The organism is Pasteurella bettyae CCUG 2042 (genome assembly GCF_000262245.1).
In the GTDB taxonomy this organism is placed as follows: domain Bacteria; phylum Pseudomonadota; class Gammaproteobacteria; order Enterobacterales; family Pasteurellaceae; genus Basfia; species Basfia bettyae.
In genome coordinates this window covers 1-57,671 of record NZ_AJSX01000027.1, presented here as the reverse complement: position 1 = coordinate 57,671, position 57,671 = coordinate 1, and the positions used below count along the sequence as shown (strand labels likewise).

The 57,671-nt window shown below is 36.1% G+C and carries 52 protein-coding genes, 3 tRNA genes, 2 pseudogenes and 1 riboswitch (1 of these 58 running past the window's edge); of the genes and pseudogenes, 35 read left to right on the top strand and 22 right to left on the bottom strand.

Features of this window, described 5'->3' with window-relative positions:
* From HMPREF1052_RS05035 to orn, 5 genes are all read right to left on the bottom strand, one after another.
* On the bottom strand, positions 1–220 hold the 5' end (the start) of the coding sequence (locus HMPREF1052_RS05035; protein WP_005760334.1) for an N-acetylmuramoyl-L-alanine amidase. 1,649 nt of this gene lie to the left of the window's left edge; only the first 220 of its 1,869 coding nucleotides appear in the window; it begins with the start codon at positions 218–220; the stop codon falls past the left edge of the window.
* A gap of 21 nt (positions 221–241) precedes the next feature.
* Complete coding sequence (tsaE, locus tag HMPREF1052_RS05030; protein ID WP_005760354.1) at positions 242–727, bottom strand: tRNA (adenosine(37)-N6)-threonylcarbamoyltransferase complex ATPase subunit type 1 TsaE; 486 nt, start codon at positions 725–727, stop codon at positions 242–244.
* Positions 728–975: 248 nt separating this feature from the next.
* Positions 976–1,051: transfer RNA gene (locus HMPREF1052_RS05025), tRNA-Gly, on the bottom strand.
* Positions 1,052–1,150: 99 nt separating this feature from the next.
* A tRNA-Gly gene (locus HMPREF1052_RS05020) sits at positions 1,151–1,226 on the bottom strand.
* A 105-nt stretch (positions 1,227–1,331) separates the two neighbouring features.
* Positions 1,332–1,874 (bottom strand): oligoribonuclease, encoded by a 543-nt coding sequence (orn, locus tag HMPREF1052_RS05015; protein ID WP_005760283.1) that lies wholly within the window; start codon positions 1,872–1,874, stop codon positions 1,332–1,334.
* A 73-nt stretch (positions 1,875–1,947) separates the two neighbouring features.
* Here orn and rsgA point away from each other — a divergent pair, with 73 nt between their 5' ends.
* From rsgA to recR, 6 genes are all read left to right on the top strand, one after another.
* Positions 1,948–2,997 carry a small ribosomal subunit biogenesis GTPase RsgA gene (gene rsgA / locus HMPREF1052_RS05010; protein ID WP_005760279.1) on the top strand — a complete coding sequence of 350 codons (1,050 nt, stop codon included), beginning with the start codon at positions 1,948–1,950 and terminating at the stop codon, positions 2,995–2,997.
* Positions 2,998–3,282: 285 nt separating this feature from the next.
* Positions 3,283–3,540: a phosphocarrier protein Hpr gene (gene ptsH, locus HMPREF1052_RS05005; RefSeq protein WP_005760327.1), complete on the top strand. Its 258-nt coding sequence runs from the start codon at positions 3,283–3,285 to the stop codon at positions 3,538–3,540.
* Between the two features lie 138 nt (positions 3,541–3,678).
* Complete coding sequence (ptsI, locus tag HMPREF1052_RS05000) at positions 3,679–5,406, top strand: phosphoenolpyruvate-protein phosphotransferase PtsI (protein WP_005760346.1); 1,728 nt, start codon at positions 3,679–3,681, stop codon at positions 5,404–5,406.
* 60 nt (positions 5,407–5,466) lie between these two features.
* Positions 5,467–5,967 (top strand): PTS glucose transporter subunit IIA, encoded by a 501-nt coding sequence (crr, locus tag HMPREF1052_RS04995; protein ID WP_005760297.1) that lies wholly within the window; start codon positions 5,467–5,469, stop codon positions 5,965–5,967.
* 96 nt (positions 5,968–6,063) lie between these two features.
* Positions 6,064–6,393 carry a YbaB/EbfC family nucleoid-associated protein gene (locus HMPREF1052_RS04990; RefSeq protein ID WP_005760318.1) on the top strand — a complete coding sequence of 110 codons (330 nt, stop codon included), beginning with the start codon at positions 6,064–6,066 and terminating at the stop codon, positions 6,391–6,393.
* A 62-nt stretch (positions 6,394–6,455) separates the two neighbouring features.
* A complete protein-coding gene (gene recR, locus HMPREF1052_RS04985) occupies positions 6,456–7,058 on the top strand; it encodes a recombination mediator RecR (RefSeq protein ID WP_005760282.1) in 603 nt (200 codons plus the stop codon).
* A gap of 88 nt (positions 7,059–7,146) precedes the next feature.
* On the opposite strand, the gene HMPREF1052_RS04980 is transcribed toward recR, so the two are convergent.
* Complete coding sequence (locus HMPREF1052_RS04980; protein WP_005760336.1) at positions 7,147–8,619, bottom strand: leucyl aminopeptidase; 1,473 nt, start codon at positions 8,617–8,619, stop codon at positions 7,147–7,149.
* Positions 8,620–8,747: 128 nt separating this feature from the next.
* Here HMPREF1052_RS04980 and lptF point away from each other — a divergent pair, with 128 nt between their 5' ends.
* The 11 genes from lptF (at position 8,748) to ssb (ending at position 19,185) form a co-directional block, all read left to right on the top strand.
* Positions 8,748–9,854 carry an LPS export ABC transporter permease LptF gene (gene lptF / locus HMPREF1052_RS04975; protein WP_005760266.1) on the top strand — a complete coding sequence of 369 codons (1,107 nt, stop codon included), beginning with the start codon at positions 8,748–8,750 and terminating at the stop codon, positions 9,852–9,854.
* A gap of 5 nt (positions 9,855–9,859) precedes the next feature.
* Positions 9,860–10,930: an LPS export ABC transporter permease LptG gene (gene lptG / locus HMPREF1052_RS04970; RefSeq protein WP_005760355.1), complete on the top strand. Its 1,071-nt coding sequence runs from the start codon at positions 9,860–9,862 to the stop codon at positions 10,928–10,930.
* 255 nt (positions 10,931–11,185) lie between these two features.
* Positions 11,186–11,271: transfer RNA gene (locus HMPREF1052_RS04965), tRNA-Leu, on the top strand.
* Between the two features lie 66 nt (positions 11,272–11,337).
* The gene (locus HMPREF1052_RS04960) at positions 11,338–12,159 is read left to right on the top strand and encodes a ParA family protein (RefSeq protein ID WP_005760321.1); all 822 of its coding nucleotides are present in this window, start codon (positions 11,338–11,340) and stop codon (positions 12,157–12,159) included.
* A 4-nt stretch (positions 12,160–12,163) separates the two neighbouring features.
* Complete coding sequence (dnaB, locus tag HMPREF1052_RS04955; protein WP_005760296.1) at positions 12,164–13,522, top strand: replicative DNA helicase; 1,359 nt, start codon at positions 12,164–12,166, stop codon at positions 13,520–13,522.
* A gap of 13 nt (positions 13,523–13,535) precedes the next feature.
* Complete coding sequence (locus HMPREF1052_RS04950; protein ID WP_005760359.1) at positions 13,536–15,215, top strand: ParB family protein; 1,680 nt, start codon at positions 13,536–13,538, stop codon at positions 15,213–15,215.
* Positions 15,212–15,763 (top strand): DUF2857 domain-containing protein, encoded by a 552-nt coding sequence (locus HMPREF1052_RS04945; protein ID WP_005760331.1) that lies wholly within the window; start codon positions 15,212–15,214, stop codon positions 15,761–15,763. The genes HMPREF1052_RS04950 and HMPREF1052_RS04945 overlap by 4 nt, the downstream gene beginning before the upstream one ends.
* Before the next feature lie 147 nt (positions 15,764–15,910).
* A complete protein-coding gene (locus HMPREF1052_RS04940) occupies positions 15,911–17,113 on the top strand; it encodes an STY4528 family pathogenicity island replication protein (RefSeq protein ID WP_005760273.1) in 1,203 nt (400 codons plus the stop codon).
* 153 nt (positions 17,114–17,266) lie between these two features.
* Complete coding sequence (locus HMPREF1052_RS04935) at positions 17,267–18,025, top strand: PFL_4669 family integrating conjugative element protein (RefSeq protein WP_005760323.1); 759 nt, start codon at positions 17,267–17,269, stop codon at positions 18,023–18,025.
* An 8-nt stretch (positions 18,026–18,033) separates the two neighbouring features.
* Entirely contained in the window at positions 18,034–18,501 is a 468-nt protein-coding gene (locus HMPREF1052_RS04930) for a DUF3158 family protein (protein ID WP_005760343.1), read from the top strand.
* Positions 18,502–18,750: 249 nt separating this feature from the next.
* Positions 18,751–19,185, top strand: a complete 435-nt coding sequence (gene ssb / locus HMPREF1052_RS04925) for a single-stranded DNA-binding protein (protein ID WP_005760275.1) — start codon at positions 18,751–18,753, stop codon at positions 19,183–19,185.
* A 61-nt stretch (positions 19,186–19,246) separates the two neighbouring features.
* Here the strand turns inward: ssb and HMPREF1052_RS04920 are convergent, their stop codons facing one another.
* Positions 19,247–19,960 carry a hypothetical protein gene (locus tag HMPREF1052_RS04920; RefSeq protein ID WP_005760268.1) on the bottom strand — a complete coding sequence of 238 codons (714 nt, stop codon included), beginning with the start codon at positions 19,958–19,960 and terminating at the stop codon, positions 19,247–19,249.
* 94 nt (positions 19,961–20,054) lie between these two features.
* Here HMPREF1052_RS04920 and HMPREF1052_RS04915 point away from each other — a divergent pair, with 94 nt between their 5' ends.
* From HMPREF1052_RS04915 to HMPREF1052_RS11585, 5 genes are all read left to right on the top strand, one after another.
* Positions 20,055–20,324, top strand: coding sequence for a hypothetical protein (locus HMPREF1052_RS04915; protein WP_040596309.1), 270 nt, complete (start codon positions 20,055–20,057; stop codon positions 20,322–20,324).
* Between the two features lie 43 nt (positions 20,325–20,367).
* Positions 20,368–20,862, top strand: a complete 495-nt coding sequence (locus HMPREF1052_RS04910; RefSeq protein WP_005760291.1) for a hypothetical protein — start codon at positions 20,368–20,370, stop codon at positions 20,860–20,862.
* Positions 20,863–21,141: 279 nt separating this feature from the next.
* Positions 21,142–21,732, top strand: coding sequence for a hypothetical protein (locus tag HMPREF1052_RS04905; RefSeq protein ID WP_147280370.1), 591 nt, complete (start codon positions 21,142–21,144; stop codon positions 21,730–21,732).
* Complete coding sequence (locus HMPREF1052_RS04900; protein ID WP_081484392.1) at positions 21,651–21,995, top strand: VasL domain-containing protein; 345 nt, start codon at positions 21,651–21,653, stop codon at positions 21,993–21,995. The genes HMPREF1052_RS04905 and HMPREF1052_RS04900 overlap by 82 nt, the downstream gene beginning before the upstream one ends.
* Before the next feature lie 274 nt (positions 21,996–22,269).
* Entirely contained in the window at positions 22,270–22,401 is a 132-nt protein-coding gene (locus HMPREF1052_RS11585) for a hypothetical protein (RefSeq protein WP_256593597.1), read from the top strand.
* 39 nt (positions 22,402–22,440) lie between these two features.
* On the opposite strand, the gene smpB is transcribed toward HMPREF1052_RS11585, so the two are convergent.
* The 7 genes from smpB to fdnG all read right to left on the bottom strand — a co-directional run bounded on the left by smpB (position 22,441) and on the right by fdnG (position 31,028).
* Positions 22,441–22,923: an SsrA-binding protein SmpB gene (gene smpB, locus HMPREF1052_RS04895; protein ID WP_005760299.1), complete on the bottom strand. Its 483-nt coding sequence runs from the start codon at positions 22,921–22,923 to the stop codon at positions 22,441–22,443.
* A gap of 384 nt (positions 22,924–23,307) precedes the next feature.
* On the bottom strand, positions 23,308–24,018 hold the full coding sequence (gene arcA / locus HMPREF1052_RS04890) for a two-component system response regulator ArcA (RefSeq protein ID WP_005760313.1): 711 nt from the start codon (positions 24,016–24,018) through the stop codon (positions 23,308–23,310).
* Positions 24,019–24,235: 217 nt separating this feature from the next.
* Positions 24,236–25,102 (bottom strand): D-alanyl-D-alanine carboxypeptidase family protein, encoded by an 867-nt coding sequence (locus tag HMPREF1052_RS04885; protein ID WP_005760298.1) that lies wholly within the window; start codon positions 25,100–25,102, stop codon positions 24,236–24,238.
* 172 nt (positions 25,103–25,274) lie between these two features.
* Positions 25,275–26,186, bottom strand: a complete 912-nt coding sequence (fdhE, locus tag HMPREF1052_RS04880; RefSeq protein ID WP_005760358.1) for a formate dehydrogenase accessory protein FdhE — start codon at positions 26,184–26,186, stop codon at positions 25,275–25,277.
* A gap of 120 nt (positions 26,187–26,306) precedes the next feature.
* The gene (locus HMPREF1052_RS04875; RefSeq protein WP_005760300.1) at positions 26,307–26,996 is read right to left on the bottom strand and encodes a formate dehydrogenase subunit gamma; all 690 of its coding nucleotides are present in this window, start codon (positions 26,994–26,996) and stop codon (positions 26,307–26,309) included.
* A gap of 11 nt (positions 26,997–27,007) precedes the next feature.
* Positions 27,008–27,943 carry a formate dehydrogenase subunit beta gene (gene fdxH / locus HMPREF1052_RS04870; protein ID WP_005760361.1) on the bottom strand — a complete coding sequence of 312 codons (936 nt, stop codon included), beginning with the start codon at positions 27,941–27,943 and terminating at the stop codon, positions 27,008–27,010.
* A gap of 1 nt (position 27,944) precedes the next feature.
* Complete coding sequence (fdnG, locus tag HMPREF1052_RS04865; protein WP_147280369.1) at positions 27,945–31,028, bottom strand: formate dehydrogenase-N subunit alpha; 3,084 nt, start codon at positions 31,026–31,028, stop codon at positions 27,945–27,947.
* 296 nt (positions 31,029–31,324) lie between these two features.
* Here fdnG and fdhD point away from each other — a divergent pair, with 296 nt between their 5' ends.
* Positions 31,325–32,170: a formate dehydrogenase accessory sulfurtransferase FdhD gene (gene fdhD, locus HMPREF1052_RS04855; RefSeq protein ID WP_040596308.1), complete on the top strand. Its 846-nt coding sequence runs from the start codon at positions 31,325–31,327 to the stop codon at positions 32,168–32,170.
* Positions 32,171–32,214: 44 nt separating this feature from the next.
* Here fdhD and HMPREF1052_RS04850 read toward each other — a convergent pair whose 3' ends face one another.
* Positions 32,215–33,267 carry an ABC transporter substrate-binding protein gene (locus HMPREF1052_RS04850; protein ID WP_005760345.1) on the bottom strand — a complete coding sequence of 351 codons (1,053 nt, stop codon included), beginning with the start codon at positions 33,265–33,267 and terminating at the stop codon, positions 32,215–32,217.
* 52 nt (positions 33,268–33,319) lie between these two features.
* Positions 33,320–33,411, bottom strand: a riboswitch (TPP riboswitch).
* Positions 33,412–33,528: 117 nt separating this feature from the next.
* Here HMPREF1052_RS04850 and uvrD point away from each other — a divergent pair.
* The 7 genes from uvrD (at position 33,529) to HMPREF1052_RS04815 (ending at position 42,387) form a co-directional block, all read left to right on the top strand.
* Positions 33,529–35,709, top strand: coding sequence for a DNA helicase II (gene uvrD / locus HMPREF1052_RS04845; protein WP_005760312.1), 2,181 nt, complete (start codon positions 33,529–33,531; stop codon positions 35,707–35,709).
* A 1-nt stretch (position 35,710) separates the two neighbouring features.
* Complete coding sequence (gene rarD / locus HMPREF1052_RS04840; RefSeq protein ID WP_005760271.1) at positions 35,711–36,586, top strand: EamA family transporter RarD; 876 nt, start codon at positions 35,711–35,713, stop codon at positions 36,584–36,586.
* 181 nt (positions 36,587–36,767) lie between these two features.
* Positions 36,768–38,366 (top strand): ABC transporter substrate-binding protein, encoded by a 1,599-nt coding sequence (locus HMPREF1052_RS04835; protein WP_005760280.1) that lies wholly within the window; start codon positions 36,768–36,770, stop codon positions 38,364–38,366.
* A 137-nt stretch (positions 38,367–38,503) separates the two neighbouring features.
* On the top strand, positions 38,504–39,511 hold the full coding sequence (locus tag HMPREF1052_RS04830; protein ID WP_005760347.1) for an ABC transporter permease subunit: 1,008 nt from the start codon (positions 38,504–38,506) through the stop codon (positions 39,509–39,511).
* Between the two features lie 18 nt (positions 39,512–39,529).
* Entirely contained in the window at positions 39,530–40,417 is an 888-nt protein-coding gene (locus HMPREF1052_RS04825) for an ABC transporter permease subunit (RefSeq protein ID WP_005760342.1), read from the top strand.
* A 10-nt stretch (positions 40,418–40,427) separates the two neighbouring features.
* Positions 40,428–41,411 carry a dipeptide ABC transporter ATP-binding protein gene (dppD, locus tag HMPREF1052_RS04820; RefSeq protein WP_005760309.1) on the top strand — a complete coding sequence of 328 codons (984 nt, stop codon included), beginning with the start codon at positions 40,428–40,430 and terminating at the stop codon, positions 41,409–41,411.
* A complete protein-coding gene (locus HMPREF1052_RS04815; RefSeq protein ID WP_005760284.1) occupies positions 41,404–42,387 on the top strand; it encodes a peptide ABC transporter ATP-binding protein in 984 nt (327 codons plus the stop codon). The genes dppD and HMPREF1052_RS04815 overlap by 8 nt, the downstream gene beginning before the upstream one ends.
* Positions 42,388–42,529: 142 nt before the next feature.
* On the opposite strand, the gene accA is transcribed toward HMPREF1052_RS04815, so the two are convergent.
* From accA to HMPREF1052_RS04800, 3 genes are all read right to left on the bottom strand, one after another.
* Positions 42,530–43,495 carry an acetyl-CoA carboxylase carboxyl transferase subunit alpha gene (accA, locus tag HMPREF1052_RS04810; protein ID WP_005760362.1) on the bottom strand — a complete coding sequence of 322 codons (966 nt, stop codon included), beginning with the start codon at positions 43,493–43,495 and terminating at the stop codon, positions 42,530–42,532.
* Positions 43,496–43,642: 147 nt separating this feature from the next.
* On the bottom strand, positions 43,643–44,359 hold the full coding sequence (cobB, locus tag HMPREF1052_RS04805) for a Sir2 family NAD+-dependent deacetylase (protein ID WP_005760306.1): 717 nt from the start codon (positions 44,357–44,359) through the stop codon (positions 43,643–43,645).
* Positions 44,360–44,581: 222 nt separating this feature from the next.
* Positions 44,582–45,208, bottom strand: coding sequence for a DUF1919 domain-containing protein (locus HMPREF1052_RS04800; protein WP_005760294.1), 627 nt, complete (start codon positions 45,206–45,208; stop codon positions 44,582–44,584).
* Positions 45,209–45,466: 258 nt separating this feature from the next.
* Between HMPREF1052_RS04800 and HMPREF1052_RS04795 the strand changes: the two genes are divergently transcribed.
* From HMPREF1052_RS04795 to cas2, 4 genes and pseudogenes are all read left to right on the top strand, one after another.
* Positions 45,467–47,125: a phospho-sugar mutase gene (locus tag HMPREF1052_RS04795; protein WP_005760338.1), complete on the top strand. Its 1,659-nt coding sequence runs from the start codon at positions 45,467–45,469 to the stop codon at positions 47,123–47,125.
* 253 nt (positions 47,126–47,378) lie between these two features.
* Positions 47,379–50,536 (top strand): annotated as a pseudogene (gene cas9, locus HMPREF1052_RS04790) (type II CRISPR RNA-guided endonuclease Cas9).
* 54 nt (positions 50,537–50,590) lie between these two features.
* Entirely contained in the window at positions 50,591–51,508 is a 918-nt protein-coding gene (gene cas1 / locus HMPREF1052_RS04785; RefSeq protein WP_005760301.1) for a type II CRISPR-associated endonuclease Cas1, read from the top strand.
* Positions 51,501–51,827, top strand: coding sequence for a CRISPR-associated endonuclease Cas2 (gene cas2 / locus HMPREF1052_RS04780; protein ID WP_005760270.1), 327 nt, complete (start codon positions 51,501–51,503; stop codon positions 51,825–51,827). The genes cas1 and cas2 overlap by 8 nt, the downstream gene beginning before the upstream one ends.
* Positions 51,828–52,120: 293 nt before the next feature.
* Here cas2 and guaA read toward each other — a convergent pair whose 3' ends face one another.
* The 3 genes from guaA to guaB all read right to left on the bottom strand — a co-directional run bounded on the left by guaA (position 52,121) and on the right by guaB (position 55,572).
* Entirely contained in the window at positions 52,121–53,692 is a 1,572-nt protein-coding gene (guaA, locus tag HMPREF1052_RS04775) for a glutamine-hydrolyzing GMP synthase (protein WP_005760324.1), read from the bottom strand.
* 20 nt (positions 53,693–53,712) lie between these two features.
* The gene (locus tag HMPREF1052_RS04770; protein WP_005760356.1) at positions 53,713–54,030 is read right to left on the bottom strand and encodes a hypothetical protein; all 318 of its coding nucleotides are present in this window, start codon (positions 54,028–54,030) and stop codon (positions 53,713–53,715) included.
* Between the two features lie 78 nt (positions 54,031–54,108).
* Positions 54,109–55,572, bottom strand: coding sequence for an IMP dehydrogenase (gene guaB / locus HMPREF1052_RS04765; protein ID WP_005760340.1), 1,464 nt, complete (start codon positions 55,570–55,572; stop codon positions 54,109–54,111).
* Positions 55,573–55,726: 154 nt separating this feature from the next.
* On the opposite strand from guaB, the gene birA reads away from it, so the two are divergent.
* Positions 55,727–56,668 carry a bifunctional biotin--[acetyl-CoA-carboxylase] ligase/biotin operon repressor BirA gene (birA, locus tag HMPREF1052_RS04760; RefSeq protein ID WP_005760349.1) on the top strand — a complete coding sequence of 314 codons (942 nt, stop codon included), beginning with the start codon at positions 55,727–55,729 and terminating at the stop codon, positions 56,666–56,668.
* Positions 56,669–56,736: 68 nt separating this feature from the next.
* Here the strand turns inward: birA and HMPREF1052_RS04755 are convergent.
* Positions 56,737–57,560, bottom strand: a pseudogene (locus tag HMPREF1052_RS04755) (DUF5718 family protein).
* Between the last annotated feature and the right edge of the window lie 111 nt (positions 57,561–57,671).

Here is a 57,671-nt window from a genome sequence, read left to right as displayed (position 1 = left end):
TTAATACGGCACGAAAATTAGGGTCTTTATCTAAAAATGATTTCAATTCACTGGCAATGGAGAGGGTAACATTTTTTTCATACATTCCCATTGTGCGACTAATAGCACCAGGATCTTTACCTCCATGACCAGGATCAATAGCAATAGTCCAAACCGCTGCGGAAGCTTGGTTAATAGTTAAATAAAGGGCTGTCACAATAAAAGTAAAAAATCGTTTCATAATGCTAAACTGTACTTCAAATTATTTTGTTAATAATGTAATGATTTGTTCACCCCGAGCATTTTGAGCAATAAGTTCTAATTCACGGGCGGTTTCAGCATATTCAATATTCACAATTAAATCAGGCTTAGCTAACAAGCCAGCCCCTTTTTCGGTCCATTCAATAAGACAAATCGTATTTTTATTAAAATAATCACGAATGCCCATAAACTCTAATTCTTCGGGATCACTAAGTCGATAAAGATCAAAATGATAGATAGTTTTGTCTTGTAAGTAATATTCTTCAACAAGAGTATAAGTTGGACTTTTAACGTTGCCTTGGTGTCCTAAAGCTTGAATGATGCCTCGGCTTAAGGTGGTTTTTCCTGCACCTAAATCGCCATTCAGATACAGTACTACAGAGTTATCATTATCCAATTGGCAAATAGCATGAATTAACTTTTTACCAAAATCACACATCGCATTTTCATCTGCAATATATTGTCTGTAGTGAGAATGTGTCGTCATGAATATCCAAATCGAAAAGGTTAAAATAGTGGAATATTCTACCGCACTTTTCTTGAATTATGTAGAAAATATCTGAAATATGTTAGATCAAAGGATAAGTTAGATTTATCACTCTATGTAAAATAGGAAATATGCAAAAAAATAACGGCTGAGAATATCAGCCGTTGACATAACATATAATAAAAAATAAATAATTTATCTAAAGGATAAATTATGAAAAGATCGAGTAAATCGAATAAGGAGAAAATTGGAGCGGGAAACGAGGCTCGAACTCGCGACCCCAACCTTGGCAAGGTTGTGCTCTACCAACTGAGCTATTCCCGCACTACTAGTTAACTTTGCAATAAGTACTAAATTAGACAAATTGTCAGGTATTTATTGCGAATTTAATTAGTTTGATAAATCTATCATCTAGATTTAAATTGGAGCGGGAAACGAGGCTCGAACTCGCGACCCCAACCTTGGCAAGGTTGTGCTCTACCAACTGAGCTATTCCCGCATATCACAAGGAGTGATAGGGCTGTATTATACAAATTTTTTGATGAGGTGCAAGCTCAAATTTAGAAAAAAGATGAGCTTGCTTAGTTATTAAGCATAGATTTGCTTATTTAATAAAGTGTTCTCGATAATAGACAAGTTCAGCAATGCTTTCACGAATATCATCGAGAGCAAGATGGGTAGCTTTCTTTTCAAATCCATTTAATACTTCAGGTTGCCAACGTCGAGCAAGTTCTTTTAATGTACTTACATCTAGATAGCGATAATGGAAATAATCTGCTAACTCAGGCATATATTTAAATAAAAAACGTTTATCTTGAGCAACACTGTTCCCGCAAATAGGCGAAACTCCTTTAGAAACCCATTTTTTTAGAAAATCAAGTGTTTGTAATTCTGCAGCACGTTCGGTTAATTTACTTGCTTTAACTCGTTCAACTAAACCGTTCTCTGTATGAGTTTTAATGCACCAATCGCTCATTTTATTAAGCAACTCATCTGATTGATGAATGGCGAGAACAGGACCTTCTGCTAAAATATTTAAATCTTTATCGGTCACAATTGTAGCGATTTCAATAATTCGTTCTTGTTCAGGATCTAATCCTGTCATTTCTAAATCAATCCAGATCAGATTTTGATTATCTAATTGCATAATTTGGAGTATCCTATATAAATTCAGTTTATCTATATTATACGAAAATTGACCGCACTTTAAGGATTTCTATTTGGCTAAACGTAAATTAACTCAAAATCAAAAACGTCGAATTCATTCAAATAATGCTAAAACATTAGAACATCATCATCGAAAATCAAAAAAAGAAATTGATTGGCAAGATGAAATGCTAGGTGATACTCAAGATGGTATTGTGGTTACTCGTTATTCAATGCATGCAGACGTTGAGAATTCGCAAGGTGAAATTTATCGTTGTAATTTACGCCGCACTTTAGCAAATGTGGTTGTTGGTGATCATGTGGTTTGGCGTCAAGGGCATGAAAAGTTCCATGGTATTAGTGGCGTAATTGAAGCTATTAAACCGCGTAAAAATGAAATTGCTCGTCCTGATTATTATGATGGACTTAAAGTGATAGCTTCTAATATTGATCGTATTATTATTGTATCCGCAGTACTTCCTAGCTTATCTTTAAATATTATCGATCGTTATTTGGTTATTTGTGAGAATGCAAATATTCCAGCAGTTATTGTCCTCAATAAAGTGGATTTACTCACAGAACAACAATGGCAAGAAGCGGAAGAACAGCTTAATATTTATCAAAATATTGGCTATCAAACACTTATGATTTCCGCAACTTCTGGAAAAAATATGGAAAAATTGACCGCACTTTTAGGCGAAGGAATATCTATTTTTGTCGGTCAATCAGGGGTAGGTAAATCTAGCTTAATCAATCATATTTTACCTGAAGTGAATGCTCAGACAGGAGAAATTAGTGAAACTTCTGGGTTGGGTCAACACACTACAACTGCCTCTCGTTTATATCATTTACCACAAGGTGGGGAACTTATTGATTCGCCAGGAATCAGAGAGTTTGGGCTTTGGCATTTAGAACCTGATCAAATTACTCAAGGTTATCGAGAATTTCAATATGTGCTAGGAACATGTAAGTTTAGAGATTGTAAACACTTAACTGATCCTGGCTGTGCTTTAAGAGAAGCCGTAGAGCAAGGTAAAATTCATCCAGTGAGATTTGAAAATTATCACCGCTTACTGTTAAGTAGGGAAGAAAATAAATCTCAGCGTCATTTTGTTGATGAATAGCTACAAATAAATAAATTTTATTGATAAATTGTTACTTTTTATTTAAAAAAATAAGTTTTTCTCTAAAAATGTGAACTATCTCAAGTTTTCATTGGATTTAACTTGAATTAGTTAGTAATTATCTTAATACTAGATAAGATTTATTTTGAACTATTAATTAAAATCAGTTACATTACTGACTTTATTGTCGCTACCAAATTTTTATTTATGACAAGCAATTACTAAACTGGCTTGCTTTTTAAAACCCTATTCACAATTAACAATATACTTTATAGAGGTAAAATTATGTATTCAAAAGATGTTGAAATTACAGCGGCTAACGGCTTACACACTCGCCCGGCAGCACAATTTGTAAAAGAAGCAAAAGCCTTTGCATCTGAGGTAACTGTGACGTCTAGCGGTAAAAGTGCCAGCGCTAAAAGTTTATTTAAATTACAAACATTGGGCTTAACTCAAGGTACTGTAATTACTATTTCAGCTGAAGGGGAAGATGAACAAAAAGCGGTTGAACACTTAGTTGCATTAATTCCTACATTAGAATAATTTATTCATAGCCATAGAATAGAGTTTTATTATTTTTAGAATTCATTGTGATAAAAAATAATAAGATAGGTGTTGTATGGCTATGTTATATCTATTTTCATAAGTATTTTTAATTAGATTATTATCGGAAGGTTACACATGATTTCTGGAATTTCAGCTTCACCAGGTATTGTTTTCGGTCATGCATTAGTTCTTAAAGAAGAAAAAATTGTTCTTGATATGCATAAGATTTCTGAAGATCAGATTGAGCCGGAAGTAGCTCGTTTTTATGAAGGACGTTCAGCTGCCATTGAGCAACTCACATCCATTAGAGATCGTGCTGAAAAAAAATTAGGTGAAGAAAAGGCCGCTATTTTTGAAGGCCATTTAATGATCTTAGAAGATGAGGAATTAGAAGAAGAAATCATTAGTTATCTTCGTGATAACAAAGTCAATGCAGCAGTTGCAGCAAGTAAAGTGATTGAACAACAAGTTGCAATATTATCAGAAATTGATGATGAATATTTAAGAGAACGAGCTGGCGATATTCGTGATATTGGTAATCGTTTAATTAAAAATATCTTAGGCATGAAAATTGTAGATTTAGGTGAAATTAATGAAGAAGCTATTTTAGTTGCTTATGATTTGACACCATCTGAAACTGCACAATTAAATTTAGATAAAGTATTAGGTTTTGTGACAGATATTGGTGGTCGAACTTCACATACATCAATTATGGCTCGCTCACTGGAATTACCAGCAATTGTTGGGACTAATACTGCAACAGCACAAATTAATACAGGTGATTATTTAATTCTTGATGCCATTAATAACCTTGTATATGTGAATCCTGAACAAAGCCTCGTTGATAAATTAAAACAACAACAACATAAATTAGCAGAAGAAAAAGCGGAATTAGCTAAATTAAAAGATTTACCTGCAATTACCTTAGATGGTCAACAAGTTGAGGTTGTGGCGAATATTGGTACGATTCGTGACTGCGATGGGGCTGAACGCAATGGCGCAGAAGGTGTAGGGTTATATCGTACAGAATTTTTATTCATGGATCGTACTCAACTTCCTACAGAGGAAGAACAGTTTATTGCTTATAAAGAAGTGGTTGAAGCAATGAATGGTCGTCAAGTCGTATTACGTACTATGGATATTGGTGGAGATAAAGAACTTCCTTATCTGAATTTACCAAAAGAAATGAATCCTTTTTTAGGATGGCGTGCAATTCGTATTGCTTTGGATCGTCGTGAAATTCTCACCACTCAATTGCGAGCAGTATTACGTGCATCAGCTTTTGGTAAATTAGCTGTGATGTTCCCGATGATTATTTCAGTAGAGGAAATTCGTGAATTAAAATCGGTTATTGAGACGTTAAAACAAGAATTACGTACTGAAGGTAAAGCATTTGATGAGTCTATTCAAGTGGGCGTGATGGTCGAAACGCCATCCGCTGCAGTGAATGCTCGTTTCTTAGCGAAAGAAGTTGATTTCTTTAGTATTGGTACTAATGATTTAACACAATATACTTTAGCAGTTGATCGTGGTAATGAAATGATCTCTCATTTATATAATCCGATGTCACCTTCAGTTCTTAGTTTGATTAAACAAGTAATCGATGCATCGCATTCTGAAGGTAAATGGACGGGGATGTGTGGTGAGTTAGCTGGTGATGAAAAAGCCACTCTGCTATTATTAGGTATGGGATTAGATGAATTTAGCATGAGTGCTATTTCTATCCCTCGTATTAAGAAATTAGTGCGTAATGTTAATTTTTCTGAAGTTAAGGTGCTAGCTGATAAAGCGCTTCAATTACCAACTGCGGCAGAAATTGAAAACTTAGTGGTGAATTTTTTAGAAGAAAAACAATTAAGTTAGATACAAATTGATGTTTTTCATGTAAAATGCCGAAAAAGTTATCAGTCAGGAGAATAGAAAATGGGTTTATTTGACAAATTATTTGGCTCAAAAAACACTAAATCTGTAGATGTGGAAATTTATGCACCACTTTCAGGTGAAATTGTGAATATTGAAGATGTTCCAGATGTCGTTTTCTCTGAAAAAATCGTAGGCGATGGTATTGCAATTCGTCCAAATGGTGACAGAATTGTTGCTCCCGTTGATGGTGTAATTGGAAAAATCTTTGAAACAAACCATGCATTTTCCATGGAATCTACTGATGGTGTTGAATTATTTGTTCACTTTGGTATTGATACTGTTGAACTTAAAGGTGAGGGCTTTAAGCGTATTGCTCAGGAAGGTCAATCAGTAAAACGTGGTGAGACAATTATTGAATTTGATTTAGCATTTTTAGAGCAAAAAGCAAAATCTGTTTTGACACCAGTGGTTATTTCTAATATGGATGAAATTAGCGCTATGGATAAGAAAGTCGGTCAGGTTGTTGCTGGTGATTCAATTGTTTTAGCCTTAAAAAAATAGAGGCTGAATAAGTTTTATATGAAATTAGTGAAAGTTCGCTTTATATGAGGCGGACTTTTTATTTGATTATTAATAGTAAACTAGTGGAAGAGAATTATGTTTGGAAAAGGTGGTTTAGGTAATTTAATGAAACAGGCTCAGCAAATGCAAGAGCGTATGCAAAAAATGCAAGAAGAAATTGCTCAGCTTGAGGTGACTGGTGAATCTGGTGCTGGTTTAGTTAAAATTACCATTAATGGTGCTCATAATTGTCGTCGTATCGAAATCGATCCTTCTTTAATGGAAGACGATAAAGAGATGCTAGAAGATTTAATCGCTGCGGCATTTAATGATGCAGCTCGTCGAGCAGAAGAATTACATAAAGAGAAAATGGCTTCAGTGACAGCAGGTATGCCAATTCCTCCTGGTTTTAAAATGCCATTTTAAAAAATGTTGTAATTTAGACCGCACTTTTATGTGCGGTTTGTTTTTACTAGGTTAGAATTTTTATGCAAAGCAGTCCTTTATTAGAAAATTTAATTGAAAGTTTACGTTGTTTACCTGGCGTAGGGCCTAAGTCAGCACAGCGTATGGCTTATCATCTTTTACAACGAGATCGTCAAGGTGGTATGAGTTTAGCTATTGCTTTAACTGAATCGATGTCAAAAATTGGTCATTGCCAGCATTGTCGTACTTTTACAGAGGAAGAACAGTGCAATATTTGTAAAAATCCTCGACGTCAGCATTCAGGGTTATTATGTGTGGTAGAAATGCCTGCTGATATTCAGGCTATTGAGCAAACAGGGCAGTTTTCAGGAAGATATTTTGTATTAATGGGACATTTATCTCCTTTAGATGGCATTGGTCCACGAGAAATTGGTTTAGATTTACTCCAAAAACGTTTACAAGAAGAATCATTTCATGAGGTTATTCTTGCCACAAACCCAACGGTAGAGGGGGATGCAACGGCAAATTATATTGCTGAATTATGTAATCAATATAATATCAAAGTCAGTCGTATTGCACATGGCATTCCTGTTGGTGGCGAGCTTGAAACTGTGGATGGTACAACCTTGACCCACTCTTTTCTTGGACGTAGACCGCTAAGTTAGTAAAAGTGCGGTACATATTGAAAAAATTTTTTTAATTTAAACCGCACATTTTAACCATAAAGGAGGTTTAAGACCTCCTTTTATATTTTTATATTACTTGATTCAATAAAAATTGTACTAATAAGGAAACTGGACGTCCTGTAGCTCCCTTATTCGCACCTTGCAACCAAGCTGTGCCAGCAATATCTAAATGAGCCCAAGGGTATTTTTTAGTAAAGTTAGATAAAAATGCTCCAGCCGTGATAGCACCACCCCAGCGTCCTCCTAAATTGGCTAAATCTGCAAATGGAGATTTAAGTTGTTCTTGATATTCTTCAGTAAGAGGTAAACGCCATGCTTTGTCGGAGGATTGCTGTGCAGCTTGTTCAATGTTATGAGCTAAATCATCGTGTGGAGAAATTAATCCACTATTATGTTGACCTAGAGCTACTACGCAGGCACCAGTCAAAGTTGCTATATCAATGACATATTCTGGTTCAAACCTTTCTACATAAGTCAATGTATCACATAATACTAAACGTCCTTCGGCATCGGTATTCAGTACTTCAACAGTTAATCCACTCATGGTGGTGAGAATATCACCTGGACGATAAGCCTTACCATCAGGTAAATTCTCGCAGCCAGCCATAACACCAATAATATTTAATGGTAATTTTAATTCAGCTACAGCATGCATTACACCAAAAATTGAGGCAGCACCACACATATCGTATTTCATTTCATCCATATCAGCTGCGGGTTTTAAAGAAATACCACCTGCATCAAAGGTTAAACCCTTGCCTACTAAAACAATCGGTTTTGCATTAGGATTTGGATGATTACGATATTCCATAATAGAAAGCTGAGCTTCATTTTCTGAACCTTGAGAGACAGCTAAATAAGCCCCCATACCTAGTTCAGCCATTTCTTTTTCACCTACAATCTTAGTTTTGATTAAAGGAACACGTTGAGATAAACGTTTAGCTTGATTAGCAAGATAAACAGGATTACATATATTTGGTGGGCAATTTGCAATATCTCGTGCCATTTTTACACCTAAAGCAATGGCAGTCGCGTGTTGAATTGCTTGTTGCGCTTTTTCAGTATTATTTTCTACGTAAAAAATAATTTCAGATAAGTTTGAGTTTTTTTCTACTTTTTTGCTTTTGAATTGATCAAATATGTATTCATTAGCTTCAATAGTTTCAATAGCGAAACGAATATTCCAATAAAGATCTCGATCTTTGATTTGAATATCTGTCAAAGCATTAATAATGGTAGTAGCAATAGTTTCCTTGGCTATTTGAATAGCTTTGGCAATCAGTTGTTTATATTGTCGTTCAGTGATTTCATTTTGTTTACCCGCACCCACTAAAATAATACGCTGGGTACAGTTACGTAATATTAAAATTTGTCCTAATTTCCCTGAAATTTCACCATTTTTTATGGCATCAGTAATCTGGTCATTTAATTTTTTATCAATTTTTTTTGCTGATAGTGGGAGAGAGTTGTCTTCGAAAATAGCAAGAATAATACTTTCTTGTGCTTGTTCAAGTGAGATTGATTGTGCTGAATAATTCATTATATGTGTCCTAATTTTTACTGTTTTAAACGCAAAAATACGTTATTATATGGCTTAATAATTAAGAAGCTTGAATGTTTTAAATTAACCTGTTTTATATAAATTGCAAGAAAAATATAGGCGATAATGTGATTTTAACTAAATATTTAACCAAAGAAGTTTTTAAGAGCCAGATTGCAATTCTGTTTATCTTATTACTCATTTTCTTTTCTCAACAGTTGGTACGGGTATTAGGTTCTGCCGCTAATGGGAGTGTACCCGCAGATTTAGTACTTTCATTACTAGGATTAGGTATGCCTGCGATGGCTCAACTGATGTTACCGTTATGCTTATTTATTGCCATTTTATTGACACTAGGTCGCTTGTACGCAGAAAGTGAAATTACTGTGATGAAAGCTTGTGGTGTAGGACAAGGTATTTTAATTAAGACAGTAGTCTTACTTTCGTTATTGACAGCCACTTTAGCAGCTTATAATGTGCTTTGGATCTCACCTTGGGCAGTTCAAAAACAAGCGCAAATTATTGATGATGCTAAGGCTAATCCAACTATGTCAGCACTTTCTGCGGGACAGTTTATGGCATCTCATAATAATGATTTTGTCTTATTTATTAATACAATTAAAGACAATCAAATCAAGGATGTTTATTTATTTCAAACTAAAGAGAAAGGCAATACTAAACCATCTGTAACGGTGGCAGAAAAAGGTCAATTAACATCATTACCTAATGGTGATCAAATTTTAAATTTAGAAAATAGCCAACGAGTTGAGGGCTCAGCTGCATTACCCGATTTTCGGATTACAAATTTTGACTCTTATCAAGCTTACCTAGGTTATCAAGCCGCTGAAGATAACAAAGTCGAAACATCTGAACTTAGTATTAAAGAATTATTTGCTTCTGATAGTATGGCTGCTAAGGCAGAATTAAATTGGCGTATTAGTTTGATTTTAGCGGTGCCAATCATGGCATTATTAGCAGTACCACTCAGCCGAGTTAATCCAAGACAGGGGCGTTTTGCTAAGATTTTACCTGCATTGTTACTTTATTTAATCTATTTTTTATTGCTCAGTTCACTGAAATCTGCTGGTGATGCTAATAAATTAAATGCAAGCATACTGATGCCACTGGTTAATATTGCCTTTTTAATTTTAGGGCTTGTATTGAATGGCTGGGATAGTGCATTTATGTATAAGATTCGTCACTTATTTAGTAGAAAATCAGGAGTACAAGGATAGTGAATATGATGAATACATTAGATCGTTATATTGGTAAAAGTATTTTAGGTACTATCTTTGCAACATTACTGACTTTGGTAGGTTTATCTGCAATTATTAAATTTGTTGAGCAATTTCGTAGTGTCGGTAAAGGCACTTATGATAGTTTACAAGCTGTACTCTATACAATATTAACTATGCCGAAAGATATTGAAACATTCTTCCCAATGGCAGCTTTATTAGGTGCATTAATTGCCCTTGGTAATTTAGCTAGCCGAAGTGAATTAATTGTAATGCAATCAGCAGGGTTCTCACGTTTAAAAATTGGTTTGGCAGTGATGAAAACTGCTTTGCCTCTTGTGTTGATCACAATGGTTATTGGAGAATGGGGGATTCCTCAAACTGAACAGTTTGCTCGAGATATGCGTTCAAAAGCCCTTGCTGGAGGTAAAATGCTCTCTGTGAAAAATGGGGTATGGGCTAAGGACGGTAATGATTTTATTTATGTCCAACAAGTCAAAGATGGGGGGCAACTCAGAAATATTTATATTTATAGCTTTAATGATAAACGTGAATTGCAACGTGTTAGTCATGCTAATAACGCAAGTTATGAAAAGGGTAAATGGATATTAAAACAAGTTAATGAATCACAAATTTCTAAAGATGAAATAAAAAACAGTAATTTTGTTAATCGAAATTGGGAAACTTCATTAACACCAGATAAATTAGGCATTTTTTCGGTAAGACCGACATCTTTATCTATTTCGGGATTATCTAATTACATCGCATTTTTAAAAGAAACTGGACAAGATAGTAAAAAGTTTGAATTAACTTATTGGCGTAAATTATTCCAACCTATTTCTGTCGGGGTAATGATGTTATTAGCACTCTCCTTTATTTTTGGTCCATTACGAGGGGTAACTGCGGGTGCTCGTATCGTGACAGGAATTTGTTTTGGTTTCTTATTCTATGTAGTGAATGAAATTTTTGGACCACTGAGTTTAGTTTATAATGTGACACCAATTATGGGAGCATTAATGCCAAGTGCTTTATTCTTAGTCATTACATGGTGGTTACTCAGCCGAAAACGAGATTAAAATTTCTTTAAAAAAGACCGCACTTTCTATAAAAATATAGCCTTTTTTATAGAGTTGTTGAAATTTAAAGCAGCTAATAATAAATCTAGAATTTATTCTTGCAACAAAACAAGATCTCCGTATAATAACCGGCGAGTTATAGATTTTACTCGTTTTGCCTGGGTGGCGAAATTGGTAGACGCAGCGGATTCAAAATCCGTTGCGTAGAACTAAAAGATTTGGTAGAATTTAGGAAAATATAGAAAAACACTCCTAGCCTGAGTGACGAAATTGGTAGACGTAGTGGATTCAAAATCCGCCGATGAATAATCGTGTCGGTTCGAGTCCGACCTCAGGCACCATCTCAGATATCTTCCCTTACAAGCCAATACTCCTTAACGTTAAATTTTTTGTTAAGTGAGTAAATTATGGATCTTTTGCAAAATAAGTCCTTCGTTATTACTGTAGCATCAACCAAAGGTGGTTCAGCAAAAAGTACAAATGCTGCTAATATTGGTGCATTTTGTGCTGAGCATGGGCTTAAAACTCTTCTCATTGATACTGACACTCAGCCTACCCTTAGTTCTTATTATGCCTTAGTTTATCAAGCTCCAGGTGGTACTTATGAGTTTTTACATTTTAGAGACGTAGAGCCTTCTCACATTATTTCTAAAACTAAAATTTCACACCTTGACTTAATTCAGTCAAATGACCCTTCAAACAAAATTAGCCCAATGTTACGAGATTCACCTGATGGTGCACTTCGTTTTAGCTTACTTTTAAGCAAAATTGAAGGTTATGATGTGGTTATTGTAGATACTCGAGGTACGCGTGATATTACCGTAGATATGTCTGTATTGGCTGCAGATGTCCTTTTCTGTCCTATTCTTCCTCATATTTTGTCTGCTAAAGAATTTATTCGAGGCACGTTGGGTATGTATCAGGATTTGCAAACTTTTGCAAATTTTGGCTTCAAACTTCCTCCATTAAAAGCAGTTCTTAACTGTGTTGATCATACCAATGATGTGAAATTTGTTTCAGAACATCTGCATACATTATTTGCTACAGAATTTGATGAGTCTAAAACACTACTTGATTTTACTGTACCAGATAAGGTGGCTTATCGTGAAGCAGCAACATTCTCGATCCCAGTTTATAAACAGAATCAAGCAGAATATAAAACTATCCAAAAATTGTGTTCATTGCTATTGCCTCAATTTGCTCAAAGCCATTTTATGGATAAGGAGTAAGAGAATGAAAACACTATTAAATCTTCCTTATTCTATCGAGGCTGAACAAGGTGTACTTGGTGGCTTATTAATTAGTAATGACCGATGGGACGATGTAGCTGAAAAACTTAGTCCTACTGATTTTTACAATTATGCACATAAAGTGATTTTTGAGCATATGAGTAAATTGGCGCAACTTAATCAACCCATTGATCTTATTACACTAGAGCAAATGCTTAAAAGTTCAGGCATATTGGAAGAGGTTGGTGGCTTTGCCTATTTAGCTGAACTGTCTAAAAATATACCTAGTGCTGCTAATATTCTTGCTTATGCTGACATTGTTTCACTATTTAGCAAGCACCGTCAGTTGTTTACTTTGGGGCAGCATATCATCAGCGAAACACAGAAGCAAACGGGAAAATCTGCCGAAAATCTAGAAGCGTTGCTTGAGGATATAGAAAAAAAATTCACTGATTTAACTTTATTGAAACAAACAAAAGGCGTTGCTGATTTGAATGAAACCTTAGAAAAAGTAGTTCTTCGTATGGAGTCTTCTGCTCAGAATGCCGATCCTGTTACTGGCACGCCAACAGGTATTCAGGAATTAGATGAAGTGACTACAGGTGGTCAGGCGGGAGATTTTATTGTAATTGGTGCAAGACCTTCGATGGGAAAAACCGCATTTTGTCAAACAATTGCGTATCACACTTTAGAGAAGTTTAAAGATCTCCCTATTCAATTCTACAGCATGGAAATGCCTGCTGAGCAAATTATGCAACGTTTCTTAGCTATGCGCGCTCGTGTGAGTTTGCAAGCTATACGTAAAGCAGATCAATTGAGTGAAGATGAATGGGCAAAAATTTCTCTTGCTATGGGGAGTATTTTAAAAGAATGGAAAAATCGCTTACTTATTGATGATGAGAGTGGGGTAACACCACAAAAATTACGTTCAAAAGTTCGTTATAACATTCGTAAATATGGCAAACCCGCAGCGATCTTTATTGATTACCTGCAATTAATGCAAGGTTCACATCGCTATGAAAATCGTCATTTAGAAATTACAGCGATTTCTCAAACATTAAAAAATTTAGCAAAAGAAGTGGGTTGCCCTATATACGCCCTTTCACAGCTGAATCGCAGTTTAGAACAACGATCAAATAAGCGCCCTGTGAATGCTGATTTGCGTGAATCAGGTTCTTTAGAGCAAGATGCCGATCTCATTTTATTTATCTATCGAGATGAAGTATATAACGAACAAACAGACTATCCAGGTACTGCAGAAATCATTATTGGAAAACAACGCAATGGTCCGTTAAAGACAGTATTTACTCGATTTAAAGGGGAGTACTCGCTCTTTGAAAATCTAGCAGTAACGAACAATTAGAGAGAATAAAAACATGACAAAAAATGAAAAAAGAGCGGCTGCCATTGCACGAAATTTAAATATTAGCCCAATTGCAAATGTATCTCCATCATATCAAACGGTAACACCAAGTCATTATAACTCAGAAGTGGAATACATTACGGTGACATTAGATAAATTACGTCCTTATGAACACAACCCTCGTAAGACACGTAATCCTAATTTTGAGATGATTAAAGAATCTATTCGTCGTCGTGGTTTAGATCATAAGCCGAATATTACACGTCGCCCTGGGGAGGATTTTTATATTATTGCCGACGGTGGGAATACACGTATTCAAGCCTTAAAAGAGCTATTCACTGAAACCAAAGATCCAAAATATTGGTCCATCAGTTGTGAATATAAACCTTGGCAAGGTGATTCTGCAGACAGCGTTGAAGCTGAACTGAATATCTTGATCGGTCATTTAATTGAAAATGACACACGTGCCGATTTGTCTTTTATTGAAAAAGCACTCGGTATTTTACAGGCGAAAGAATATTACGAGAAAAAATTAGAAAAATCGCTATCTGCCCGTGAGTTATCAACGGAATTAGAGAAAGATGGTTACATCATTTCCCATGCTTTGATTTTAAAAATGGAACGTTGTGTGACTTATCTCTATCCATATATTCCCGATGTGCTATTCAAGGGGTTGGGTCATACTCAAATTGATAAGTTACTGGCTATTCGCAATAACGCAGATGAAGTTTGGCATCATTATCACCTTGAAGTGGATACACCTTTTGAGAAGATTTGGGCAAGCTCGCTTACAAGTTGTAATGAGGATGTACCATTTCAAGCACGTGATTTCCAAGATAAGTTAATTACACAGATGGCTGATTTACTTGAAGGAAAAACAACCTACGAATCACTTTATCTTGAAATCGATCTTGATGAGCGAAAATTTAAGAAAATTGCAGCCAAACAACATGAAATAGAAAACCATGTTGAACATAGCATTGAGCAAATTACACAGCATCAGGAAACAGTAAAAACAAAACCAGTGATGCCTAAGGATATTGAAAAAAACGCATCTACTGAAAATCACTCAGTTGTAACTCCTACAACGCCTTCTTCTTTAAATGAGAATGAAACAGAACATTCTGATGAAGATGTGGCCTCACAAGAGATGAGTTTCTTTGACGAAACTAATGATTCGACTATTGAAACAAATGAAGATGTTAATTCAGAGCTATTAACACAGATTTCACAAGGCTTTGGTTTAACACCAGGTATGAGTATTCAAGATCAACGTGAAAAACGTGCGATGGAAAATGGGTTATCTTTTGCCTGTTGTGGTCGCCAACCTGTTGAAGATATTTGGCAGATTTACCCTGCACGTAACTATCGTTCGGAAGCCTATTCTTTAGCATTAGATATTGCAGAGACTGCGAATATTGAAGATTTAGTGGAACACGTTATCAAAACGCCTGTGGATTATAGCTATCGAATGAAGCCAAGCAACGGTTCTCTTCCATCTTATGCCACCTTTATTTATCACCTGCTTTCTATGTTACAGACAAACGATTTTTCACAATCAACAAGCTGTACTTTAGAAAGCCACTTTTTATTTAACCAACAACTAAATTCAGTGATAGATGATATTACCTTAGTTAAAATTTTTCGACTTATTCGCGTTGTACGTCATTTACGCCAAGGAGCTCAGCCATGATTAAGCAAACAACCATTAATGAAGCCTTATTAGCCAATGTATTACTTAATCTACGAGAAGGTAATGTACGTTCTTGCCTAAATTTAGGCTTTTCAGAAGATGAACTGAAAGCAATTAATCAACTTACATTAGATGAGCTATTTTACATCAGTCATTCTACTGTGCAATTTGCCAAAGTGGAGATCAATCATGATGCTTTTTGGAAGCTCCTTGCAGTAGCTCAAGAAAATGCAGAAGAGCAACAGGTTATTGATCGCGCACTTTTGCTTGGCGCATCCATAGAAATGCTTAATCAATACTTTGGGTTATCCACTTCTGCCGTATCAGCTCGTCGTCAATTACTTGGTAAAGAAGAGAAAATGGGCAGAAAAGCGGCAGCCACGGATGAAGAGCAAGCGTTGATTTGGAATTTATGGAAGAAATATCAATCAACAATAGACACGCTCTATTCATTGGAAGGATTAGAACTGTTAAGCCTTATTGCTGAAGAAAGCAATATGAACTTAACCGTTGTTTGGAAGTTAGTTTGTGAATGGCAAAATAACTAGAAAGAAAAAAACCGAAAACAGCCTAAACCTCTATCTTTGGGGTCGGAGATTTCCATCTATGACTCTATGGAAATAATCTGATGCAATTATACCACTACGACATATTAGCGCAAGAAAAAAACTCTTTATGTTGTCTGGAGAATAAAAATGAAGATAACACAACCAGATAATAAACGTACAGAACACGGGTTGCTCTTTTTTGGTAATCAACACGAAACTGTACCAACACGTTTACTACATGATCCGCATCTAACACCAAGAGCAAAATTTGCATGGCAATTGATTAAATGTAATGCCCGAGAATTTCAAGGTGGGCTTTTTCCATCTTATGATGTATTAGGAAAATTATTATCCGATAAACCGTATGCTGATAGTCGCCTTTCAGACAAAGCAATTACGCAAACGCTCTATCTTTTACGCTTAACTCGTTGGTTGACATTATGTGAAACTGTCAGAAATGAGAAAGGACACGTTATGGGAAATGTTTATCTATTACATGATGAACCCATCCCGATTTTAGATGCACTTCAGCTCAATGATGACTATCTAACTTTTTTAGAAAAATGCGCAAAACATCACGATGGTATTGTAAACAGCGTGGCTAACCATATTATTGAGCATTTACTTTCTGATAAAACACAATGGCACTATGTTTCACATCTTGAAAGTATGCAAGTGCGTTATAGAGAGTATCAGCAACGAATTACTCAATCACAAACAAAGACTTCACAACAAGAAAAACTACAAAATATCCAAGAAAATATCCTAACTTCCAAAATGGAAGTCAGGGATTTTAATGTGGAAATCAGGGAAAAATCACCTAAAAGCCTAACTTCCAAAATGGAAGTTAGGGATGAAAATGAAGCTAACTCATTGATTTTAGACAGACTTCCAAAATGGAAGTCAGGAAAACAGTACAGTACTAGTACTTTATATATTAATAAGTACTGTACTGGAAAATCTGACGAATTGACTTGGCCAGCAGAAATATCACTTTCTGCATTAGAGAAAAATATGGCAGCACAAGCGATGAATGGATTAGATTTAGGGTTATGCCAAGCCATTCTACTTGAGGCTCAACAGCGTATTATCCAAAAACAAGATGTGAAAAAGCCAAGTGGGTATTTGTATACCTTGATACAGAAAGCACATCAAGGGACTTTTAAACCTTACTATTTTGAGCTTGGTCAACAAAGCATGGCAAGTAACCTAGAACCTGTAAAACACATCGTGGTAGCAAATAAACCCAATACACTAGAAACTGAACAACCGAAAAAAATCTCTCCGACTGAGCGAGAGAAATTAGTCAGTCAAATGAAACAATTACGAATGCAACTTTGCTCTAATTAGTTTTGGATGAAAAACAACCACTGTAAACAGTGTTTACAGTGAGCAAAAAATAATCACTGGAAAGGGGCTTTCCAGAGAACAAAAAATAACCACTGTGTACAGTGTACACAGTGAGCAAAATTTAAACAGAAATAATCTATAGGAGTATTAACTATGACAACTACACCTGAATCTCAACTTGGTCCATTACGTAGTGAGATCAAATTTACCTTACATACCCAATATGCACATAAATTATGGACAGGAAGAAATTCCATAAAAGACGAAAATGGTAAAATTACTCAGTCATCTATTTTGAGTATGCCTAATGCTTTAAAACTCATTGGACAAATTCAACAAGATGCAGCACAAGATGATCCGTATGCTGATGATTATCTACTGCGTTTTGAAGAAAAAGTACTACTTTATCGCCAAGAAATGCAACAATTAGTCAATAAACTTGTTGGTATCTATGCAGATAGATTACCCGAAAGTATTGAGTTTGAGCGTTGTACCAATGTATCACCAATCTCCTATCCTATTTATGTCAACTCTCAATTAGGTTACCAGTTACTCTATCTTCTAGGTGATTTTGATAATTTAGCCCGAGTAACAATGACAGCTGCGCATATTGCGTTATTAACTCGTGCGGATGCTCAAGAATGGCTAGAAGCAGGCGCAGTCCTACTGCGCAAATGTTTTGGCGTGATTGAAAACTACAAACATTCAGGTATTACCCGTAAAGATGCTCAAGACAAAAATGCACGCTATCAAGCTGCAATTAAGCGAATGGGTTATGAAGTGCCCGATTATGTACTAACAGGCGAACGACGTGCTGATTATGCGCCTTTTATTCGTCATAATTCGTTATTAGCGGATGAGAATGAACAATCCGTTGAAAGCCAGGTTACAACAAATACAAAACATGAATAGGTTGCTATATGGGATTAATTTCTGAAGATATGTATCGTGAACTAGCTAAAAATACAGATGTAAATAATGTACTGAAACAGCTATTCAGTCATTTAGAAACTGGAACAGATTACAAAATTTTATTTGAGCAAGTTCATCAAGCACGTACAGTTTTTATGGATTATCAGTTAGAAATGGTTCAACGAGTGAAATCGAGTGAATTACAAACTTTGCCAATTTTTATGATTAAGGATAAGTCTTCATCATCAGGTGGAACATTTTTGCGCTGGCGCAGTATGAATCATACTGGAACTGGTGAAACCGTTTGGCAGCCCTTACTAAGTAATAAAAATGTATCAGAATCTCTACGTGATGAGCTTGTCGCAGTGGAAAAAGATCGTATTTTGGTCAATATGCAGGTTTCGATCTTCAATTATATTTTGCGACAGTTGTCGGAGTGTGCTTCGAAAATTGAAAAAGTTGAACAATCTCTGTGATGTAATCCCTGAAAAATTAGGTATGTAAAGCCTGAAAAAGTTAGGTATGTAATCCCTGCATTAAAAGGCCTTTTAAAGGTAAGGGGACAAGCCCCTTACCTTAACGAAGAAAATACCTTTACTATTGGTGACTAAATAAGCGACTCACATTTTAGAAATTCATTCCAACAGAATTTTAATTAAATGCTTTTTTCTTTGTGTAAATCAAGTTTAATAGGTCGTACTTGATTTGTTGAAGGAGTAAATACAATGGCAGGCATCAATAAAGTCATTATTGTCGGGCATCTTGGTAATGAACCTGAATTGCGTACTATGCCAAATGGCGAAGCAGTTGCAAATATCAGTGTTGCAACAAGTGAAAGCTGGACGGATAAAACAACAGGAGAACGTCGTGAAGTAACTGAATGGCACCGCATTGTGTTTTATCGTCGTCAAGCTGAAGTGGTCAGTCAGTACCTTCATAAAGGTTCACAGATTTATGTAGAAGGTCGTTTACGTACCCGTAAATGGCAAGATCAAAATGGTCAAGACCGCTATACCACGGAAATCCAAGGTGATGTACTACAAATGTTAGGTGGGCGTAATAATGGAACATCCTCTGCTCCAACACAAAATCAACCTGCTAATGTATCGAATCAAATGGAGCCTCCGATAAATAACTTTGATGACGACATTCCGTTCTGAGTTCCAAACTAGCTTTACGTTGGTCCAGCGTAATTAAATAAGTGGACTCCATCCTAAATATCTATACATCTCTTACAAAAGCATTTGCTTTTAATTTCACCATCTTCCCATCAGAATGCTTAAACCAGTTATTTATAGCTAGAATCTGCTTTTCTGTTAGAGTAAGTTTTTTTCTAAGTTGTGTTAACGTACTACTTATGAAAGTCAAATCGTTATCAGGATGATGTTCAATGAATGAATTCAACCAATATTCAGCGGCATAAACCGCTTGTAAGTTTTGATAAGTATATGCCGAATGTATACATCTATACATAATCGTGCGCAAATAATTTTCATCACCTGAAGATATTTGTCCTGTTTGCTTATAATTCTGATAAATTTCATTTAATTTTCGAGATTTTAATATGGAGGTTAAATGTGAAAGTTTTTCAAATCTCAAAATCAAGTATGCTTTTACAGCATTAACATCTAAGTAATCGTGAACTTCATTATCATGCTTTGAAGTGAAATTATCTTGCTCAGTGCTGTTTTGTTCTTTACCTGACAATGTCTTGTTCGGTTCTTGTAAAACACAGCCTTTTGTAATATCAATCACTTTTTCTTTAGGGTTCACTATATTTGGTCCGTTCCTATTTTGAGCACAAGACGGTCCTGAAAACGCCAGATTTCCCATTTCGTCTTGAACAACAATACCTTTTCCTGAGGTAATCATCCTTGCGCAAAATTGACATTTGACTGTTTCGGTAAAGTCAATTCTAATTTTCTTCCATTTCATATATCTCTCCGTATAAAAAAGAATAAAAAATTGTTCACACCCAATATTACTGATTAAATGAATACAACCTAAAACACTAATGACGGCAGGATATATGACTTTTCCTCAAACACGTTTGCAAGTTTTGCATAATTATCAGGTTGAGCTAGAAAATTGGGTTGAGAATGCTCCTATAGAAAATATAAAACAGTTCATCACTGAAATTCATGGGTTAGTTTACCCAGAAGATTGGACTGCTCTGATAAATTCTCATCTTGAGAGTTCAGATTACATACAGAGTTGTGAATGTTGTCAAGAAATTCTCTCAGCAGTTTTAACAATTTCACAAATCAGTCGTCCAGAGTTAAGCAGAATATTTAAATAAAGTGATTCTTCCAATTATGGGCCACTTTTAAGGAGTTAAGATCATGAATACATTAAAGAAAAGTTTATTATTAGTATCTATTTTAGCGACTGCGGGTTGTGCAGAACTCAATGCTATTAACACAAAGGTAGGTGAAATAGCTGGGCAAATTAATCAAAGTATTTATGGTTCTAATTCGAGTAATACGACGGTAAACCATAATGGCGTAACTATTCATAGTAATAATGGAAGTTTCACTTCTCGCCAAAATATTGATAAGCTATTTATCAAAGTAAGACGTGAATTTGGATTTAGACCTGTTGAAACAGATGATCGAGCAGGTAAAGTTTATCATACAGTGCAAGGTACACTTTATCATGTATCAGGCTTTTTTGGTCATGATGAAGATTCTCGTGGTGTCTCATTGGGAGATAACTATCTTGAAGTCATTCTTGAAAACACAGGAAATAATACAGTTAGTATTAACTGGGAAGCGTCTGGTAGTGATAGATGGATTAAACAAGCTGAATCTCGTTTAACAAAAGCCGTAAAAAATTAGCAATTTCATTGAAATAAAACCTCCTAGAACATTCGCCCAGCAATAAAGCTGGGCGTTTTTTATAAAACTCGCCTTTTTCTCAAGAGATTAAGTTATTGAGAAGAATCCTTACCTTGTTTGTAATACTCCAAAGTCGATTTGTATACTTTCATCTATTTTATTATAGCTGAGCAGAAAACAAAAAATAATTACGATCTACTTGTTGAAAATATAAAAAAATTGTCAGAGTTGCTACAGTATCATTGGGAGACTATTTATCCCCAAGCATTAGGCTCAAGGGTGGCTATTCTTAACTGGTTCAATAGACAGATAAGCGATGATATTTATAAATTAACTTACCAAAATACGGATATAGATAAATTTATTTTGCTAGAAAAATCGTTGTCAATAATATTGCAATTATTAGCTTCACATAAGCAGACTTGTAACTTGAATAATTTATTGTCTTTTATTCAGGATAAAATTAAAGAAGAAAAATATAAGATAAATAATGATAGTTTGGTTATTATTACATCAAAAGAAAATAGAGTGCCGAAGAATAAGGATGTTTCTACTGCTGAAATAGACATAAATGAAAATCTAATATTAGATAGTGGAAAAAATCAAGAGAATATAATACCAGATTCAAATGGACAGGCTTTTCATAGTTCTCCTATTTTTTCTATTTTATGTTTTTTTGCTGGAGCTATTATTATCTCTCTTCTTAATAAGATTATAAACCAAAAAGCAGATAATTTACAAGAAACAATCAATACTCCACTATATGGTATATACCAAGCAAAAAAATCATGCTTTATTCATCAACAGATGACATATCTAAGTGGGAGGAAAAGTTATCTTATTATGCAGCTCTTGGTAAACAATCATTAGTACAAGATATATTAAGAGAAAGGTTGGAGAATTTACAGAATGAATTATTATTTGCAGAAAAAAACAAACAGGGATTAACAATTTCTTATTTAAAAACCGCTTTATATAATATGGAAAAAGAGTTAGATAAAATTGATAGTTTAGAAAAAAATTTAAGTGATTTATCAGAAAATAAAGATGACTTATTGCTTAGACAGAAAATCGAACAACAGTTTTTATCTTTATTAGCATATTATAATAAATTAATTGAACACAATAATTAAATAAATAAACTACTTTAGTCTGACGACACTTATGCTATAAGTGTTTGCTACCAGATTGATTAAAATGTTCTGAATATCTGATGAGTATGTATTTTATCCAATAGGTTAATTTGTCAATCAAGATAGCTAATCTTAAATAAGATTATGATAAGAAGTATATGTAATTAAGGCTAGATTTATCTCAGAACAGCTAACAATTGAATCATTACAACAAGAAATTAAACAATTAAAAGCGCAGATAGAAGTACATCAAAAAGTATTATCTGTATTATCAATGTCTCTATATGTGGCTCGTGTATTGCCTAATGGACATTTGCAAGATAAAGCAGAACACAGTATTAAACAGAATCCTTCCATAGCAGAACAACAATTAATGTTGGCAGAGTTGAAGAAGATTTTTGAATAATAAAAAACGTATCTTGATGAGATACGTTTTTTTAGGCGTTTAACCTCGATTTGCATTTTTCATAATGCGTTCTTTTTGTGTTTTCCATTCACGATCTTTAATATCGTTACGTTTATCATGTTGCTGTTTACCTTTAGCTAAACCAATTTTGATTTTTGCCCAAGCATTTTTCCAATAGAGGGAAAGGGCAATGATGGTATAGCCATCACGATTGGATTTGCCAAAAAGAGAAGCTAATTCTCTTTGATTTAAGAGTAATTTACGAGTTCTAGTGGGATCACAAACTACATGGGTAGAAGCTACACTCAGCGGTTGAATTGTTGCACCAAATAAATAGGCTTCGCCATCACGGAAAATAATATAGCTATCACTAATATTTGCTTTTCCTGCACGCATAGATTTAACTTCCCAGCCTTGTAATGAAAGTCCCGCCTCAATTTCTTCTTCAATGAAATAATCATGTCTTGCTCGTTTATTTAAAGCAATAGTATTTGAGCCAGGTTTAATTTTTTTCTTTGTCATGTGAATATGAATTAATGATTGAATACTATGTTATGAATTGTACCGAATATCTGAGTAATGTACAAATGGCAAGTATTTAGAAGTGATTTACCTTTTCACTTGCAATTCAGTCTAATCTAATTAGAATGGCGCCTTTAATAATATGATTTATTCTTTAGTAATTGCTGAGGTTGTACTTTATGAAAATATTAATTAGGGTATTGATAGTAGGAATAATGGCCAGTAGTTTAAGTGGTTGTATCATTGCTTCAGCTGCTGGAACTGTCGTTGGCACTGCGGTAGATGTGGTTGATACAGTTACTCCCGATATTACTGATTAAGTAAGATAAAAGTGCGGTAAAGATTTTCAAAAATTTTACCGCACTTTTTTAGTGGTTTAGAACATTATTCAATTTCACCGCAGAAACGATAGCCCTCACCATGGATTGTCGCAATGATTTCTGGTGTATCATGATGATCTTCAAAATGTTTACGAATGCGACGAATTGTCACATCTACTGTACGATCTTGAGGCTTTAATTCTCGTCCAGTCATTTTTTTCAATAAATCTTCACGAGTTTGGATTTTGCCAGGGTTTTCACAAAAGTGAAGCATGGCACGAAATTCACTGCGAGGAAGTTTATATTCCACTTGTTCTGGATTAATTAATGCACGTTTATTGATATCTAAGGTCCATCCGTTGAAATGATATGCATCAATATGTGCCGGGAGTGATTTTTCATTTTCAGCCATAGTGCGATGCAATAAATTACGAGCACGAATCGCTAATTCACGAGGATTGAAGGGTTTAGTAATATAGTCATCAGCACCAATTTCTAATCCCAGAATTTTATCAACTTCATTATCGCGACCTGTTAAAAACATAAGCGCAGTATTCGTTTTTTCGCGTAATTCACGAGCTAACATTAAACCATTTTTACCTGGTAAATTAATATCCATGATCACAAGATTGATTTCTTTAGTTTCAATAATGCGATGCATTTGAGTACCATCCGTAGCTTCAAAAACTTCATAGCCTTCAGCTTCAAAAATACTTTTTAATGTATTTCTTGTGACGGTTTCATCTTCAACAATTAATATTTGTGGAGAAAGCATAGGTTATATCCTTAAATAGTAAAAAATAGTTATTGCATTTTTAATTAGCATTTTACTAATTCTATATTTGCAACAATCTTGCAACAATAAAAAAATAGCTATTTTGCTATCTAGATAGAAGTTTTGTGATCTATATCATAATATTGAATAAATTGACAAAATAAGGAAGAAATAAACTTGGTAAAAGTTAAGGCCATTGCTGGTTATTTGGATATGATTAATTGATTTTATTGATTAGCTGCGCTAATCCTTCTTCATCATAACCTTCATCAAAATCATCAGTAGGATTAAAATCTTTATTGTTTAGTGCCAAACAGCCATATTGTTCTAATTTACTTTTTGTAAAGGTAGAACGAAATGCAGAGCTAGTGTTATTTAAGCTAATTACCCCAATGGTTGAATGGTGGCACTGGTGTTTATTAACAAATACTAAGTTATAACCTGATTCACGTATATAGCCTGTTTTACTTAATGCAGCATCAAAAATTTCATCACGTACCAATTTATTCGTATTTTTCATAAAAACATTATTTCTGCCGGCTCGAATATAGGCGGCTCGAGTATTTGATAAATCTTGGATCTTAGAGTTATTTAAGGAATATCTTGCTAATTTAACAAGATCCATGGCACTGGAGACGTTTGTGCTGGATAGTCCTGAACTGTCGGTGAAATGAGTGGATGTCATACCAAGTGCTTTAGCTTTTTCATTCATTTTTTGAATGAATTGCATACGGCTCATTCCTGCACTGCGGGAAAGAGCATGAGCAGCATAATTATCAGAATGCACTAGCATGGCTTTTAATAATTCGTTACAAGAAATAGGTGTATTTTTAGGTAATTTCGAACTTGTTCCTTTAATATAGTCATAATCTTCTTCGGAAATCGTAGTAGTACAGTTAGGATTTCTATTATTTTCTAGGAAAACATTAGCTGTCATGAGTTTGGTGACCGAAGCAATAGGCTGAATGTTATCTGGTGAATGTGTTTCGAGAATCTTATCATGAGTGAAATCATATACAACATAAGATTGTGCCATTGCAATCACTGGCAAAAAACACAAAACAGAAAGTAAGTTTTTAATCATATTTAATGACCAATTAAACAAGGAATGGGGAATTCTAACAGGAATTTAAATATTTTTCTATTTTTTAAACAATTAATTAAATTGCATGATATATATTCAGAATGGTATAGCAAGTGTTATAGTTAAAAGTGCGGTGAAATTTTATAAATATCACCGCACTTTAATGAAAAGATTACACTTCTTGAGCCGGGAACATAAATGGATTTAATCCACTGCGAGCCAAGTCTTTTTGTTCTAATTCCACATCTAGATAGATAGAGGCTAAGTCATCGGCAACAGCTTCTACATTTGCATCTTTATCTTGGAATAATATTTTCAGATAGCTACCGCAGTCCTCACAACTTTCGGCTGTTACTGCTGCTAATTCTTGATTAAATGACCACATTGAGAGCTTGCCAAATTGATTACAGTTGGTACATTGAGCACGCACTACGTTCCATTCACTTTCGCATAGTGAACAATGTAAATATCGTAAACCTTGTGATGAGCCAAAATGAACCACACTAGACACAGGGGCAGAGCCACACACAGGGCAATAGTGTAAGTTTTCATTACTTTCTAAATGGCTATGATGTGGGATTTGTTGAACAAGTTGTAGCCAATAAAGAGATAATGCCGCCCAAATGAATACGGCTTGATCTGAACTGACTAAATTAAATTCTTCATTTAGCAGGCGATCGGCTAATTCTGTTAATTCTTTATCACTGGTTTTTTCTAAATTTTCAATAGTTGCTAATACTAAATCACTAGCTTTAGGTTTGATTTCAACCAGTAATGCTTTGAATAATTCAAGCCATTCACCTGATTTGGCAAAGGTCTTCGCATTCAATGGAATGGTATCTTGAATATTTTGTAGTTGCGGGTCTTGAGCAATAGGATGTTGTGTTAATACATTTAATTGGCTTTCAACTACTTCGGTCGCAAATAATAAATAGTCTGCTAAAGGATGTTCTGTTGCTAACTCTCTTAATCGTTTAGCTCTGCGTTGATATAAATTTTTAGGATTTGAGAATAATAGTGCAGGTGCTTGGTAGGATTTAGCACCTTCCTTAATTTCTGACTCAGATAAAATTTTGATACTCATAATGTTCTCTAGAATTCGGTTATTATTTAGTTAAAAACGCTTTTAAAACGTGCTTAAGTAAATAAAAGTGCGGTCTAAATTTTTAAAATTTTGAACCGCACTTTTTAGCTATCAGGACAATTAGTGATATTCTTTCACTGGTTTTTTATCTTCAATAATATAATCTTCAATATGTGGTTTAATTTCGTGGTTAAACCATTTAGGGTGATGTTTTTTCGCCCAACGAACAGTTACCCAGCCTTCAACCATGCTGCGAATGGAACCTTTTACCCAGAATGCCATGTACATATGCACGAGAATACCTGTGAATAAAGCAAATGCACTTGCAGAATGGAGTAATATAGCAATACGTAATGTGGTAATTGAGAAATACCCTGAGAAGTATCTTCTCCACATAATAATACCTGTTGCTAATAAGGTAATCATGGCCAAATTTAATGTCCAGAACAGCATTTTTTGCCCAAGATTATATTTGCCATTGTAGGCAACATCATGTTCATTGCCTTTTAAAACCTCAACAATTCCCTTTAACCAACGAATATCGTTCCATTCAGGAATATTATGGCTTGCATAAATAAATGCAAGGATAATAAATGCGATAAACATAATGATACCCGTAAATGGGTGAATTGCACGAGCTAATTGTGGTGTCCCTAAAATTTCATGTAACCATGAGAAATCAGGAAAGAAGAAAGCAACCCCAGTAAACATCGTCATGAAGAACGAAATCACTAAGAACCAGTGGCTTACACGCGCAAGATAACCATGGCGTTTAATTTTAGTATCATTTGTAAATTCAATTTTACTCATTATCTGCCACCTTATTCATGATGTGAATGTTTATGTTCTTGCTCTGCATCTGCTTCTTCAAACAGATGGCTATGATCTTCAACATCTTCTTCGACATTTGGACCAACACCAACATAGTGAGCAATTTCAGCTAATGCTAAGCCACCCATTGCAACTGCCGCAACTGGTTTTAAGATATCTTTCCAGAGTGTAATGCTTAGATCAATTTTTGGATCTTTTGGTAAACCAGAATATAATTCAGGTTTATCGGCGTGATGCAATACATACATTACATGAGTACCACCAACACCTTCTGGGTTGTAAATACCTGCATTTTCATAACCACGTGTTTTAAGTTCTGCCACACGTTGTTCACCATAGTGAAGCATCTCTTCTTTACTACCAAAGCGAATAGCACCTGTTGGACAGGTTTTTACACAAGCTGGTTCTTGACCTACAGAAACGCGGTCAACACAAAGTGTACATTTATAAACGCGGTTATCTTCATTATTCATACGAGGAATATTGAATGGACAACCTGCAATACAATAACCACAGCCAATACATTTATCTGATTGGAAGTCAACAATCCCGTTTGCATATTGGATGATTGCACCTGGTACAGGACAAGATTTTAAACAACCAGGTTCTGCACAATGCATACAGCCATCTTTACGGATTAACCATTCAAGGCGATCATTTTCTTCCACTTCATTAAAACGCATCACTGTCCATGCTTGAGCATTTAGATCAACAGGGTTGTCATAAATACCTACACATTGCGCATTGACATCAGAACGAATGTCATTCCACTCAGAGCAACCCACTTGACAGGCTTTACAGCCGATACAGGTGGTTACGTCAATTAGTTTAGCAACTTCCTCTTTATGGCTACGAGCCTGAGGAGGTGGAGTAATGCTAGATGTCGCAGAGACTTTAATAATATCTTGAGTTAATACAGAGCTCATGCTATGCCCCCACTTTCTCAATATTCACTAGGAATGTTTTATACTCAGGCGCTTGGGTATTGGCATCACCCCATGATGGTGTGATGTTATTTGGTGAGAAACCAGGATTACCTTTACCATTAAGTGCTTTCATATTCCAGTGAATTGGTACACCGATTTGATGAACGGTTTTACCATCAACTTGTAATGCTTTGATACGTTTTGTTACTACGGCAACGGCTTTTAAATAACCTCGTGTAGAACTTACTTTAACCATATCACCTTTTTGGATGCCTTTTTCTTGAGCTAATGCTTCACCAATTTCCACAAATTGTTGTGGTTGAGCGATGATATTTAACGCAGATTGAGCAGTCCAGCTATGGAAGTGTTCTGTAATACGATATGTTGAACATACATATGGGAATTTATCGTTAGTACCGATAAATCCACGGTCGTAGTCATAAATTCGCACTGTTGGATTTGCCACCACATTTGGATGTAATGGATTAGTATCAATTGGGCTTTCCACTGGTTCATAATGTTCAGGGAAAGGACCATCGCCAACTTTATCTAATGAGAATATACGTCCAACGCCTTCAGCAGACATAATAAATGGACCAACATCTGCATTTGGAGGTGCTGCGCCATAGTCCGCAATATCATGTAAGTTCCAGTTTTTACCGTTCCATTTTATTAATTGACGGTGTTTATCCCAAGGATTTCCATTGATATCCAATGATGCTCGGTTATATAAAACACGGCGGTTTGCAGGCCATGCAAATGCCCAGCCTAAAGTTACCCCTAATCCAGAAGGATCAGAATTATCACGATTAGCTGTTTGGTTACCCTTTTCAGTCCATTGACCTACATAAATCCAGTTACCTGTTGAGGTGGTACCATCATCACGCAAGTGAGCAAAACTAGAAAGTAATTGGCCTTTTTTATACATTAAGTTACCGTTGGTATCATATAAGTCTTCTAACGCATAACCATTAATTTCTTTGGCTAATTCTTCTGCTTGAGGAGAATGTGGTACGGCATAATTCCAAGTAATCGCTTCAAATTGTTCTATACCACGACCACCTTCTTTTTTATACAAATTATGCATTTCTTCACGAATCATTGAAAAGATATCAACATCAGGTAATGATTCACCAGGTTGATCACAGGCTTTTTCATGCCATTGTACCCAACGACCAGAATTTACAATAGTTCCGTCTTCTTCAGCGAAACAAGTTGTTGGCAAACGGAATACTTCAGTTTGAATATCTGCTGAATTGACATTATTCGCTTCACCAAAATTTTTCCAGAACTCTGAAGTTTCTGTTTGTAATGGATCTAATACAATGAAGTATTTCAATTTACTCATTGCTTCAACAGTTTTATTTTTGTTTGGCAATGAATTTAATGCGTTAAAGCCCTGACAAATCCAACCATGCATTTTACCATCTAACATCATTTGAATTTGTGTCATTGGATCATATAAACGATCTGTTTTCGGAACATAGTCATAGCCCCAACTATTTTCTTTAGTTGCTTTATCACCAAAGAATGCTTTCATTGTACTAACGAAGAATTTTGATGTATTATGATAATAATTCACTTGGTTTGGAACAATATCTTTTGGTGTAATTGCATTGATAAATTGTTCGAAAGTAGCATCTTTATCTGTTGGTAAACGCATATAGCCAGGTAATGAGGTTGGTAATAAACCAAAGTCAGTTGTACCTTGTACGTTTGAGTGACCACGTAAAGCATTAATCCCACCACCAGGCATACCAATATTACCTAAAAGCAACTGGATCATTGCCATAGAACGGATGTTTTGAGTACCCGTTGAGTGTTCAGTAAAGCCTAATGCATATAAGTGAGTCATTGTTTTATCTGGCGCAGATGTTTTAGCAATTTCTTCACATACATATAAGAAATCTTTTTGTTTTACACCTGTGATTTGCTCAACCATTTCTGGTGTATAACGAGATACGTGTTCTTTTAATAGGTTAATAGCACAACGTGGATTTTGTAAGGTCATATCACGTTTTGCATTACCATTTTCATCTAATTGGTAAGACCAAGTAGATTTATCATAATTACGTTTTTCTTGATTAAAACCAGAGAATAAGCCATCTTCGAATTTAAAACCTTCATTAATTAAAAATGAGGCATTAGTGTAGTGTTTGACATATTCATGCTGGATTTTATCGTTTTCAAGTAAATAGTGAATCACCCCCATTAAGAAGGTAATATCTGAACCTGAACGAATTGGCACATAGTGATCGGCTACTGCTGCAGTACGATTAAATCGAGGATCAATAACGATTAATTTCGCACCATTTTTCTTCGCTTCGATTACCCAACGGAAACCAACAGGGTGTGCTTCAGCCGCATTACCGCCTTGGACGATAATAAGATTAGCATTTTTAATATCAACCCAGTTATTAGTCATGGCACCGCGACCAAATGATGGAGCAAGACTTGCTACCGTTGGTCCGTGTCAAACACTCGCTTGGTTGCCCACGGGGACCATTCCCAGCGAGGTAACCCATTTTTTAGTAATAAGCGCTGCTTCGTTGCTCATTGCTGAAGCAGTTAAGATACCTGTTGAAGTCCAACGATTAACCGTTTGACCTTCTGAGTTTTTTTCAATGTAGTTTGCATCTCTGTCATCTTTCATCAAGCGAGCAATACGTGTAATTGCTTCTTTCCATGAAATGCGTTGCCATTTGTCTGAACCAGGGGCACGATATTCAGGATATAGTGCACGGCTTTTACTATTAATATAGTCTAATGCGCCCGCGCCTTTTGGACATAATGCACCACGGCTGACTGGATGATCAGGATCGCCTTCGATATGGAATAATTTAGAACGGACATTAGAACCAGTGTAGCCATTTAATGTTGTAGATGGTTTCCCAGTGCTATACATTAACATCCCACAACTTACCGCACAGTATGTACAGGTTTGACGTGCTTCATAAGCACGTAACAATTTGTATTCACGAGGTGCTGCTAAAGCTGAAGTAGGTGCAAAACCTAACATTGCAGCAGATGTCCCCGCCATACCACCTGCACAGATCTTAAAGAACTTTCTTCTTGTGACCTGCATAGATAATCCTCAAAACAATAATAGTTTGTAGTAAACTCATTCATCTAACAACAAAAATGGATAAACGTAGTAACACGATAAAAACCTGCTTTAACGATTTTACTTGTATAAGTAAATGTTAATAAAAAGTAAGAATTGCGTTTCTACAATTATTCATTCGTAATGTTAATGAGAATGAATTTGATTACATCGCTTCCCAAAAAATATAAACAATGAGTAAAGCTTTAAATCTAGTGTAGAATACATTTATTTTCTATTTAAATCTATAACTAATAAGGTTAATTGGAGGAAAAAAGTTGATTCAGATCACAAAAAGAACAATAAATTTTTTCAAAAATTTAACATTTACAAAACATTCTGATAAATATCATTCGGAAAATAATATACAAAAAAGCACAGAATTTGTACAGAAAGAGGAGTGCTTAGCGATTGAAATGCCTGTAGCATTGGTTTATAACGGTATTTCTCATACAGTAATGATGACAACTCCTCAAGATTTGGAAGATTTCGCATTAGGATTTTCGTTAGCTGAAGGGATTATTGATAAAACTTCAGATATTTATGGTATTGATGTGGAAGAAACTTGTAATGGAGTGGAGGTTCAAATTGAATTGGCAACTCGTTGTTTCGTTCGTCTGAAAGATTTACGCCGTACAATGACTGGACGTACAGGTTGTGGGATTTGTGGCAGTGAGCAATTAGAACAAGTGACTAAAAAATTACCTAAATTAGACCGCACTTTTAGCTTTGATTTAAATAAACTAGATCAATGCTTAACAATTTTGCATGATGCCCAAGTATTGGGTAAGCAAACAGGTTCTACTCATGCCGCGGGCTTCTTCTCTCTAGAAGGCGAGTTATTGGCTATTCGTGAAGATGTTGGACGTCATGTGGCTTTGGATAAATTATTAGGCTGGCATGCGAAGAATAATCAACCTCTGGGATTTGTGTTAGTGACAAGTCGAGCAAGTTATGAAATGGTACAAAAAGCAGCAACTTGTGGCATTGAAATGCTCATTGCAATTTCAGCAGGAACTGATTTAGCTGTGAGAATGGCTGAAGAGAGTAATCTCACATTAATTGGATTTGCTAGGGAAGGACGAGCTACAGTTTATACAGGAAAAGAGCGATTGACATATTGAGCTATGTAAAGGGCAGATCTCGTTAATCCGCCCTATAGCCTTAGTTATTGTTCTGATAGACTCATTTTCGTCCAGCGTTCAATTAGCTTTTTACTTTCTTGATCTGAACCAAAATGTAAAAAATCAATATCAATAAATTGCAATTTTAATGGATCACTTGCCTTAGGATGATGTTGTGCATGAATGTTGGCTGGTAGCTGATAAGAATTAGCTTCACGCCAAGGGATTTCTTGTGCTTCGGCCGTGAGAACCCAGTCGGTAAATAATTTCGCATTTTCAAGATTACGAGCATTTTTAATAATGCTATTGGCACCTAAAGTATAACCAATGCCTTCGCAAGGTAAAACGCCTGTTACTGGTGCACCTTTTTCCTGCTCACGAATATAGCTATGCATAAAACTAATATCTATAGCTACTTCTCCTGATGCTAAGGTGTTTGTGGCTAAACCACTTTTTGAAAATTGAGACACATTTTTATTGAGTGCTTTCAGATATTCAAAGGCTTTATCTTCACCCCAAAGTGCGATTAAGGTCGTGAGAAATGAATAACCTGTACCAGAGACTCGAGGATCAGGGTATTGAATTTCATTTTTAAATTCTGGTTTTAATAGATCTTTAAAACATTGTGGTTTTTTAATATTGAGTTTTTCAAGTTTTTGAGTATTAATACCAATGCCTAATTCCATTAAGTAAATAATTGAAGAAAATTCACCTCGTTGTTCCATTAATTGTTTAAATTGTGGCAAAATTTGCTTTTGATTAGGTGAGCGGTATTTTTCAAGTAAGCCTAAATCAGCTGCTTGTAAATGAGGTTCTAAGGTGCCACCATACCATACATCTGCCTGAGGATTGTCTTTTTCTGCTTTAATTTTACCTAATGTTGTTCCTGTACTATTACGAACAAATTGGGTTTCTACGTGGTATTTTTTAGCGAATGCTTGGCTGATTTTTTCGCAAGCGGTATTTTGCACACTGCAATAAATATTCAATTTACCTTCAGCCTGGGCAAATTGAGGTAATAGGCTTATAGCACCGATAAAAAGTGCGGTAGATTTTAGAAAAATTTTATGAATAGATAAAATTGAATGAGTTGTCATTGAATTGCTCCTTAATTAAAAGAAAACAAGCCAACACATAAACGAAAGAGAAAAATGTGGATAATTAGTTTCCTACGCCAGTGTTAACTGTATCAGGTTCACGGGTATTTCTCAGCCGATTTTTCAGCACCCCGACTAATGGGGGAACAATATAAAACCTTTTCTCTTAATTGTAAATAGGGTTGACTCATTACATTGACAAAGCATATATAACCCTTATAATCCCCTGTAAAAATAAACAGCAAAATGTAGTGGGCAATAATGGATATTTCAGAATTACTTGATGGTTTAAATGATAAGCAACGTGAAGCTGTAGCTGCACCGCTTGGTAACTATTTAGTGTTGGCAGGTGCGGGAAGTGGAAAAACTCGAGTTTTAACTCATCGTATTGCTTGGCTAATTGCTGTCGAAAGCGTTTCTGAAAGTAGTATTATGGCGGTGACTTTTACAAATAAAGCCGCAGCAGAAATGCGTCATCGTATTGAATCAACATTAACTCCCCATTCTTCTCATTCTCTATCAGGTATGTGGGTCGGTACTTTTCATAGTATTGCTCATCGATTATTACGTGCTCATTATGTGGATGCCAATTTGCCACAAGATTTCCAAATTATGGATAGCGAGGATCAACTTCGTCTAATGAAGCGTTTACTTAAATTGCATAATTATGATGAGAAAATGTTTCCAGCAAAACAGGCCTGCTGGTATATCAATAATAAAAAGGATGAGGGTTTAAGACCAAACCTAATTGATGATCATAATGATCGCCAAGAACGAGAATGTATTAAAATTTATCGTATTTATCAAGATACTTGTGATCGTGCGGGGTTGGTGGATTTTGCTGAAATTTTATTACGTGCTTATGAGTTATTTCTCAAGAAACCTGTGATTCTGCAACGTTACCAGCAACGCTTTGGGCAAATATTGGTGGATGAGTTTCAAGATACGAATAAAATTCAATATGCTTGGATCAAATTATTAGCAGGTGAAACAGGCAATGTAATGATTGTTGGGGATGATGATCAGTCTATTTATGGTTGGCGTGGTGCACAAATCGAAAATATTCAAAAATTCCTTGATGATTTCCATCAAGCTCAAACCATTCGTTTAGAGCAAAATTATCGTTCTACAGGCAATATTCTACAGGCTGCCAACCAATTAATTTCAAACAATAATAACCGCCTAGGTAAAGATTTATGGACGGATGGTGAACAAGGCGATCCTGTGGGAATTTATGCCGCATTTAATGAATTAGATGAAGCACTTTTTGTCTCTTCTCAAATTAAGATTTGGTTAGAAGATGGTGGTTGCTTCAATGATATAGCGATTTTATATCGTAGCAATAGTCAATCACGTGTGATTGAAGAAGCACTTATTCGGGCACAAATTCCATATCGTATTTACGGAGGAATGCGATTCTTCGAACGTCAAGAAATCAAAGATGCGTTAGCTTATTTACGCTTAATTGCAAATCGCCAAGATGATGCAGCTTTTGAACGTGTAATTAATACGCCAACTAGAGGTATCGGTGATCGAACTTTAGATATTTTACGTAACTTAACTCGTGAACGTGAAATTACTTTATGGCAAGCTATACAAATTGCAATTCATGAAAATCAGTTAGCTGGTCGTGCAGCTACCGCATTACAGCGTTTTTGTGAGTTGATTAATTCATTAGCTGAAGAAACCGCAGAAATGCCATTGTTTGAGCAAACAGACTTTGTGATTAAGCACTCAGGTTTATATGAAATGTATAAACAAGAGAAAGGAGAAAAAGGAGAGGTTCGTATTGAAAACTTGGAAGAGTTAGTTTCGGCTACCCGTGAATTTATCAAACCTGATGATGCACAAGAAATGACAGATTTGACTGCATTCTTAACTCATGCTTCTTTAGAAGCTGGCGATGAACAAGCTTCGCCTCATCAATCCAGCGTACAAATGATGACATTACACTCAGCCAAAGGATTAGAATTCCCTCGTGTATTTATGGTTGGCATGGAAGAAGGCATCTTCCCAAGTTTTATGTCTTTAGAAGAACCAGGTCGTCTAGAAGAAGAACGTCGTTTAGCCTATGTCGGAATTACTCGTGCAAAACAAAAATTGACAATTTGTTATGCAGAAAGCCGTCGTTTATATGGAAAAGAAGAAAGACATATTCCTTCTCGTTTTATTAATGAATTGCCTGAAGAATGTATCCAGTCCGTGCGTTTACGAGGTACGGTGACTCGTGCTTACAACCAAAGTGCGGTCGGTTCTGTGAAAATTTCTGCTGATAGCCAAGATTATTGGAAAACTGGTCAAAAAGTCAAACATGCTAAATTTGGAATTGGGACGGTGATTAATGTTGAAGGTTCAGACAACAATACTCGCTTACAAATTGCATTCCAAGGTCAGGGTATCAAATGGTTGATTGCTCATTTAGCCAAATTAGAAAAGATTTAACATGATTAGAGGTATTATTTATTCCATTATTTCTTCGCTATTATTCGGTGGAGTATATTTCCTTGCCACCTTGATTCAACCTGTATCAGGTGAAGGTTTATATGGATTGCGTTTGTTTGTTACGACCCCTTTTGTTATATTGGCACTAATTTTGCTTAACCAACAAAAAGAATTTGTTTTACTGCTTAAGCGGCTAGTCACGGAACCCCTGTTAATTATCATCGTGCTTATCACGGCAACATCGATGGGGATACAAATGTGGCTTTATTTATGGGCACCGAATAATGGTAAGGCGATAGATGTATCTATTGGTTATTTGTTAATGCCATTAGTCATGGTGTTATTTGGTAAAGTTTTTTATAAAGAGCGCCTTTCTCGCTGGAAAAAAGTAGCAATCTTATTCGCAGCTATTGGCGTCCTGAGCAAAGTTATTTTAACTGGCGTATTTTCTTGGGAAAGTGCGTTAGTTTGCATTGGTTACCCAGTTTATTTTGGCTTAAGAAAAACATTCAAACTGGCAACCTTATCAGTTTTTTTATTAGAAATGCTGATTCTTATTCCTTCTGGTATTTATTTTGTTGCACAAGTAGATCTAAGTTATTCTTATGCACAAAATGCCAATTTTTATCTTTGGTTATTTTTATTAGGTCTCGTTGGTGGTGTTGCATTAATTCTTTACATTCTGTGTAGCCAACTTATTCCTATCAATTTATTAGGTTTATTAGGCTATTTAGAACCTTTATCTATGCTAATTGTCTCTTTCATCATCGGAGAGTCTTTACAATCTAACTCTTATATGTTAATGTTCTGCTTAACGATTGCCATTGTGTTATTAATTATTGATGGCGTAGTTGCTTTTAAGCGACAATCTATTTAATGTTGTGGGATATTCAAACGTTAATTTATCTTAATTTGAGATAAATAAATTGAATAATATTTCAATGCTCCTTTCTTTTGTTAAATAAAAGAACGATCCTATAGATTATTAATTCGCCTTTTTGTAATATTATCTTGCATTAAGCAATCGTTTAACTTCCTTTAATTATGAGAAAATTATTATGCAAACATTAACAAAACTTACTCTATCTGCACTTGCATTAGCAGTGTCAATGGGAGCTTCAGCTGGCTCTAAAACCTTAGTGTATTGTTCTGAAGCTTCACCTTCATACTTTAATCCACAATTGGTCACAGATGGCACCAGTATTGATGCATCTGGTCAAGCCATTTATAACCTCCTAACAGCTTTTGAGAAAGGTAAAACTAATGTGGTTCCTTCGCTAGCTGAAAGTTGGGATATTTCAGAAGATGGCAAAGAATACACTTTCCATTTGCGTAAAGGTGTGAAGTTTCACAGTAACAAAGATTTTAAACCAACACGTGATTTCAATGCTGATGATGTTGTTTTTTCTTTCTCTCGTCAAATGGACAAAAATAATCCATATAACAAAGTATCTGGTGGTCAATATGAATATTTTGCAGGTATGGATATGGCGAATATCATCAATAAAGTGGAAAAAGTGGATGACTATACGGTTAAATTTATTTTAAACGTTCCTAATTCGCCTTTTGTTGCTAACTTGGCTATGGATTTTGCTTCAATTCTTTCAGCAGAATATGCAGATGCCATGCTAAAAGCAAAAACACCAGAAAAAGTTGATGCTCAACCTATAGGTACGGGGCCTTTTGAGTTTGTCTCTTATCAAAAAGATTCTACGATTCGTTATAAAGCCTTTGAAAATTATTGGGAAGGCAAAACACCAGTAGATCGTTTAGTGTTCTCAATTACACCAGATGCTACGGTACGTGCAGCTAAGTTAGCAAAAAATGAATGTCAGGTTATGGCATATCCAAATCCAGCAGATATTGAAAAAATGAAAGCGGATACTAATTTAACCATGCTAGAACAACCAGGTTTAAACATTGGCTACTTAAACTTTAACGTTCAGAAAAAACCATTTGATAATATCAAAGTTCGTCAAGCGTTGAACTATGCGGTAAATAAAGATGCCATTGTTAAATCGGTATATCAAGGCGCTGGAACGGTAGCTAAAAATCCAATCCCTTCTACCATGTGGAGCTATAACGATGAGGTTAAAGATTATGAATATTCGCCAGAAAAAGCTAAAGCTTTATTAAAAGAAGCTGGTTTAGAAGCTGGTTTTGAAACTGAAATTTGGGCAATGCCAGTTTCTCGCCCATACAATCCTAATGCACGTCGTGCAGCTGAAATGATCCAGGCTGATTGGGAAAAAGTCGGCGTGAAGAGCAAAATTGTAAGCTATGAGTGGGGTGAATATCTGAAACGTATGCGTGATGGTGAACATCCAACTGGCTTCATGGGATGGAATGGTGATAATGGCGATCCTGATAATTTCTTCGGTGTTTTATTAAATTGTGCATCCGTCGCACAAGGATCTAACTATGCGAAATTCTGTAATAAAGACTTTGATGCTTTAATTATTAAAGCGGCGCAAGTTTCAGATAAAGCACAGCGTACAGATCTTTATAAACAAGCTCAAGTTCTATTCAAAGAACAAGCACCTTGGATCACCATTGTGCATTCTGTGAACTATGAACCAATTCGTAAAGAAGTAAAAGGTTATGTAATGAGTCCTTTTGCATTACATAACTTCTATGGTGTTGGTTTAGCTGAATAATGCTATTAAAAGTGCGGTATAAAATCACAAAATTTGTTGATGAAAATTGATTTGATATTTTTTTATCAAATAGAAATTTTCAAATTTTGACCGCACTTTCATATCTTAATGATAACAAAACCTAACGAGAAGTTTTTATGTTTCAATTTGTTCTCAAACGTATTCTAATGGTTATCCCTACATTTTTGGCCATTACTTTAATTACGTTTGCTTTAGTCCATTTAATTCCAGGCGATCCTGTGGAAATTCGTATGGGAGAGCGTGGCGTTGACCCAGCTGTTCATGCACAAATGATGTCACAAATGGGCTTAGATAAACCATTGGCAGAGCAGTATTTTAATTATGTCAAAGGTATTGCACAGGGCGATTTTGGTCAGTCATTTAGAAATAATGAACCCGTATTAAAAGAATTTTTTACTTTATTTCCAGCAACAGTTGAATTAGCTTTTTTTGCTTTGTTGTGGTCATTGATTGTAGGGATATTTCTTGGTGTCATTGCTGCAGTAAAGAAGGATAGTTGGATATCTCACTCAGTCACCGCACTTTCTTTAACAGGTTACTCAATGCCTATTTTCTGGTGGGGATTAATTCTAATTCTTTATGTGTCTGATTTCTTTGGACTACCTGCTGGAGGTCGTTTATCCGATGAATTTTGGATCGATTTTGATACAGGATTTATGTTGATTGATACTTGGAATTCAGGAGAACCTGGAGCTTTTGTAGCGGCGATTAAATCGCTTATCTTGCCTGCTATTGTTTTAGGTACTATCCCTCTTGCAGTGGTAACACGTATGACCCGTTCATCTATGTTGGAAGTATTGGGGGAAGATTATATTCGTACAGCAAAAGCAAAAGGTTTAAGCACCACAAGAGTCGTCATTATCCATGCTTTACGTAATGCATTGATCCCTGTCGTGACCGTTGTTGGTTTAATTGTTGGACAGCTTTTATCAGGAGCAGTATTAACCGAGAATATTTTCTCTTGGCCGGGTATTGGCAAGTGGATCATTGATGCTATTAATGCTCGTGATTACCCTGTATTACAAGGTTCAGTTTTAATTATTGCTACGATTATTATTGTTGTAAATTTATTTGTTGATGTGCTTTATGGCGTGGTAAATCCGCGTATCCGCCATAATTCATAGAATTTGTGGGATCTTTTAATGGCAACTGAAATAATTTCACCTATACCTAAAACGCCCTTACAGGAATTTTGGTATTATTTTAAACAGAATAAAGGTGCCGTCATTGGATTGGCTTTTATTGCTGTGGTTTTCTTTGTGTGTGTATTCGCACAATATGTCTCTCCTTATGATCCAATTGCTCAACATCGAGATGCCTTATTGTTACCACCTGCTTGGTTAGAAAAAGGTTCCAGTGCATTTTTATTAGGAACAGATGATATTGGTCGTGATATTCTTTCTCGCATTATTTATGGTGCAAGATTGTCGGTATTTATTGGCTTGATCATTGTCGTCTTATCTTGTGTACTTGGCATTTTGCTTGGCGTTTTAGCAGGCTACTACGGTGGCATGGTTGATATCATGATTATGCGCATGGTTGATATTATGATGGCTATTCCAAGTTTATTATTAACTATTGCATTAGTCACCATACTTGAGCCTTCATTATTTAATGCAGCAATTGCCATCGCAATAGTTTCAGTGCCGAGTTATGTGAGATTAACTCGTGCTTCTGTATTGAATGAAAAAAATCGTGATTATGTAATGGCATCTCGAGTTGCTGGTGCAGGTGTATTACGATTAATGTTTATCGTTATTTTACCTAATTGTTTGGCTCCACTGATTGTGCAAATGACCATGGGAATTTCCAATGCTATCCTAGAATTAGCAGCACTCGGTTTTTTAGGCATTGGCGCCCAACCTCCTACACCAGAGCTAGGTACAATGTTGGCAGAAGCTCGTAGCTTTATGCAATCAGCTAACTGGTTAGTGACGATTCCTGGTATTGCTATTTTGCTTCTCGTATTAGCATTCAATTTAATGGGCGATGGCTTACGTGATGCACTCGATCCAAAATTAAAACAGTAAGGAGAGGATGATGTCATTATTAAATGTAAACCAACTTTCTGTCCATTTTGGCGATCACAACATACCATTTAAAGCGGTAGATGGTATTAGTTATTCCATTGATAATGGTGAGATATTAGGAATTGTAGGTGAATCAGGATCGGGTAAATCTGTTAGTTCTTTAGCTATTATGGGGTTAATTGATTATCCTGGACGTGTTTCAGCAGCGTCTCTTTCATTTGATGGCGTAGATTTATTAAGCTTAACCGAAAAACAAAAAAGGAAATTAGTGGGAGCGGAAGTCTCAATGATTTTCCAAGATCCGATGACCAGTTTAAATCCTTGCTATACCGTTGGTTATCAGATTATGGAGGCACTAAAAGCACATCAAGGTGGAAGTAAAAAACAACGTCGTGAACGTACAATTGAATTACTCAAACAAGTTGGCATTCCAGCCCCTGAATCACGATTAGAGGTTTATCCACATCAGTTATCTGGAGGAATGTCACAACGGGTAATGATTGCTATGGCTATCGCGTGTAAACCGAAACTGTTAATTGCTGATGAGCCGACAACTGCATTAGATGTTACCATTCAGGCACAAATTGTCGATTTATTATTAAGCTTACAAAAACAAGAAAATATGGCATTAGTGCTGATAACCCATGATTTAGCCTTAGTCGCCGAGGCAGCTCATCGTATTATTGTGATGTATGCCGGGCAAGTTGTTGAGGAAGGAATTGCAGATGAAATTTTCAAGGCACCTAAGCATCCTTATACTCAAGCTTTATTAAGATCCTTACCCGAGTTTGCAGAAGGTAAATCTCATTTAGATTCTTTGCCTGGTGTAGTTCCTGGCAAATATGATAGACCGCAAGGTTGCTTGTTAAATCCACGTTGTCCTTATGCGACAGATCATTGTCGTCAAGTAGAGCCTGAATTAAGACAGTTAGATTCAGCTCGTGTGAAATGCCATACACCATTAAATGCACAAGGAGAACCAAGCAATGACTGAGCAAATGAATCAAACAGCACCATTGCTTGATGCTGTCAAACTTAAAAAATATTATCCAGTGAAGAAAGGGCTATTTGCTAAACCTCAAATGGTCAAGGCTTTAGATGGTGTTTCTTTCCGTCTAGAACGTGGTAGAACTTTAGCTGTGGTAGGAGAGTCTGGTTGTGGTAAATCAACATTAGGTCGCCTTTTAACGATGATCGAAACGCCAACAGCAGGAGAATTGTTTTATAACGGGCAAAATTTTTTAGTGAATGATAAAGCCACACAGAAATTACGTCGTCAAAAAATTCAAATTGTTTTCCAAAATCCTTATGGTTCACTGAATCCTCGCAAGAAAATTGGGACAATTTTAGAAGAACCTTTAGTCATTAATACTGATCTTTCCGCTACAGAACGGAAAAAAAGAGTGCTAGAAATTATGGCTAAAGTAGGGCTTCGTCCAGAATTTTATGATCGTTATCCACATATGTTCTCTGGTGGTCAGCGTCAACGTATTGCTATTGCTCGAGGATTAATGCTACAACCTGATATCGTCGTTGCAGATGAACCTGTTTCTGCATTAGATGTTTCAGTACGTGCTCAAGTATTAAATTTAATGATGGATCTACAACATGAAATGGGATTATCTTATGTGTTTATTTCCCACGATCTTTCTGTGGTAGAGCATATTGCTGATGAAGTCATGGTGATGTATTTAGGGCGTTGTGTCGAGCAAGGAACTGTGGAGTCTATTTTCCAAAATCCACGTCATCCTTATACTCAAGCTTTGCTTTCCGCTACACCAAGATTATCGCCTGAGTTACGCACAGAGCGTATTAAATTGGAAGGGGAACTACCAAGTCCATTGAATCCGCCAAAAGGTTGTGCTTTTCATGCTCGTTGTCGTTTAGCAACAGACAAATGCCGACAAGAACAGCCAGTATTAAAAACCTATCCAGATGGCAGTCGTATTGCTTGTTTTATGGTGGATTAATTTAAAAAGTGCGGTAGTGAAATAGAAAATTTTTGTAAATTTTACCGCACTTTAGTCTCAATTTTATAATTATCAGCACGTAATAAAAAACGGTAAGACAAAATCTTACCGTTTTCTTTTTGCTCTATCTTATAATAGCTGGTTATACGTAACCATAATTCATTAAACGTTCAAAGCGACGTTTTAATAAGCTTTCTTTATCAAGTGTATCTAATTCTTCTAAATCATTTAAAATACGCTCTTTTAAGGCTTTAGCCATTTCATCATAATGACGATGTGCACCACCTAAAGGCTCTTGAACAATATTATCGATTAGATTTAATTCTTTTAGACGACTTGCAGTTAATCCCATGACTTCTGCTGCGGTTGAAGCTTTTTCTGCACTTTTCCAAAGGATTGAAGCACAGCCCTCAGGAGAAATAACAGAGTAAGTACTATATTGCAACATATTAACTTTATCACCAACACCGATGGCTAAGGCACCGCCAGAACCACCCTCACCGATAACAGTACAAATAACTGGCACAGTTAACGTTGACATTTCACGTAAGTTTCGAGCAATTGCTTCAGATTGTCCTCGTTCTTCAGCACCTACACCAGGGTAAGCTCCTGGGGTATCAATAAAGGTAATAATTGGTAAGCGGAAACGTTCTGCCATTTGCATTAAACGTAATGCTTTACGATAGCCTTCAGGTGCAGGCATGCCAAAATTACGTAACACTTTGTCTTTTACTGTACGACCTTTTTGGTGCCCAATAACCATTACTGGGCGCCCATCTAAACGAGCTAGCCCGCCAACAATAGCTTTATCATCAGAAAAAGCACGATCACCAGCCAATTCTTCAAATTCTGTGAAAATACGAGAAATATAGTCTAAGGTATAAGGGCGATTAGGATGGCGAGCCATACGAGAAACTTGCCATGCATCTAAATCAGCAAAAGTCTTCTTCGTTAATTCCTTACTTTTTTTCTGTAATCGTTTGATTTCATCATTAAGATCGATTTTATTATCTTTATCTGTCACAGAACGTAATGATTCGATTTTTGCCTCAAGTTCAGCAATTGGTAGTTCAAAATCTAAATATTCAGTTTGGTTTTGTTGACTCATTTTTGTTCTCAATATCCTTAACACAAAATAATAATTGCACTTTACCAGTATTTTTATAGTGGTGCAAATGTGAGACTTATTTTACGCTCTTTTGGTATAAAAATCTGTGATTTTTTATGAGGTTTATCCACTTTGACTATGAACAAATTAGCAATATAAAAAAAGCATTTCTTCGACAAATTTAGGTACAACTTCAGTGGCAGGCCCGTAGTGACCAATTCTGAAAGCTGCTCGACCTTTACTAGGTTCTAGATTCAATTCAATAGTTTTAGCACCATTGAAATTAGCTTCTTGTACAAAACCGGCGGCAGGATATACATTTCCAGAGGTTCCAATAGAAATAAAATATAAACAATCACGAATTTCTTCATCAATACGATCCATTGCCAGAGGCATTTCATTGAACCATACAATATTAGGACGCAAAGGTTGAGGAGTATGGCAACAAGTGCATTTATCTTGCGCAGTCCATTCTTTTTCCCACGCATACACTTTGCCTGAATGCTCACAACGAAGTTCTAATAAACTACCATGCATATGAATAACGTTTTTTGAGCCTGCACGTTCATGCAAATTATCAATATTTTGTGTAACAATTAGCAGATTATCGCCGAATTTTTCATCTAATTTTGCGAGTGCAAGATGTGCTGCATTCGGTTGAATTTTAGGATCAAATAATTTATGACGTAAACCATTATAAAATTCACGCACTAACTGAGGATTTCTGGCATAACCTTCAGGTGTGGCAACATCTTCAATATGATGTTCTTCCCATAACCCATCTTCAGAGCGAAAGGTGCGGATTCCTGATTCAGCTGAAATACCCGCTCCAGTTAATACAACAATTTTAGGTAATTTTGGCATAGCTTAACTCTCAATATAAAATCAACTGTTTTATGATACTCCTATCTCAATAAAATTGGGCAATTAAATATAGATATGGATCAAAAAACTGTAGAGTAATTTCAGATTGGTAAAGTGCGGTAGCGAAACAGAAAATTTTAGTTTTTTATACCGCACTATTAAATCAAATTATTTTATAAAATTTCATTGCCTTTATAGCAAAGAAAATGACTAAGAATATTGCTATTTTTGATATTTGCCTGTATTGAACCAGTTGACATAGTTTAGCTGGTCATAAAATTTTTTACCATTCCAACCTGAAAATTCAAACAAATCTCCTACTTGTGATTGATGCTCAAAACCAGGTATATAAAGTGAAGATGCAAACTCTGGATATTTTTTGTGAGTAAATATTATTTTATTTGGAAACGGCAGTGCATCAAAGGCTTGTAAGTGCTCATAAGTACAACCGTCACGATCTGTCATTAAAATAAAAAGATTATCTAAATTCATCCGTTTAGTTCGTTCTATCCATTTACGACTTGCCTCATCTTCAGAATGATAGTGCATAAAATGGATCGTTAGATCTTCTAATTTCCCTACAGGATAATGTTTATCGGAAGCCACAAAATTTAATTTAGCTTGCATATAATGATCAATATTTTGCAAATATTTAATAAAATCAGCAGGTTCTAAATATAAATTCACAAAAGGCGAATTAAATTTTTCGCCTAAATCATGCAAGATAAAAGCACCATTGCAATTACTGGAAATTACAGTCATATCATGGTTTGTCAGATGTTGACGATTTTTTTGATTAATGGATTGACGTAAAAATCTATTGATTGCTTTTTTTATTAAATTTTGCATGATATTTATTCTCTAATTGATAGGGTAAAATTTTAGACTTCAATTAGGATTATTTTACTCATTATGAGATGAAATAAAAGTGCGGTCTTATTCGGCAAAATTTTCTTTTATTTTTCATATAAATACCAGCAACCGTTTGCTTGCGAAATAGATCACAAATAGAAAAGAAAAGTATAATAAAACATTTGAATTTTCTTTATTTTCCGATAGGCTAATAACATTTTTACTCATATTTGTTCAAAAACGAAAGGAAGAACGATGAAAACTATTTTAAATATTGCTGAGAAGTGGTTAGCACAAGATCCCGATAGTGAAACTCGTGCAGAATTATCTCAATTAATTGAAAAAACAAAACTAGGTGATGAACAAGCTTTAATTGAATTAGAAAGCCGTTTTAATGGACGTTTGGAATTCGGTACTGCGGGGTTACGTGGACGCTTACAAGCAGGTTCTATGGGGATGAACCGTGTTTTAGTCGCACAAGCTGCTGGCGGTTTGGCTGAATATATTAAAGGATACGATAAACAACCATCTATTGTGATTGGTTATGATGGACGTAAAAATTCGGATGTTTTTGCTCGTGACACGGCTGAAATTATGGCTGGTGCAGGAGTAAAAGCCTATTTATTACCTCGTAAATTACCAACACCTGTGTTAGCTTATGCGATTAATCATTTGAACACTTCAGCAGGTGTTATGGTTACGGCAAGCCATAATCCGCCAGATGATAATGGATATAAAGTTTATTTAGGTAAAGAAAATGGTGGTGGACAAATTGTTTCTCCAGCAGATAAAGAGATTGCAGCATTAATTAATAAAGTAGCGGAAGGAAGTATTGCTGATTTACCTCGCAGTCAAAATATTGTTGTTTTAGATGATGAAGTGGTGAATGCATATATTGAAAAAACAGCCGCCTTAGCAAAACAGCCATCATCTGAGATTAATTATGTTTATACGGCTATGCATGGTGTAGGCTATGAAGTATTAAGTAAAACGCTTGAAAAAGCGGGTTTACCTCAACCACAATTAGTGCCAGAACAAATTTATCCTGATGGCACATTCCCAACCGTGAATTTTCCAAACCCAGAAGAAAAAGGTGCATTGGATTTAGCGATTAAAGTGGCAAAAGAGAAAAATGCAGAATTCATTATTGCTAACGACCCAGATGCGGATCGTTTGGCAGTCGCTATCCCTGATGCGCAAGGCAATTGGAAAAGTTTACATGGTAATGTATTAGGTTGCTTATTTGGTTGGTATTTAGCTCAACAATATCATGCACAAAATAAAAAAGGTGTGCTAGCTTGTTCATTAGTTTCCTCACCAGCCTTAGCAGAAATTGCTAAAAAATATCATTTAGACTCAGAAGAAACCCTAACAGGCTTTAAATATATTGGTAAAGTAAAAGGTTTGCTATTTGGCTTTGAAGAAGCAATAGGTTACTTAGTGGATCCTGATAAAGTTCGTGATAAAGATGGTATTTCAGCTGCCGTTATGTTCTTAGATTTAGTTCGTTACTTAAAACATCAAGGTAAAACTATTCTAGATTATATGGAAGATTTTAATCAAACCTTTGGTGCTTATGTGAGCGGACAAATTTCAATTCGTGTTAGTGATCTTAGTGAAATTTCTAAATTAATGACCGCACTTCGTAACAATTCACCAACTGAAATTGGCGGATTCAAAGTTACACAAGCACTCGATCATTTAAAAACTGAACGCCAAAATAATATTTTGGTATTTATGTTAGAAAATGGAAGTCGCTTAATTGTGCGTCCATCTGGAACAGAACCAAAAATCAAATTCTACTTAGACGCTAAAGGCAAAGATTCAGCAGATGCAGACCAAGTATTAGCAAACTTTGATGCATCAGTGAGAGCAATGCTTAGACAAGAGCAATATGGTAAACAAGATTGCTAAAAATAAAAACTAAACAAAAGCGAACAAATATGTTCGCTTTTTTTATAAACGATGCCCCTTGAACCGAAGTCCAAGGGGCAGAGCGTTGCGAGAAATTTTTCTCTTATTGTAACAACGTTTTTCATTTCGCAGTGCTATTACAACGGGAAAATAATATCTAGGCACTAGCTGAAAGTCAATATATTTTCTATTGATATTATGGTAAAAGTAGAGTCTATAATATTCAATTCTAATGAGTGGGAGAATAATGAATATGTTGAAACCATTAAACTATATTTTAGGTCTAGATTTAGGAATAGGATCTGTGGGTTGGGCTGTAGTGGAGATTGATGAGCAGGGAAATCCGCTTCGCTTAATTGATGTGGGCGTGCGTACTTTTGAGCGAGCTGAAGTAGCAAAAACAGGCGAAAGTTTGGCGTTAGCTCGTCGTTTGGCTCGTTCTTCTCGCCGTTTAGTGAAACGCCGTGCTGCGCGGATTAAAAAGGCGAAACGCTTGCTTAAAGCTGAAAATATTCTGCTTTCAGTTGATGAGATTTTACCAAACGATGTTTGGCAACTTCGTGTAAAAGGTTTAGATCACAAATTAGAACGCCAAGAATGGGCAGCAGTATTGTTACATTTATTGAAACGTCGTGGCTATTTGTCGCAACGCAAAAATGAAAGCAAAAGTGAAAATAAGGAACTGGGGGCGTTGCTGTCAGGTGTAGTGACCAATCATCAAATTTTGCAGACGGACGAATATCGTACGCCAGCGGAAATTGCAGTGCATAAATTCCAAGCGGAGGATGGGCATATTCGCAATCAGCGTGGGGATTATACGCACACCTTTAGCCGTTTGGATTTATTGGCGGAAATGGAATTGCTATTTCAACGTCAAACCGAATTGGGCAATCTGCACACTTCTTCAAAATTATTGGAAAATTTGACCGCACTTTTAATGTGGCAAAAGCCAGCATTGGCAGGTGAAGCCATTTTAAAAATGTTGGGGAAATGTACTTTTGAGCCAACCGAATATAAAGCAGCGAAAAATAGCTACTCTGCCGAGCGTTTTGTGTGGCTGACGAAACTGAACAATTTACGCATTTTAGAACAAGGAGCGGAGCGAGCTTTAACTGATAGCGAGCGTTTTGTTTTGCTCGATCAGCCTTATGAAAAAGCGAAACTCACTTATGCTCAAGTTAGGACACTGTTAAAATTGTCTGATGAAGCAATTTTTAAAGGTGTGCGTTATCAAGGCGAAGATAAAAAAACGGTGGAAAGTAAAACCACGTTAATGGAAATGAAAGCCTACCACCAAATTCGTAAGGCATTGGATGGGGCAGATTTAAAAGACGAATGGAATACGCTTAAAAATGATTCTGCGTTGCTTGATGAAATCGGCACGGCATTTTCGCTATATAAAACCGATGATGATATTAGTCATTATTTAGGCGGTAAATTGTCTGAAAAGGTATTGAACGTGTTATTGGAAAATCTGAATTTCGATAAATTTATTCAGCTTTCACTCAAAGCCTTACAGAAAATTTTGCCATTGATGTTACAGGGGCAACGTTATGATGAAGCGGTTTCAGCAGTTTATGGCGATCATTATGGTAAAAAATCAGCAGAATCTTGCCGTTTGTTGCCTGCCATTCCAGCTAATGAAATCCACAATCCTGTAGTGTTACGCACACTGACCCAAGCCCGCAAAGTGATCAATGCGGTGGTGCGTTTATACGGCTCGCCTGCTCGTATTCATATTGAAACAGGGCGTAAAGTGGGCAAATCCTATCAAGATCGTAAAAAACTGGAAAAACAGCAAGAAGAAAACCGCGAACAGCGTGAAAGTGCGGTGAAAAAATTCAAAGAATATTTCCCGAATTTTGTCGGCGAGCCAAAAGGTAAAGACATTTTGAAATTGCGTTTGTATGAGTTGCAACAATCGAAATGTTTATATTCAGGCAAATCATTTGATCCTAATCGCTTGTTGGAAAAAGGCTATGTGGAAGTGGATCACGCCCTGCCTTTTTCTCGTACGTGGGATGACAGCTTTAATAACAAAGTATGCTTGCCAATGAAAACCAGAATAAAGGCAATTTAACACCTTATGAATGGTTAGATGGCAAAAATAATAGTAAACGTTGGCAAGATTTTGTGGCTCGAGTACAAACCTGCTGTTTCTCTCATAGGAAAAAACAACATATTTTAAGTCATAAATTAGATGAAAAAAGCTTTATTGAACGGAATTTAAACGACACTCGTTATGTGGCTCGTTTTTTGTGTAATTTTATTGCTGATAATATGTTGTTGACGGGTAAAGGTAAACGCAAAGTGTTTGCTTCAAATGGGCAAATTACGGCATTATTGCGTGGACGTTGGGGGTTACAGAAAGTGCGAGATGATAACGATCGCCATCATGCCTTAGATGCAGTGGTGATTGCTTGTTCAACGGTGGCAATGCAGCAAAAAATTACTCGCTTTGTGAAATATGAAGAGGGTAATGTATTTAGTGGTGAACGTATTGATCGTGAAACAGGTGAAATTATTCCTCTGTATTTTCCTACACCTTGGAAGTTTTTCAAAGAAAATGTAGAGATTCGTATTTTTAGTGAGAATCCTAAATTAGAACTTGAAAATCGTTTGCCTGATTACCCGCAATATAATCACGAATTTGTGCAACCGTTGTTTGTGTCGAGAATGCCTACTCGCAAAATGACAGGGCAAGGGCATATGGAAACCATTAAATCAGCGAAACGTTTAGATGAAGGGATTAGCGTGTTAAAAGTACCTTTAACGCAACTGAAACTAGCTGATTTAGAGAATATGGTCAATCGTGAACGTGAGTTGGCATTGTATGAAGCCTTAAAAGAACGCTTAGAGCTATTTGGTAACGATCCTGCCAAAGCCTTTATTGAGCCGTTTTATAAAAAAGGTGGAGCATTGGTCAAAGCAGTTCGTGTGAAAAAAGTGCAAAAATCAGGAGTTCTCGTACGTGATGGCAATGGCGTGGCGGATAATGCGTTGATGGTGAGAGTGGATGTCTTTACCAAAGGCGGAAAATACTTTCTTGTACCGATTTATACTTGGCAAGTAGCGAAAGGGATTTTACCGAATAAGGCAGTAACTGCTAATATTGATGAAATTGATTGGCTTGAAATGGATGAAAGTTATCAATTTATCTTTACTATGTATCCAAATGATCTTGTCAAAGTAAAATTGAAAAAAGAAGAATTCTTTGGTTATTATGGTGGTTTAGATTGAGCAACAGGAGCTATTGTCATAAAAGAACACGATTTAGAAAAATCCAAAGGAAAACAAGGGATTTATCGTATTGGCGTGAAATTAGCTCTATCATTTGAAAAATACCAAGTCGATGAACTCGGCAAAAATATCCGTCCTTGTCGTCTAACTAAACGACAAAATGTGCGTTAATTCAATCCCCACACTTTTACGAGTGTGGGGATTTTTGTATTTAAGGAATAATCTATGACTTGGCGTAGTATTCTAATTAGCAAAGGTGGAAAATTATCTCTGCACCAAAATCAGATGTTAATTCAACAGGAAGGCAATGAATTTACTGTTCCGTTGGAAGATATTGCGATTGTGGTGGTGGAAAGCCGGGAAACCGTGATTACCATTCCGTTATTGTCTGCTTTTGGATTGTATGGCATTACGCTTTTAACGTGTGATGAGCAATTTTTGCCTTGCGGACAATGGTTGCCGTTTAATCAATATCATCGGCAATTAAAAACGCTAAAATTACAGCTAGATGCGAGTTTGCCACAGAAAAAACAACTATGGCAGGCGATTGTACAGCAGAAAATCCGTAATCAAGCCAGCGTGCTGAAAATTTGCAAATTTCAGATAGAATCTGACCGCTTATTGAAAATGGCTGAACAAGTGAAATCTGGCGATAAGGAGAATTTAGAGGCTCAAAGTGCGGTCATTTATTTTCAAACTTTATTTGGTAAAGGATTTAAACGTACGGAAGATGAAAATGCAATAAACAGTGCCTTAAATTATGGCTATACGGTTATGCGTTCGGCGGTGGCTAGGGCATTAGTACTGTATGGCTGGTTACCGCAAATTGGCTTATTTCATCGCAGTGAACTCAATGCCTTTAATTTATCCGACGATTTTATCGAACCATTTCGTCCATTGGTAGACTTGCTTGTGGTTAAGCTCGCCAATGAAGATAAACTCTCCTTTCATTTATCACCTACGTTAAAACAGTGTTTAATTAAGGTGCTGAATTATCAGCTACTGTTTAAACAAGAAAAAGTTAATGCTTTAACGGCAATAGATCGAACGGTAAGTTCTTTACAAGCTGCTCTGATAAGTCGAAATAGTGATTTGCTAAAATTACCTGGAATTTTACCACTTGCGGAGCATCAATATGAGTGAGAATGTTTTTATGCGTATGATTGTGTTATTTGATTTGCCTGTCACAACCAAGGCAAAAATGCGTGCCGCCAACCAGTTTCGTCAATTTTTACTGAAAGATGGTTACCAAATGTTGCAACTTTCCATTTACACACGTCTTGTGCGTGGTCGTGATTCAATGGAAAAACATCATAAACGATTAGTTGAACATTTGCCTGAAGAAGGAGCAATTCGCTGTATTTCTATCACAGAAAAGCAATTTGCCAATATGGAAATTCTGGTTGGTGAGAAAAAACTGCAAGAAAAAAAGGTTAATTCCAACCAACTTTTGCTGTTTTAGTGCTATTTTTTATGTAAGAAAAAAGCCTTGAAACGCTGTATTTCAAGGCTTTTTAGCATCCCATTATAGCACTGCGAAATGAAAAAGGGAGCTACAACAAGGGTTTAATGATCTTACCTTATGATGTGATTATAGTACTGCGAAATACAACACTTGTATTATTAAACGTAATTTTTTGACTTATTATTAAAAAGTAAATTACTTGATATAGGTTTTTATTTAAAATATATTCGAGAAAAATTATTTTCAATATAACAAAAATAAGCCCTAAAAAGGGCTTATTTTAATAAAGTTTATTCCCACTCAATCGTTGCAGGGGGTTTTCCGCTGACATCATACACCACGCGGGAAATGCCGTTGACTTCGTTGATGATGCGGTTGGAGATTTTACCTAATAAATCATACGGCAAGTGAGCCCAATGTGCGGTCATAAAGTCGATGGTTTCTACCGCACGCAGTGATACCACCCAGTCATATTTACGACCATCGCCCATTACGCCAACGGATTTTACTGGTAGGAACACAGTAAAGGCTTGGCTCACTTTGTAGTACCAGCCTGAATTGTAGAGTTCCTCAATGAAAATTGCGTCTGCTTTACGTAATAAATCACAGTATTCTTTTTTGATTTCGCCTAGCACACGCACGCCTAAGCCTGGGCCTGGGAATGGGTGGCGGTTTAGCATTTCTGCTGGTAAACCTAACGCCAAACCGATTTTGCGAACTTCGTCTTTAAACAACTCACGCAATGGCTCAACTAAGCCCAATTTCATATAATCTGGTAAGCCGCCAACGTTGTGGTGTGATTTGATTACGTGTGCTTTGCCCGTTTTACTTGCGGCAGATTCAATCACATCAGGGTAAATCGTGCCTTGAGCCAGCCATTTTACGCTGGTGAGTTTTTTGCTTTCGTCATCAAATACATCAACAAACATTTTGCCGATAGTTTTGCGTTTTGCTTCAGGCTCATCAATGCCTTTTAAAGCGTCTAAGAAACGATCTTCTGCATTCACACGAATAATATTTAAGCCGAATTTGTCGCCGAACATTTCCATTACTTGATCGCCTTCGTTTAAGCGGAGTAAGCCGTTATCCACGAACACGCAGTGCAAGTTTTTGCCGATAGCACGGTGTAATAACAGTGCAGTTACGGAGGAATCTACACCGCCTGACAAGCCTAAAATCACTTCATCATTGCCTACTTGTTCTTTAATGCGAGCTACTGCATCTTCAATAATGTTTTCAGGTGTCCAGTTACGCTCACAGCCACAGATATTTACCACGAAATTAGTTAATAATGCTAAACCGCTTTTGGTGTGGGTTACTTCTGGGTGGAACTGCACGCCATAGAAACGGCGGCTTTCATCTGACATTGCTGCAATCGGACAAGTTGGCGTAACACCTGTAACTTGGAAGCCAGCAGGTAAGCGAGTCACTTTATCACCATGGCTCATCCAAACATCTAATTTTGGATCGCAAGCGGTCACATCATCATTTAATTTTTCAAATAATTTGTCCGCACTTTGTAGTTGAACCGATGCATAACCAAACTCACGATGATCGGACGTTTCAGTTAAACCGCCCAACTGCATTGCCATGGTTTGCATACCGTAGCACACGCCAAGCACAGGTACGCCAGCGTTAAACACATATTCAGGGGCTCGTGGGCTATTGTCTTCAGTGGTGCTTTCTGGGCCGCCTGAAAGAATAATCCCTGTTGGGTTAAATTCACGGATTTGCTCTTCCGTGACATCCCAAGCCCAAAGCTCGCAATAAACCCCAATTTCACGCACACGGCGTGCTATCAGCTGCGTATATTGTGAGCCAAAGTCTAAAATTAAAATTTTATGATTATGAATGTTGTTCATTGGTTTTCTCTTTAAGTAAATCATTTCTCTGAATTTTCACATCCAGAGGTATCAAGAACTTGTAATCCTTCTTTTTTATAGATTGCAAATTTGCCTTGTCGGCAACTAGCACCAAAAATATTTTGAAACTGCTTAGTTGATTTTCCTTCAGCAATTAAATATAGATCGCCACGTTCATCTGTCATTTGTTTTTTGATGACCCAATTATTTTTTTGTAAGGCTTTCAGTACGCTTTCTTGGGACTGACCTTCATACATATCGGGTACGCCACTGGATGACCAATCATTTGCGCAAGCTGAAATCATAAATACCACTGAAAGTAAAATTAATTTTTTCATTTGATTTATTCTCCTAACTAAATATGCAAGTGCTTAAATTGCTTAAAAATTTTGTAAAATCTAACCGCTTATTATAGCTTAGCCCATACGGTAGTTCGGGGCTTCTTTGGTAATGGTCACATCGTGAACGTGGCTTTCTTTAATGCCTGCACCGCTGATTCGCACAAATTGCGCTTTGGTGCGAAGTTCTTCGATGGTGGCACAGCCTGTTAAGCCCATACAAGAACGTAATCCGCCCATTTGTTGGTGGATAATTTCTTTTAAGAAACCTTTGTAAGCAATGCGGCCTTCAATGCCTTCTGGCACTAATTTGTCAGCAGCGTTGTCCGATTGGAAATAACGATCTGACGAGCCTTTGCTCATCGCACCTAGAGATCCCATTCCACGGTAAGATTTGAATGCTCTGCCTTGATAAAGTTCGATTTCCCCTGGTGCTTCTTCCGTACCTGCGAACATTGAACCCACCATTACACAGCTTGCACCTGCCGCAATCGCTTTGGAAATATCACCAGAGTAGCGAATACCACCATCAGCAATCACAGGAATACCACGATCTTTTAATGCTTCAGCAGCTTCTGCAATCGCTGTAATTTGTGGCACGCCCACGCCTGTTACGATACGAGTAGTACAGATTGAACCTGGGCCAATACCTACTTTCACCGCACTTGCTCCAGCGTCTGCTAAGGCAATTGCCCCTTCAGCAGTAGCGATGTTTCCGGCTACAATTGGTAAATTAGGATATTTAGCTCGAGTTTCACGCACACGTTGTAACACACCTTCAGAGTGACCATGTGAGCTGTCAATTAAAAGTACGTCTACGCCCGCAGCAACTAATGCCTCAATACGCTCTTCATTACCAGGGCCCGCTCCAACAGCAGCGCCCACACGTAAGCGACCGAATTCATCTTTACAAGCATTAGGTTTTTGTTCTGCTTTTTGGAAGTCTTTTAGGGTAATCATACCTTTTAATTTGAAGGCATCATCAACAACTAATACTTTTTCAATACGGTGTTGGTGCATTAATTCAAAAATTTCTTCACGAGCAGCGCCTTCTTTTACTGTGACAAGGCGTTCTTTAGGTGTCATGACATCAGCAACTAATGTATCTTTGTCGCTCACAAAACGTGTATCACGACCAGTTACGATTCCCACTAAATCACCATTTTCAGTGGTAACAGGATAACCTGCAAATTTATTTTCTTTCACCATTTCTGCCAATTCGCCTAATGTTGCAGTCGGACGAACAGTAACAGGACTAGAAACAATCCCACTTTCAAATTTTTTCACTTTACACACTCGATCTGCTTGGCGTTCAATAGACATATTTTTATGGATAAAACCAATGCCACCTTCTTGTGCTAAAGAAATAGCTAGTTTTGCTTCAGTAACTGTATCCATTGCCGCTGATAACATAGGAATGTTTAAACGAATGGTTTTGGTTAATTGAGTAGAAAGGTCCGCGGTATTTGGAAGCACAGTTGAGTGTGCAGGGACGAGAAGAACGTCATCAAAAGTGAGGGCTTCTTGTTTGATTCGTAACATTGCAATATCTCTCTTTGTTATAAGGTTAAGTTAAAAAATATTGCGGACGTATTATACAGGGTTCAAAATCATTTTAAAATAAAATTTAAAAAAAAATTCAGTTTCTATTAAAAGTATGATACAAAGATAAATTAAATTTTTACTGAGGGAATTTATGTCTACCTTATTAGAAGTTTTAGCGGATGGGCAGCCGCATTCTTTTGAAGAACTTACCGCACTTTTAAACCTTTCAAAAATAGACTTACTCGATCAACTTGAAACATTACAATTTCAAGGCCTCCATTTTCATAGTTCATTAAATGATGTTCAATTAATTCCTCAATTAGATTTATTAGATCAACGCCGTTTATCTGAGGCATTAAAACCAAGCAATGTGATTATTAAACCGATTATTGATTCGACTAATCAATATATTATTGAACATTTGGATGAATTAAAAAAAGGCGATTTATGTTTATCTGAACACCAGACAGCTGGGCGAGGTCGAAGAGGGCGTCAATGGCTATCACCTTTTGCAGGTCAGTTAATTATGAGCTTTTATTGGACCTTTGATCCTAGAAAATCTTTAGATGGGTTAAGCCTTGTGATTGGTATGGCGATTGCGGATGCATTAAAAAGTGCGGGGGCAAATACAATAAATTTAAAATGGCCCAATGATCTTTATTTATCGGGGCGTAAATTGGCGGGAATTCTAATTGAAATTGCTAATCGAAAAAATGGTTTATTAAATGTAATTGTTGGAATCGGTATTAATTTGTCTTTGCCTAAACAGGAGCATCTTATTGATCAACCTTGGGCAGAATTATGTGAATCTCTACCGCACTTAGATCGCAATCAATTAGTTATTCAGGTTGTTAATAAACTATATCAGTATTTAAACCAGTTTGAACGGCATGGAATAGACGAAACTTTTCGTAAGAAATGGAGTGAAATGGATTTTGCTATTAATGAACTCGTTAATATCATTACGGATAAACAGATTATTGTCGGAGTCAATCAAGGCATTGATGAGAGAGGTTACATTGTTATTAAAACAGAATCTGGCGAAATCATGAAATTTAATGGCGGTGAAGTGTCGTTGAGAAAAGGTAGGTAGCTACTATATTATAGATAAATAAAAGTGCGGTGGAATTTTAAAAAATTTTACCGCACTTTTATTGAAGATTAGATAACTTTCTGGATCAATGCAGAAACATCACTCGGGAAAGTTTTAGTTTTTGCCATATCTTCAATTTGTTGTGGTGTATAACTATTAGCGTTATACACCACAACAATGCTGGTATCATCTTTTTGTAAATAATGTGTTTCACCAAATTTAGTATAACGAGTTGCACCTACGCTGATAATCGCTTGTTTAGGATAGTTAGCCAAAGCGATTAATTCAGCAATATTGTTCATTGGCCCCTGATCTGGCTGAATATTCATACGATCTATAATCCAATTAAGCAATTTTTCGTGAAAATAACTATAGCCAGTCACAGGGCTATCCACGCCATATACATTAGTTTCACCATTACGTTCATGAAAACAGGCAATATGATATTGATCTGCTTCGCATCCTATTTTAAAGCTTGTTAATGTGAACAAGGTGTTTGATAGACCTTTAGTATTTGCTCCCCAGTTTTTCTTTTCACAAATTTTATTTGCATTTGGACGACGAATAGAACAGTCATTATAAGCACCAAATGCACAGGGTATTAAATTAACCACTTTATTATTTTCATAGACGATATCACATAGAATGGCCAATTCAGGTTCAATTTGAAGATTATCTGAGTCACCACCAGGGGGGACAGCGTATCTGAACTTAAAGGATAAATGGATAAGAAACCTGCTTTTTCAGAGGGTACATAAAAAGGGAAGATTGCTTTAGGTTGGATTTTTTCATCAGTTTTTACAGCAACAAAGTCCGCAGCTTCTCCAGCTTGCTCTAAATGACCAGCAAAATTCCCAGCTACACCTAAGCCAATAATATTTTTATATTTCATTTCTTATACCTATTATAGAGTAAATAATGAATTACTTTACTGGTAATCTGTGCACAAAACAATCTAAATTGGTTGATTAATATGCAAAAGCAAAAAAAATTTTAAATTTTT

Bases quoted from the DNA above. Each gene is read 5' to 3' on its own strand.
- crr (WP_005760297.1), top strand. From the start codon at position 5,467: ATGGGTTTATTTGACAAATTATTTGGCTCAAAAAACACTAAATCTGTA.
- cas1 (WP_005760301.1), top strand. From the start codon at position 50,591: ATGACTTGGCGTAGTATTCTAATTAGCAAAGGTGGAAAATTATCTCTG.
- uvrD (WP_005760312.1), top strand. From the start codon at position 33,529: ATGGATATTTCAGAATTACTTGATGGTTTAAATGATAAGCAACGTGAA.
- fdhE (WP_005760358.1), bottom strand. From the start codon at position 26,186: ATGAGTATCAAAATTTTATCTGAGTCAGAAATTAAGGAAGGTGCTAAA.
- HMPREF1052_RS04885 (WP_005760298.1), bottom strand. From the start codon at position 25,102: ATGATTAAAAACTTACTTTCTGTTTTGTGTTTTTTGCCAGTGATTGCA.
- HMPREF1052_RS04830 (WP_005760347.1), top strand. From the start codon at position 38,504: ATGTTTCAATTTGTTCTCAAACGTATTCTAATGGTTATCCCTACATTT.
- dppD (WP_005760309.1), top strand. From the start codon at position 40,428: ATGTCATTATTAAATGTAAACCAACTTTCTGTCCATTTTGGCGATCAC.
- orn (WP_005760283.1), bottom strand. From the start codon at position 1,874: ATGCAATTAGATAATCAAAATCTGATCTGGATTGATTTAGAAATGACA.
- arcA (WP_005760313.1), bottom strand. From the start codon at position 24,018: ATGCTTTCTCCACAAATATTAATTGTTGAAGATGAAACCGTCACAAGA.
- cobB (WP_005760306.1), bottom strand. From the start codon at position 44,359: ATGCCAAAATTACCTAAAATTGTTGTATTAACTGGAGCGGGTATTTCA.
- rarD (WP_005760271.1), top strand. From the start codon at position 35,711: ATGATTAGAGGTATTATTTATTCCATTATTTCTTCGCTATTATTCGGT.
- ssb (WP_005760275.1), top strand. From the start codon at position 18,751: ATGGCAGGCATCAATAAAGTCATTATTGTCGGGCATCTTGGTAATGAA.
- HMPREF1052_RS04910 (WP_005760291.1), top strand. From the start codon at position 20,368: ATGAATACATTAAAGAAAAGTTTATTATTAGTATCTATTTTAGCGACT.
- recR (WP_005760282.1), top strand. From the start codon at position 6,456: ATGCAAAGCAGTCCTTTATTAGAAAATTTAATTGAAAGTTTACGTTGT.
- HMPREF1052_RS04900 (WP_081484392.1), top strand. From the start codon at position 21,651: ATGCTTTATTCATCAACAGATGACATATCTAAGTGGGAGGAAAAGTTA.
- HMPREF1052_RS04815 (WP_005760284.1), top strand. From the start codon at position 41,404: ATGACTGAGCAAATGAATCAAACAGCACCATTGCTTGATGCTGTCAAA.
- HMPREF1052_RS11585 (WP_256593597.1), top strand. From the start codon at position 22,270: ATGTCTCTATATGTGGCTCGTGTATTGCCTAATGGACATTTGCAAGAT.
- accA (WP_005760362.1), bottom strand. From the start codon at position 43,495: ATGAGTCAACAAAACCAAACTGAATATTTAGATTTTGAACTACCAATT.
- birA (WP_005760349.1), top strand. From the start codon at position 55,727: ATGTCTACCTTATTAGAAGTTTTAGCGGATGGGCAGCCGCATTCTTTT.
- HMPREF1052_RS04800 (WP_005760294.1), bottom strand. From the start codon at position 45,208: ATGCAAAATTTAATAAAAAAAGCAATCAATAGATTTTTACGTCAATCC.
- HMPREF1052_RS04850 (WP_005760345.1), bottom strand. From the start codon at position 33,267: ATGACAACTCATTCAATTTTATCTATTCATAAAATTTTTCTAAAATCT.
- HMPREF1052_RS04825 (WP_005760342.1), top strand. From the start codon at position 39,530: ATGGCAACTGAAATAATTTCACCTATACCTAAAACGCCCTTACAGGAA.
- HMPREF1052_RS04950 (WP_005760359.1), top strand. From the start codon at position 13,536: ATGACAAAAAATGAAAAAAGAGCGGCTGCCATTGCACGAAATTTAAAT.
- HMPREF1052_RS04770 (WP_005760356.1), bottom strand. From the start codon at position 54,030: ATGAAAAAATTAATTTTACTTTCAGTGGTATTTATGATTTCAGCTTGC.
- dnaB (WP_005760296.1), top strand. From the start codon at position 12,164: ATGAAAACACTATTAAATCTTCCTTATTCTATCGAGGCTGAACAAGGT.
- HMPREF1052_RS04795 (WP_005760338.1), top strand. From the start codon at position 45,467: ATGAAAACTATTTTAAATATTGCTGAGAAGTGGTTAGCACAAGATCCC.
- smpB (WP_005760299.1), bottom strand. From the start codon at position 22,923: ATGACAAAGAAAAAAATTAAACCTGGCTCAAATACTATTGCTTTAAAT.
- HMPREF1052_RS04915 (WP_040596309.1), top strand. From the start codon at position 20,055: ATGACTTTTCCTCAAACACGTTTGCAAGTTTTGCATAATTATCAGGTT.
- ptsI (WP_005760346.1), top strand. From the start codon at position 3,679: ATGATTTCTGGAATTTCAGCTTCACCAGGTATTGTTTTCGGTCATGCA.
- tsaE (WP_005760354.1), bottom strand. From the start codon at position 727: ATGACGACACATTCTCACTACAGACAATATATTGCAGATGAAAATGCG.
- HMPREF1052_RS04945 (WP_005760331.1), top strand. From the start codon at position 15,212: ATGATTAAGCAAACAACCATTAATGAAGCCTTATTAGCCAATGTATTA.
- fdxH (WP_005760361.1), bottom strand. From the start codon at position 27,943: ATGAGCTCTGTATTAACTCAAGATATTATTAAAGTCTCTGCGACATCT.
- HMPREF1052_RS04980 (WP_005760336.1), bottom strand. From the start codon at position 8,619: ATGAATTATTCAGCACAATCAATCTCACTTGAACAAGCACAAGAAAGT.
- HMPREF1052_RS04930 (WP_005760343.1), top strand. From the start codon at position 18,034: ATGGGATTAATTTCTGAAGATATGTATCGTGAACTAGCTAAAAATACA.
- HMPREF1052_RS04935 (WP_005760323.1), top strand. From the start codon at position 17,267: ATGACAACTACACCTGAATCTCAACTTGGTCCATTACGTAGTGAGATC.
- HMPREF1052_RS04920 (WP_005760268.1), bottom strand. From the start codon at position 19,960: ATGAAATGGAAGAAAATTAGAATTGACTTTACCGAAACAGTCAAATGT.
- guaA (WP_005760324.1), bottom strand. From the start codon at position 53,692: ATGAACAACATTCATAATCATAAAATTTTAATTTTAGACTTTGGCTCA.
- lptG (WP_005760355.1), top strand. From the start codon at position 9,860: ATGATGAATACATTAGATCGTTATATTGGTAAAAGTATTTTAGGTACT.
- cas2 (WP_005760270.1), top strand. From the start codon at position 51,501: ATGAGTGAGAATGTTTTTATGCGTATGATTGTGTTATTTGATTTGCCT.
- HMPREF1052_RS04960 (WP_005760321.1), top strand. From the start codon at position 11,338: ATGGATCTTTTGCAAAATAAGTCCTTCGTTATTACTGTAGCATCAACC.
- guaB (WP_005760340.1), bottom strand. From the start codon at position 55,572: ATGTTACGAATCAAACAAGAAGCCCTCACTTTTGATGACGTTCTTCTC.
- HMPREF1052_RS04875 (WP_005760300.1), bottom strand. From the start codon at position 26,996: ATGAGTAAAATTGAATTTACAAATGATACTAAAATTAAACGCCATGGT.
- ptsH (WP_005760327.1), top strand. From the start codon at position 3,283: ATGTATTCAAAAGATGTTGAAATTACAGCGGCTAACGGCTTACACACT.
- HMPREF1052_RS04990 (WP_005760318.1), top strand. From the start codon at position 6,064: ATGTTTGGAAAAGGTGGTTTAGGTAATTTAATGAAACAGGCTCAGCAA.
- HMPREF1052_RS04835 (WP_005760280.1), top strand. From the start codon at position 36,768: ATGCAAACATTAACAAAACTTACTCTATCTGCACTTGCATTAGCAGTG.
- HMPREF1052_RS04940 (WP_005760273.1), top strand. From the start codon at position 15,911: ATGAAGATAACACAACCAGATAATAAACGTACAGAACACGGGTTGCTC.